Below are 57671 nucleotides of genomic sequence, written 5' to 3'. Positions count from 1 at the left end.
AGCTACACAAAACAGCATAATAAATAACCAAAAAGCAGAATTAGAAAAAAGTAATGCTAACAAACAAAAGCTGTTTGGTATTGTTGCCCACGATCTAGTAAACCCTTTTAATGCTATTTTGGGTTACACTAAATTACTAGAAGAAGATTATGATGATTTCAGTGAGCTAGAACGTAAAAAGTTTATTAACATTATTAACAAGTACGCAAATAGTAATTATAATTTAACAAGAACCTTATTAGATTGGGCAAAAGTACAGCAAGACCAATTGGTAGTTGAAAAAGCAACACTAAATTGTAAAACCATTGTAAGCGAAGCCATATTGCCATATCAAGTATTAGCAGATAAAAAAGAAATACACATTACTACCAACATACCTGATCATACATTTATACAAGCCGATAAAAACATGATGCAAACCGTTATTGGCAACCTTTTTGTAAATGCCATAAAATTTACACCACAAAAAGGTGAAATTAATTTTCATTTAGAAAAAAATAAAGAGGGTACTGTAAAAATTGAGATAGAAGATAACGGTATTGGTATGAGCCAAGAACAACTTAATAATTTGTTTGATATTACAAAGGTGCAATCTGCGAAAGGTACTAATAACGAAAAAGGTAGTGGTTTAGGTTTAATACTATGCAAAGAACTTATGGAGCTTCAAAAAGGAACACTAAGTTTCATCAGTAAAAAAGATAAAGGTTCTACAGCTATTTTATCAATTTAAAACTATTTATAAAGTAAAATTCTGTAATAAATCGTTAAGGTATTAAGACCTTGTTTCTACAATTCTTAAATAGCATTATTGTGTTTATCTTTTTTATTCAAATTTATAATTATTAGTTTTTCACCTCGCAAACTTACCAGTTAACCTTCTATTTTATCACTTATTACTTATAGATGTTCAATACTTATGTAATATTCTAATTTTACTATTAAATATAATAGAAAGATATAGAATGAAATATTTAATACTAATTGTAGTCCTTTTAACTACTAGTCTAATAACTGCCCAAAAATTAACAGCAGAAACCTTAAAAATAATAGAATTATCACATCATAAAAATATAGTAACTCAGGCCTTAACCTATAACGATACCGAAACTGCAATTAATAGCATGCATTATATCATAGCACTAGAAGGTGAAACAAGCACGTATAAAGATAGTTTGGCAATAAATTATTATAATGTTGGTAATTATGTAAGTAGTCATTTATTAGCCAAAGAGTTGTTAGTAACAAAACCAGAAAACTTACAATTGTTAGAAATTAATGCAGTAAGCTTACAAAGTTTAAATGCTACAAAAGAAGCTATAGACGCTTATGAAATATTGTTTTCTAAAACCAAAAATATGAAGCATGGTTACCAATTGGCAATGCTGCAATATAGTATAAAACGTTTGGCAGAAGCACAAGTAACAATAGACCAAACAACACTATGCGATGTTATAGAAAATGCATACCTGCAATTTGCAATAGATAAAACAAAAAGTCAAAACGTACCTCTAAAAGCAGCAGCATACAATTTACAAGGGTTAATAGCATTTGAATTAAAAGATAACACGCTTGCTAAACAGGCATTTGATGAAGCATTAAAAATTATGCCAGAGTTTACACTTGCTACCCAAAACACTAATGCAGTAACTATTGAAATGCAAAACAAAAAAACACAAATCAAGATCAAATATTAAAAAAATAACTAGCTATTGTCCTAAAAGTTAAAAGTTAAAAGTATAAATGGTGTGAATTTTATTTCACACCATTTATATTTATAGATAAACGATTATTACATCTCTCTTAAAATTATTTATGTTAATCTATACATTTATGAAGACAAAAATAATATATGAGACTTAAAAAAGTATTATCCCCTTTATTTATAATGATGTTTATAAAACTATATAGTCAAAACAAAATTCCATGGTCAATAGAAGTTGGTGTTAATGCAGTAGATGTCTACCCAGTTGGTGGCACGATGCCTCAAGGTCCATATTTTGACGAGTTTTTTAATGTAACAGATCACTGGAATTTTGGAGCTTTTTTTAAAGTCTCAAAGCAATTGACTGATAGTTATGATATTGGTTTAATAGTATCAAAAAACACATTATCCAAATGGGGTCAATTTGGTAATACAGATGTAAGTCTTAATGTTGAAAATTTAAAATATCTATCAGTTGATGTTATGTCAAATCATTATTTCTCAACTAATACAATTAAACCCTTTGTAACTTTAGGTGTTGGTTATACTTGGATAGAAGAAGGAGATTATAATACCATAGCAATTAATCAAGGAGTTGATAATTTGGTAGGAGCTATGACATTAAATTTAGGTTTAGGTTCAAATTTTGAAATTAATGACTATTTTTCGATAAACTTAAATTCCACTTATAAACATTCCTTTCAGGATTATTTAACCAAGCATTGGCAACATACTTTTAGTTTAAAATACAAGTTTTTAGGAAAATGTTATTGTAGTTATTGATAGTAAATATTCTTTATATACTCGTTTATTTATCCATTTTATCACTTATAACTTTGATTTTTTTTGTGGGAATATACTTAAATTACTTTTGTTGTTTAATTTAATAACTTAAAATTTAAATGAAACAATTTTATTCTTTAATAGCACTTGCTATTTTAACATGTACTATTACAAATGCCCAAAATAAAGATGTTCCTTGGTCTTTAGAAGCTGGTGTGAATTATGTTAATGTGTATTCTGTAGGTGGAGATGCACCACAAGGAGAGTTTTTTGACGAGTTTTTTAATGTGAATGACCATTGGAATTTAGGGACTTACATAGCAATAACAAGAAATCTTTCTGAAAGCGTGTCTTTTACAGCTAAAGGGTCTTTTAATGAGATTTCTAAATGGGGACAATTTGGGGATGATGATGTAAGTGTTTTTGTCGATAATTTAGAATATTATGGACTAGATGGGATGATTAATTTTAAATTATTAAAAAACACTAAAATACAACCTTATATTTCTGTAGGTGGTGGTTATACTTGGATTGAAGAGGGTCAATATAATACTCATTCATTAGAAGAATCTAATGATGATTTTGTAGGCGCAGGTACAGTAAATGGAGCATTAGGTTTTACTGTAGCAATAACTGATCGTTTTGGAGTTAATTTTCAAAGCGCTTACAAACATTCTTTTCAACAGTATTTAACAAAGCATTGGCAACATAGTATTGGTTTAACATATGCTTTAGGTAAGTCTAATAAAGATGCAGACGTAGTAGAGCTAATGGATTCAGATCAAGATGGTGTAATTGATAAATATGATGTTTGCCCAACAGTATTTGGTTTAAAAGTATATGCAGGTTGCCCAGATACAGATGCAGATGGTATACCAGATAGTTTGGATAAATGTCCTAAAATAAAAGGTTTAGTTAGTAATGAGGGATGTCCATTATCAGATACAGATGGAGATAGTATTGCTGATACTGAAGATAAATGCCCAAATGTAGCAGGAACTGCTGCTAATAATGGTTGTCCTGATACAGATAAAGATGGTGTTATAGATTTAGTGGATAAATGTCCAAATACAAAAGGTGCAATTGATAATAATGGATGTCCAGAAATTTCAACTCGAACAACAGAAGATTTAAAAGTGCTAAACGATTATGCTAGAATAATTTTATTTAATTCAGGAAAATCAAGTTTTAAAAATGAAACTTATTCTATACTAGAAGTTATGTCTAATATTATAATTAAATATCCAGACACAGATTTTTTAATTGAAGGCTATACAGATAGTATTGGAAATGCTGAATTTAATAGATTGCTATCGGTAAGAAGAGCAAACGCTGTAAAAGACTACTTTATTTCTAAAGGAATTAATTCAAACAAATTATTTGCGTTTGGATTTGGCGAAGAATTTCCAATTGATTCAAATGATAGTTCATCAGGAAGAGCCAATAATAGAAGGGTAGTGGTTAAAATAAAAAAATAATGGGTTTGTTAATAAGACTACTATTTTTAGACACTACGAAAGTAGTGTCTTTTTGTTTTTCAATTTGTATATCATTAATAAATAGTTTATAAACCGGATTTATGACTTTAAAAAAGATTTCAATTAATATAAGAAAATCAATTTTAAATCATTTCTGAACATGATAAGATTTTAATTTCGATTTTTTGAAGTAGGTATTAAGTATTGTTAAAATAAAATAAAAGAATTACTTAATTATAATGCGGATCCTTTGGAATTGCTAATTATGATGTTTTAAAAAGTTATTATAGTTGATCTTAATACTATACTACAATTTATGTGTATATGGTCAAGATAAATTAGTAATATATGAAAAATATAAAAAGTTGAGGAAAGAACAAGTGTATAATTATTTTAGGACACAATGAATGAAAAATATAAAGAGTTGCTGCTTATTTGTTTAATTTTAGTATTAGTTTTTATACTTTACGTTTTTTATGTAAATTCCTTAACTATGCATGAAAAATATGTTAAATAAAATTTTTCGAGATTCAAATTATTACATAACTCAAGTCGACTATTTTAATATTGTTCCATATATTTTAAATATTATTCATTAGTTATACAATGGACTTGGGTTTTAGCATCCTATGCAATAGATAATTATTTTTTTACGGTTTAACATAATTTACTTCTTGTAAACCGCTGTATTTTACCATTTGTGTTTTTTATCACGCACTTATTACTCTGCAGTTTTAATGCCAGCGTATTAAATTTATTTTCGGATAAATTAATCTTCCTCTTTTGGATCTTAAGTTATGGCCGAATTTTTTAAAACTAAAAATATAAATCGAACTAAATCAGCACATAATTTTAATCATTTAGAATTGTTTTATTTAAGGCTTTATGCTCACGGTGTAAAACGAAACGAAATTTGTGATTTTTTGGAAGTTTGTGGCAAAAGGCTAACTTATATGAAGCAAAACATTGCTGTCAAATGTAAAAGTAAAAATTGGTTAAAAATTATGGCATACGCATTCAATAACTACCTTTTAAATAAAAAAGATTTTGTCGAAGATCTTGTAAAGGATCAGGCTTCTTTTTATGCCAAAGATATTTTTATAAATCATGTAAGTAAATTTAATAAATCTATTAACACTCATGCTCTTAATTCAAAAATTATAGAATTCTGTAGCGTAAGTGAGTCATTGTTAAGGAATGAATATGATACGTTTTCGGAAAATAATAAATTAACATTATTAGAAAAAAAGTACCTTAATTTAAAATATCGGTATTTAATCAATTCAAAAGGACAGAATTGTTTTATGGATTTTTCCCCTCAAGATGAGCAGCGATTGAGGAGAGCTATTTTCAAAAAACTTGTGGGATATAATTGGTTTAATGTTTTCAAAAAAGCAATCCAATTTAACTTAATTGATCAAGTAAATAGTAGTTCATTAAGTTTTGATTACTACCTACGATTATGTGTTTCTGATGTAATTGAATCTCGAAATATTGAACACCTAACTTCTACTGATAGAGAGTTGTTAATTTATGGTAAGTTATTGGAGTTGTACTCTAATCTTGAAATTGAAAAATTGGTAAATAATGGTTAATAATTATAATAAAAATGAGATGATTATTAATAAAACAGTATCACTAAATGTTAATGAAGTATATATTGTAAGGCTTGTGTCTCATGGTTTAACAACAGTTCAAATAACAGAGTTTTTAGCTATAACAACAGATCAATTTCTTAATTATATCAAAAGCATCAAGTTAAAATTAGAATGTGAATCATGGTTTAGAGCTGTCTTAAAAAGTTTTAAACTAGGAATCTTAAAACATGAAGATTTTATTGATGAACTAGTTAAAGTTAAAGCTTTAAATTACAGTTTCAAGCTTTTAAAGATAGTTAATGAGCAAAAACAGACTCTAGAATTTGTAACGCTAGCTATTATTAGTTTTTTAGAAGATTCAGAAAAAGCATTTTTAGAGCTAAATACAATGGAGTTTTGGTCGCAAGAAATTAATTACTTACAGCTAAAATTTAAAGGTTTTGACCATATTGAAATGTCTGAATTTTTTAATTTTTCGGAAAGAGAGTCTCTTGATTTTCAAGAAAGGTTATTCCGTAAACTTGAGGTTAATGATTGGTATAATGCTTTTAAAAAAGCATTTAAGCTAAAAATTATTGATATGGATACTAATTTGAATACAAATCATTTTAATGAGGCAGGCAAGGTAGCAGCTAATATTTTAGCAATTTCTTTGTTTAAAAGCCTTACGGAAAAGGAAAAGCAATTAATGATTTATAATGAATTGTTAAAATACTACGCGTTAGTAGAACTTAGTTATCTATCACATGTACTATTGTTTTAATAAATAGTAAGTTAATTTAATGGTAATAAGAGGTTTAATTTGTTAAAAGAATGTTATGAGTGGAGAATTATTAATAATTAACGGATTACTTTATTTTATGTTTGGATTAATTTTATTCTGGTTTTTATTTAAATTCAGATCTAAATTATACCACTCTAGGTGGCATAAAACTATAGGTGTTTTAGGATGTTCATCAAATGATTTTTATGCTCAGTTTATATCAGAGTTACAAGCTTTAAAAGTTAAGAACATTAGTTTAAGTTTTGTTTATTTAAAAGAAGATTTTACTTTTTTTACAGGTGTAAATGTTTAAGAATTTTGTGGGATGATGTTAATTATGACTTATGTGTCTTAAATCTTGGTAGTAGATATCTTGTAGCTTGGAGAATAAAAGTAAAGCACCATTATTGGCAAGCATTGCTTTATAAAACACCATTTATCGGTGTATATATTTGTACAAAATTATTTTCTAGTTTCACTAAAAAAATGGATAATGCAAATCTGTTTAGAAAGCATGCTCAATTTGCTTTAGTGAGGATTATTGAAAGTAATTCTATGAGTAAGAAATTAATTCAATTAAAGTAAGTAATGTTTTTAGGATATAGTTATATTAAAATCTTTAATTATTGATTTTACTGGGATTTTTTTAGCATAAAAGTAATTTATAACAATGTTAATACTTAATCTTAAAAAAAGATTGTCATTTTAGTTTCTCTTTTATTGAGTAAAATAATATGACTAAATAAAGTATAAATTAAATAAGATTTTAAACTCAGTGTTGTTATTTAGAGTTTTCAGAATACAATAGTTAATATCACTTTTTTATAAATGTATGGATGTCTTAACTGAGTATTAGTGTAATATATCCAACAATTAACTAAATCTATTCACCATAATTCAATCAGAATCAAATTGTTTTTAGACTAAAACAATTTTTGTAATCTAAATTTCAAAGCTATTAAAATTTAAATAGATTTTTATTTATAAAAAAGTGTTGTGAAATAGTATTTATCATTTTGATCTGATTTCATTATACCAAAGCCAACATGTGTATAATCCCCCTCAATTACTTGTTTGTGATTTATACTATTTAGCCAGGCGTTAACTACAGACTCAGCAGATGTAAATCCATAAGCCAAATTTTCAGCTACATAAGTAGCTCCTTTTTCCAATAATCGTTCTTTTCTAATAAAAAAGTTAGTGTGGCTTAACTCATTTCGATTTATCATATATTTAGTATGATTTATGGCGTATGTTGTGGCATACGTCGTGTCTTTCTGTAATTCCATTTGCCCAAGCGCTACTCTGTGATTATTAATAATAGATAAAATATCCTCTGTAATTTCCCAATTATTAAGATCTATAAGTGACTGATTTATAGGTTTTTCAAAATAATCATCAGTATCGTTGCTAATAGAGCATGAATTTAGAATTGTAATTATTAAAAAATAATAAATAAAATTCAATCTTTTTTCTATAGTTTTCATAGTTAAATACTTTTAATTAAAAATAGTTCAACTTAACACAAAACAAAATTGGTAAGTAATAAGTGGATAATGTAAGAGGTTTTAGTTATTAACCTATATTTACCAGAAATTAAATTATAAATAGGAGTACACGATTCGGTATACGATTTAATCAGCAAGATAGCTAATAGGATAAAAAACGGGGTGTTTTTCAAACTCATAACCCGAAGGTCACTGGTTCGAGTCCAGTTCCCGCTACTAATTGGAATTACTTCAAAAACAACGGTTTGGCTTTCGCTAAACCGTTTTTTTATGCATACTATTTTTGATTATCTTGCACAAGAATTGCAAAATGAATACGAAATTGAATACGATTTAACTTTGAAAAAAATTATTCTCCCCCTAAGATTTACTCAGCAAACGGAGACCTCAAAAAACGTTGGTATGTTTATTTTTCTTATCGGGACCCTAATACAGGAAAGTTAAAACGTCAAACTCCAATTTATTCAAATGCTAATAAGTTTAAAACTAAAGAAGAACGACTTTCTGTTTTAGTGACTTATAGAAAAGCACTACTTAAGCTTTTGGCAAAAGGATATAGTCCTTATTCTAATAATAAAGAAGTGCTATTAAGTGTTAAGGATACCAAGACTAAATCTGAAATTTCTAATCCCGTGTTAGTGCCTATTGAAGTAGAACAGGTTAAAGAACCTGTAATGACTTATAGGGATGCTTTTGCTTTTGGTTTAAAACAAAAAGAGAAGCTTATAAACGAGACGACTAAACGTAGTTTTGAAAATAGATTAAAAAACTTTACTAAATGGGTTGAGCAAACTCATCCAAATATTGTTGGAATAGATGAGATTAATAAGAAAGTGATTTCACATTTTTTAAGCGATATTCTTGAAAGAACAAGTCCTAGAAATAGAAATAATTATCGTGCAGATTTAAGCAGTATAATGCAAGTATTATTTGATAATGATATTATCAATTCTAATGTTATTAAGCAAATACCTGTTCTCAAAGCTATACCTAAAAGAAACAAAACTTATACTCAAGATAAACAAGAAGAAATTTTTGAATATTTAGAGAGGGAAGATAAAAATCTATTATTGTTCATAAAGTTTATCTCTTATAATTTTTTAAGACCAATAGAGGTTTGTAGACTTAAAGTAGGGGATATTGATTTAAAGACTAAGACTGTAAAATTTAAAGCTAAAAATAGTCCAATGAAGACTAAGATTATTCCTGATTTATTAATTAAGGAATTTCCAGACCTTTCTAAGTTAAATAAAAAAGACTCATTTTTTACTCCAGAAGTAATAGGAGGAGAATGGGATACTGCTTTAGAGAATAAAAGGGATTATTACACAAAGCGTTTTAAACGTGTTGTAAAAGATCATTTTGGTTTAGGTGCGGAGTATGGGTTATATAGTTTTAGACACACTTATATCACTAAATTATACAGACATTTGGCTAAAGAATCCTCTCCGTTTGCTGCGAAAAGTAAATTGATGCTTATAACAGGGCACTCTTCCATGTCAGCTTTAGAAAAATACTTGCGAGATATTGACGCAGAATTACCAGAAGATTATTCACACATGTTAGAATCTTTAAAATAGATAAATATGAACGAAACGTTAAACGATGTATATATAGCTTTAACCAAGCAATTATATGTGCCTCTGGTTTTTTATATTCCAAAAAGAATATGGATACAATTTAATAAAGACGTTTGGGAGGATAAATTATACGACAATTTATTTGACAAGGTTGTTTTAATAAATAGCAAAGGTTCTAATGCTTTGTTGAAAAATGGTAAATCAATTCATCATATAGTCGTTAAAAAAGAACGTTTAGATAGAAATACGTTTAATCTTCTTGAATTACAAAATGATTTGAATAAAATGCAATTTCAATTTCTTTTAAACAAATATTGTACGCAGTTAGATTTTTGTAGAAGAATATCTTCGTGGTTTGTTGAAAACATACGCAATGATGTTAGGGATTTAAAGATAGAAAACTTTCAGTCTTTTGACCTTCAACATAAATCGTTTGAAGATCATTGGGATTTTATTCAAGATAGTTTTAAAGACGCACCAAAAATAGAGTTGTCCTCTAATAAAGAAAAATTAAATAAGAATGATTTAAAATCGTTTCAAGATTTGATTAAGCCTTCAGGGTTGTTTTTGGGAAATATTGAAAATGAAAAAATAAAGAAGCCAAAGAAAGAGAAGAAGATATTGGTTACAGAAGAGGAAGCAACAGCATTTCTTTTAAAAACAGTATTTAATATGGAATAATACATTATAAGTCACATTCTTAATTCAAATAATAACCCTTAGAATACATTAATCCTATCATGAATTATTTTAAAACATATAATCATTTTTACATTAAATCATATGCTATAGCAAAACGAATGGTAATTAATGAGATGAAAAAGGAGAAATTGAAAAAGCGTCCGTTTACAACTGTTCATAATAAAATATGTAAATTTTTATATGATTATTATTCGATAAAATATACCGAAGATTTAAAAACCAGACAACATCAATCTTTTAAACTCTTTTACGATAGGCATCTTTATTATGATGGAGATAATGACGTGGTTATAACTTTAGTTTTAGAAGACGAAGTGTTAAATGCCTTTAATAAGGAAGATAAGTCCTCTTATGTTAAGTTTGTTTCAGATTTAGCGATTGAATCATCTTTAAAGGAAGCACAGCGTCATTTTAAGAATTATAAAGATTATTATGAGTTGATATATGATTTGGATAAGTATGATAATTTTTACTTTGAAGATTTTGAGAGCATAACTTTTACAAGTTCAAATGAATATAAATCTATGATAGATATTAAACATCCATATCTAAAGCAAGAACGAGAAGCGTCTCTTAATTCATCAACAACAGATGTAGATAAAGGTAGTACTTTATTAGAAGAAGTTTCTGAAAAGCATAACATTTATCTAAATCTGATTAATAATTTTGAAGATGATGAAAAATATTTATTAATTAATATTTTTAATTCGCTTCCACCAGACTCCTTAAAACGAACTGATTTTTTAAAACTTATTAGGATAGTAGGAACTTTTCAAGATTTAACTATATTTTATAAGAACCCAAAATCGGTTACTCCTTATGCTAAAGTGTCAAAGGGTATTGATTATTATTCAGGAAAAAGAAAACTTGATATTATAGATAGAACTTTAGTCAAAATGGAACCATTTCAGATTGATGCTATCAATCATCAACTTTCAAAAATGAAATCTCAAGTTAATAAATAGAAAAGATACTATTCAAATTTCAAATTTTTCAATCAAACTTTATCACTTTTTACATACGTTTCCTTGTTTAATTCATGTGTTAACAATTTGTTTATCATGTGTTTGAGGATTCCGAACGCATTCCGTTGAGATTCCGAACTAATTAATATTACCTATTTCTCTTTATATCATTGCAGTAAATTAAAACTAATATTATGATATTAAAAATGAAAGTTATTTTGGATGATGTAGTGAAGAAGCTATTTTATTTAAAAGAAAGTAAAAATGTCTATTCCCAAGAACATGGGATTAACCACAGTATGTTGAGCGAACGCAAAACAATACAAAAAGAACTATTTGGATCACCAGCTAGTCTATTAATTAATTCTAAATCTCACAATTAGTATGAAGAATGTAGTAATTAATAGTAATGTGACGGATTGCTTCAAAGGAGATTTAGAGATGCTTTGTAGTTTAAACAGAAAAAGCTTTTCTTATTTTAAGCCCAATTTATTAATTGTGCATTTTATCACATTAATATGTCAGGAGTCCAACTTGGATGATAAACCTGAAAGGGATTTTAATAATATCAAAGATAGGTTATTAGAATCCTTAGAGTTTTCAAAATTTGTTTTTTGGCTATACATAGTAATGACAAATCATTTTATGAATGATGTCATGTTTAATAAAAACGATGGTTTGAATTATTACGATTTAAATGATAGTATTATTTTAGAATAATTATGGAAAATATTAATCATGAAACCATTGGCAACGAGCTTAAAAATTTGACAAAGTCTAATATAGAGAAAGCTCAAGATATGTTAGTAACTATAATTAATAAGCTCCCAAATGAGTATAGGGAGCTTATAGAAAGTAGCTTTAAATATAAACGTATTCCAAAAGAATACATGTTATGCTCAATGTTATTTACAGTAAGCACATCTGTTGGACTTACTTTTTATATAGAAGCTCTTGGTTACCGAAATTATGCAAATTTATACTTTACTATAATTGGTAGTCGTGGAGATGCAAAAACGGAAGCAATGAAAATAGCAACTAAACCTATCAAAATAATTGATGATATGTTTTATAATGATCATCTGGATGACCTAGATATTGCTAATCCGGAAGATGATGCTCCCAAGCGCAAGCAGGTGTTGGTTCAAAACGCTTCAATTGAAGCTGCTCATAAGATTCATTCGGACAACCCTAACTCCATTGGAATTTTAATAGACGAAATTTTTGCCTTAGTAGAGAAAATGGGAAATTCAAATAGTCGCGATGGTATAGCATGGCGTAATTTTTTATTGGAAGGATATACAAATGGATATATTGATATATCAAGAAAGACAACGGAAAGTTTTAGAATAAATGAATCCTGTCCAACACTGTTAGGAGGATTACAACATCAGTTTATACCTAAGTTAATAGCTAACGGTAATTTAGAAAGTGGTTTTATCGATAGACAATTATTTACACCAAAACTAACTAGTAATTCAATATTACATAAAGGGGTGTCTAATCCTGAGATAATGAATAACTATACTGCATCTATCAAGAATATATTAGATTATAAAATACAATCTGAAAAAGCAGAGGAGGACATAAAGCAATTTGAAATTCAAGTAACAGATGAAGCACATGAACTTCTTTTTGAATACACACAAGGGCTTATAAATAGGCAAGCTATGGCTAAGCCTATTATTAAAGAGTATATTTCTAAAATGCAAATATCTATTCATAAGTTATGCATAAACGTATTTATGATGTTTCATGCTTCTAAATCTGAATTTAAATCGTTATTAACTTTAGAAAATGTCGAATTAGCAATAGCCCTAAATGAGTTTTATTTGATGAATTTTAGAATTGTATTAGAAGAAAATATCGATCATAAAACGACGGAGCCAAGTGTAGAAGACATTATTAAGATTGCTAAAAAAAATAATGCTTCACAAAAGGCGGTAACTGAAGTTACTGGTTTGACTAAGGGAACAATTTCAAAAAAATGGAACAAAGTATAAACGCAATTAGAAACAGGAAACTCGAAACTTTAGTGTTTAATCATGTAAACATCACGTTTTTAGTTTCTTATATTGAATTTCTTATAGGTTTCAAGTTTCCTGTTTCTTTTAAAACCAATAATAATGTTAGAGAAAATAGATGTAGTCTTAACTTTTGATCCAAAACGTCATCGTAATATTATTACACCATGCTGTAAAAGCCTAAATAGGGATGGGAAGTTTGTTACATATAAGGAGTTACCACTGAATTATGGTTACTGCCATTCTTGTGGAAAAGCAACTCTACCACCAACTCGATATCGTGACGATTCTGGAAACGAATTTATCTGGAATGAAATTAAAAAAAATGGAGTCATTTGTAGCTAATTTGAATGACAATGATGTAATTCGTCTTAATGATGGTTTCAAGGACATGTGTAACACTTTAGTTAGAGAAAAGAAATTTATTGATTTTGAGTCCGTTAGATTATGCGTTAATAATACTAATGAGAATAACTTATTGCTTTACTTACGTACTAAATACGGTGACATAAAAACGGATATAGTTAAAAGAATGTATTATATAGGTACTTCAAGAGATTTAGGTACTGTATTTTGGAGTATCAATCGTGCTAAAAAAGTACAAAAGGCAAAGGTTTCATACTATAAACCTAATGGAAGAAGAACTAACCGTTTTAAGGTGCCTTATAAAAATGAAGATGGATATTATAGTTGTTTATTTGGAGAACACTTATTAGATGTTATTGAGAATAAAGAGAAAGCAGTAATGTTAGTAGAGAGTGAAAAAACAGCAATAGTTTGTGCTATGCATTATCCAGAATATATATGGTTAGCTTATGGAGGAATTACAGCGCTTACAAATGAAAAAATTCAAGTGTTAATTGGACGAAAAGTAATTTTAATACCAGATATGAGCGAAAAAGCAGTTGCTATTATGACTAAAAAAATATCAGAATTTGAAGAGCGTCAAATAGATGTAAAAATATGGGATTTAACCTATGGAAAAACCGACAAAGAACTTATGGAAAGCGGTTGGTATAATTCTGATTTAGAAGATGTTTTACGTACTGATAAAACTATTTAAAAATCTATTCTCTTTTATTCCATTGTTCTGAGAAATCATCAACTTCTAATCCTTAAGGAAAAATGATATGGTACCATAGACAATTGAAATTATATCTAATTATTCGAAACCATCTAGGATATTTATTTTTTTTCATTTGTGAAATTGTTATTTTTAATTTTAGTGAATATTTAACCTTTTTTGGATATAAAAGTAACCAAATTGGTGTTAATTGTAACCAATACCAACGGTCTACCAACGGTCAACCAACGGTCTACCAACGGTCAACCAACGGTCTACCAACGGTCTACCAACGGTCAACCAACGGTCTGTCAAAAGTTGAAAATTTAGGTATTAAATACTGTGTTATATTAAATTAATTTTGAGTGTTCAATAGATTGTTGATTTAACTTAATATAATAAGTAACATAGCATTTTGTTTTCCAGATCTTTGTAGTAGTCTTTTCTTTATCTATAAAAATTTTTAAAGTCGGTTTTTCTTATTTTATCCTATCGTGTAATTATGTATATTTATTGTTAAATATAGCGTTACATGCTTTGCAAGTATTTTTTTAGTTTAAATAAAAGCCTCCTGTTATTACTTTTATTTTCCTTTGCCTTAAATGCTCAGGTTCCTTCGTATTATTCTAGTATAGATTTGTCTCAATCTCCTTCTAATGTTAAAATTCAGCTATCTACATTAATAACTAATACACATACAACCCTTATACCATATACCTCGAGTTATATAGATACATGGGATGTTTTAAAACAGTCAGATTTATTAAATCAAACTAGTGATAACGTACTGTTAATCTATGGTTATGATGATACAGATGTGTTAAGTATTAATGATTATTCTCGTAATAAAAGCTTGTCTTGTCATTCTTCGTCTTGTATTGGTTTGTGGAATCGTGAACACGTATTTGCAAAATCTTTAGCTAATCCAAGTTTAGATGATTCTTATCCAAGTGCAGGAACAGATGTCCATAATCTAAGAAGTTGCGATAGTCAAATGAATAGTTCTCGTAACAATCGTATTTTTCAAGATGCTTCAGGTAACGCGCATATTACATCAATTGGTAATTTTTATCCTGGTGATGAATGGAAAGGGGATGTTGCTCGTGTTATCATGTATATGTACACACGTTATCCTACTCAATGTGAAGCAATAAATATCGGCTATGGTAATTTAAATAATACATCAACAATGCCAACAATATTTTTAGATTGGAATGTTGAAGATCCTGTATCTCAGTTCGAAATCAATCGAAATGAAACAATTTATTCAGAACAAGGTAACCGTAATCCATTTATAGATAATCCATATTTGGCAACAGTGATTTGGGGTGGTACAGTTGCAGAAGATACTTGGAATACGCTAAGTGTTTCTACAAATTTAGTTGAATCAATCAAAGTGTATCCTACAATTACATCAGACTATATCTATATAAAAACAGATTTAGAAAATAAGGATATAGCTTATTCGATTTACAATACTATGGGTGTAGAAGTTTTAAGTGTGATACAACAAAATAAAATAGATGTCTCTTCTTTTTCAAACGGTTTGTACATTATTGAAATTAAATGCGGTCGTAAATCCTTAATTAAGAAGATAATTAAGATTTAATAATTTGTCCTTGCCATATCCACATGGGCAAGAACTCAGTTTATTATAAATTAGATTCTATAAATCTGTCTTAAAAAGAAGGAATTTTATCGGTAAGAAGGGAATGTAAACTTTTTGATCGCTTTCTCATGATTTTTTTTAGTTTTTTATGATAGATTTAATTTTTATTTCATCGTTTATAGTTTGTGTGAATAGAGATTAGAATATATTTGTAGATTATTAGTAGCGAGTCTTAAGTGCTTAATTTAGTATGTGAATATTGATAGAATATTCCGTAGTTATGTTTGTAAGCATTGTATAAACAGGCAATTAATGATTCACGTTGTTGTGGCACGTTTTTCTCACATAATTTGTTATAGAGTTTCTTGCCATATTTGACATCAATTCAAAGGTTATTAGTTTGTCTTGAGTCTTACTCCATTCTTCAAATGGACTTTCATTACGATTTTCCTTCTCCATTTTCTTAAATAATGTTTCTCTTCTTTTAATATTGTCTATAATATGGAAAAAACGGTTATTAGATGAATTGCTTGGGCTTTTGTGTGGTAAAGGTTGTCCCATATGAAAAAATTTAGAACGAAGAGTATAAGTGTTTTTAATAATTTTTGAAAACTCTTCCTCAGTCAGTTTATTTGGTGTTAATTCAGGCACAACACTTATCTCGTTTGGATACAAAGCTCTGTAATTTGGACCTTCGGAAATTAATTCATTATAAAATACGTCATCCCAATCTGAATTCTCAGTGTAAGTAATGAGAAATTTAACAAAGCGTTTAGTCAAATCTCTATTATTCACTTCTGAGTCTACATATGTTTTTACTTTCAAATATTCCTCAAAAAGACCTTTAGCTACATCACTTGTTTTTGAAAGTTTTTTCCATTCATTATAAAGTTTGGGTTTTATTGAAAAATCAATTTTATCGACTGCTATTTGTGATATTGGTTCAATTCCTGCAATGAGAAATGAATACCCTAAATCAAAATCTTCTTTTTTATTTATATGTGCTAATTGTATTAAACGAAAACTCTGCATCAAGTTCTCGTAACTTACTTCATATTCTTGACTTTCTGTTGAAGTGAGTATATCAAGAAGATTGACTATTTCTATTAATCTCGTTTCCCAAATATCGATAATCTCTTTATGAACCCTAAAACCTTTTGCTCCTGGTCCTCCAATTGTTCTTGGAAATTCAACTCCAATTTCCTTTAATTCAAATTGATTAGCGATTTCAAATCGATTGTAATAATCATTTTTTGCAGAAAAGACTGGTCTCTCAAAAGCAAAACTACAGATTGCACTAAGTCCTAATGTGAAATAATGCGAATTGATGTAATTAACTCTTTTAGGCATTTTAACAGGTGAAACATAAGCTTTCTTTACCGCTTGACCTGTTGTTGTAGTTATATCTATATCGACTTCAATCGATTGTTCAATTGTAAAATCTTTAAAGTGAATATCTTTTGTTAATTGAAAGTCTAAAATTAGATAGCTATAAATTCTTTTGTCATTTGAAGTTTGATGTATTTTGTAAAGTTTAACTTCAGTTCTTTTATCGAACGCTAATATTCCATCTTTAAATTGATTATCGTCGTTCGTAAATTGTCTCATAGTTTTGGTCTAAATGTGCTACAACGTGTTTATATATGGTTTGTTGCGTGGTTTAAGCAACTAATTTAGTAAATAATTACTGACAAAGAAAATCCGCGAGGATTTTCGTAATTATGCAATAAGCCAGCAATAAATTATATATGGTGTTGGCTGTAGTATTTATTCGAAAATTTTAAAAACTTCTCCTTTAAGTAATTCAATTTTTCGGTCTGTATCATATAATTTCGCTAATGCTGAAATTTTTTCTAAATATTCTATATCTGGACCACAAACTAACTTTTCAGCCTGAATAAAAGTTAAAACATCTATCTGAACAATATCATAGTTTGTTACCGGTTTTATTTCTTTTTCACAAGTGTTATAAACAAAAACACCTTTTGATAAAGGGAAAATTGATATTGAATCAAGAATACCTTTTTCTGAAATTCTTTCAAGAATTAATGGATTGTCAGAAAGGAGACTTAGTGGGTTACTATTTTTAGGAGCATAAGATAATTTCCAATTTTTTGCAGTTTTAACCCTATTTGTTTTAAAATAATCTTCCAGAGATCTGATAATTTTAGAACTTTCAGTGAAGAAAGGTTTATTTATCATTTCATTAAAAAAATCTTCTGAAGCATCCTCGCCAGTTTTCTTACTTCTAAATCCAATAATAGAATTTTTCTGAGTCATATTTTTAACATATTCAATTCCGTTTTGATCTTGTTCTGGAATTCTTCTATATATAGTTGTTATAAAAAGCATTATCTGAAAAATGTCATATCCAGTGAGGTTAATATTTTCAAGATTGTTTATAATTTTTTTATAAGTAGGAACAAATTGGTTTTCGCCAAATGTGTGCAATTTTTCAATAAAATCAGTTTTTTTCCATCTATTTCAAATGTATTTCTATTATATTCATAAAATAATTGTTTTGGACTCTTTCTTATTTTATCAATTTTATCTTTTTCCTTATTGTAAACTGCAACTTTTCCATCATTTCCTACAAATCCTTTAATATAAAATTGAGGTAAATAGTGATGTCTTTTCGAAAGTGTCATTCTATTGTTTTTAATCTTGAATTCAGTTTTGTATTACAGCCAACGTTGATGTGTATGGTTAGTTGCGTGGTTAAGCAACTAATTTAGCAAATAAATCACAGATAGAATATTCCGAAGGAATGTTCGTAAGTCGGCAGTGACCTAGCAATTAATTATACACGGTGTTGTACAACGTTTTTTATTAAAGGTTTTACTGTTAATTTCTTCTTCGATATATTTCCCGAGTTTATTCCGAGATTTTTCCACAAGACACTAATTTTTCTTTCCAGAAAATCAGTCAGCATTGGTACATCTTGTTCCGCATCTGACTTCAATTCAATTCTGTAGCTTGTTTTATTAATTTCTACTTTAATTAGGTATTCAAAACCTTTAAAACTAATAATTTCTTCTTTCCATCCTTTAGTGAAAAGGTTGTCCAAAAATCCGTTTAAGTTTTCTACGTTAGCTTTGTCATAAGTCAGAACATAGTTTTCGTTTTCGTCAATCTCAAATAGTTTTTGTTTAACTTTAGTAAAGTTTGGCGCACTATTGTCAAACAAGATTTTATAGTCGCTAAACTTTCCAATTTTATAAGTTCCAAGTTCTACTTTATTAACTGTATTCGAGTCTGAAAAGTCGACGGTCAAATAAGATTCTTGGAAATAATAGGTTCTTGATAATCTATATTCAGTATCTCGATGTTCGACATCCGTTGGATTCAACAGTTTTATTTTTTTCGAAATATTTAATCCAATTAGCGGTCATTGGCAAATGTTGTACAACGTTTTTGTATATGGTTTGTTGCGTGTTTTAAGCACCTAATTTAGCAAATAAAAACCGAATAGAAAATCCGCGAGGATTTTCGTAAGTAGGCTAGAACTAGCAATAAATTATATACGGTGTTGTAACCAGTTTTTTATTCCACTTTCTCATAGTAATGATTCAAGTCATAATTCAATACAATTTTCGGCTTTTCAAAAATTTTATTGATAAAATATGTACTATGTCCAGCTGTTCCCATTTCATATTCGTAAGTCCAATCAATTTCAGTCGTTAAAATTCCATAACTAACTTTATAAGTTCCATTTCCATAATATTCACTCGAAAATGTTCCGTTTGATTTTAATATTAAAGTGTCTGCTTTATGAGGTGATTCTAAACAGCAAATTTCATTATCGTAATTAGTATTTGCGTAAACTCCTTCAACAGTATTTTTCGTCATTGGAATGTCACATCGCAAAACTAAAATTACGATAAATAAAAATATTCCAATTCCAATTAGTATTCGTTTCATTTGGTTTTAGGTTTAAAAATCAAAATCGCAAAGGTAGAAATGAAAATAATTAATGGTATCTGAAACTCTAAATAGTTAAACTTCTCAATTGGTATTTCTGTTAAACGCCTAATTAATGGTGTCAGCATTAACCCAAAAATGATGATTCTAAAAATTCTGCTTTTAAAATATCTCGTAAAAAACAAAATAAGTCCAATTAATCCAATAATTGCAAAAATTTGGTCATTATTGCCAAATTCAAAACTTGTCCAAAATAGCCATACTATAAATGGTATTCCAATCATTTGTCCCATTAGAATTATAAGAGAATAAGAAGTTAAAGAAATGGTCTTTATTATGTTTTCAAATTTCAATTTCGAGGTTTTTCTTAAATTGGTTACAAAACGTGTTTGTGTATGGTTAGTTGCGTGTTTCAGCAACTAATTTAGTAAACAAAAACGAGCGCGAGAAAATTCCGAAGGAATTTTCCAAATAAGCAACGACCAAAGCAATTAATTATACACGGTGTTACCTGCAGGCTTTGCTCAATTCAGTTTCTTAAGTTCGTTATCAATTTCCATATGTATTTGCTCTAATTGTTGAGCATAATTCTCTGAATCTTCTTTAATTGCTTTTCTGAATAATTCAAATGCTTGAACTCTAAGTTCTGAATATTTTAGTAAAATCTCGTTTTGTTTAATTAGTTCAGAAGGTAAATCTTCAAATTGATTTGTTTTATTAATTATCTCAATATTTTCTTTCCATTTTGGAATCGTTTTTTCGTCCAATTCTTTTAGTAAAGTATAGTTTGTTTCTGTATTTAAATTGTCGTAAAACACTAAAGTTTCATTTTCGTTTTTTGAGAATTTAGCAATTTCAGCATCATATTTTTCATACAGCTCGTTATCTGTAGAAAGAAAAGCATAAGCAAATATTCCAATTCCGAGTATTAACAAGGAAATGAATCCGATTCCAGCAGCTCTCCAACCAGAAAAAAATGAATTATTATTTTCTTTATGAGCTTTGAGAATATCTCCTTGTTTCCATTCAACAATTCCCCAAATAATTCCTGTGTAGATAATTGGAATTAATTGTCGAGGGATTTTGTCAATTATATTTTCAGGAATCATAAATATTCCTCCAAAAAGTATTATTGTTGAAACAATTCCAATTAGCAAAGAATTACGACCTTCAGTCGGTTTGTCTATCGCTTTGAAATTTTCTCCAATCAGATATCCAGCTGCAAGTGGTCCACCTAAGAATGTTGCTCCACTTATCGCTTTTGAGGAATACAATTTAATGTCTTTCGTATTATTTACTGTTTTCAATTCTGTTTCGGTCATTTTTTTCAGCTTGCAGGTAACGTTGTTGTATATGGTTTGTTGCGTGTTTTAAGCACCTAATTTAGCAAATAAAAACCGAATAGAAAATCCGCGAGGATTTTCGTAAGTAGGCTAGAACTAGCAATAAATTATATACGGTGTTATGTGCTGGCTTTTTTCTTTTCCAGCGACTTATTTAGTATTTCTGTTATTTTTCCAATTCCGATTATTACACTTCCTTCACAGAATTTAAATTTCGTTCCTACTTCTAATTTTCCTTCACAATGAGAAGTACCATTCATTCCTATTTGAGCTAAAACTGTTTCTCCAGGGTTTACTATGTCGGTTCCGATAAAGAATTGATGTCCAGATGTCAACATTTTAGTAAATTCAAATTCCAAGTGTGGACGATATCCAGATTTTGCAGGCGTATTCCGTCCGCCTTCTTTTGCAGTCCGATATTCTAATTCCGCTATAAAATCAAATTTGTTATTCATTATTTCTCTTATTCCAGATTGCCATTAATTTATCTTTTACAACCTGAGTTTTTACATCGTTATAAAAAGCTTTTATTCTTTTGGCATCTTTATTTTCAATTTTACCACTTATATATTCGCAGTTCTCAATTTTGAATTTCGCGTTAATTTCTCCGTTTTTTGATTTTACGTGAAAATGTGGTGGATTATGGTCATTTGAATAAACTATTATTTGCATATTTCGAACAGTTTTAAACCTGTCCTTAATTATTAAACCTTTCTCTATTTTATCTATATTCGGAATATTGAAGTAATACTCCAATATTGGTGTCAAAATACTTGCAAAAAGATCTTCTCTATTCAAATGTTCATTGGTTTGGTTCGCTTGCACATAACGGTTTTGTGTAAGATTAGTTGCGTGTTTAAGTAACTAATTTAGCAAATAAAAACCGAATAGAATATTCCGCAGGAATATTCGTAAGTAGGCTAGAACTAGCAATTAATTTTACACGTTGTTGGCAACAGTATTTATATTATTTCGTTCATTATTTTAAATATTTTTTTCGAGTTTTCTGCTTTTTTATTGTCACATTTATCAATATTATGATTTATAATAAACTTGTTTGTTTTATTTCCGTTTGTAAATTCAACGAGATAAACATCTGCACAACCCAAAAAAGGTTCGCAATATTTTTCGCTATCTTCAGTCTTAATAAATTCAGAGTCAGAAATTATTGATTTTAATTCGCTGATAATTCCTCTTTCGTTAATTCTTTTCGTGAAATTCAGTTTTGACAACTGATTTTCCTTTTCATTTTCATACTCCTCAATTAGGTAAGAGTGAAATGTCAGTTCAGAATTAGCTTTCTTAAATTCCAACATTTGCTCAAAAACAGCTCCACCTCCAGGAAATTTCCAAATTCTTAAAGTTTCAGATTTTAATTCAGAAATAGGTTTTCGATTCAGTTTTTTCAAAGGATATTCAATCGCGTTGTCAAGATATGTCTTAAAATTCCATTCTTCATTTTCTCCTTTTTCCTTTTCGCTCAATTCAGACTTTTCAGTTATTTCAATTTTCTTATTTTCTGAAATGCTATTACATCCGAATAAAACTGAAATTAATAAAAGAGCGATTGGTTTTTTCATATTGTTGCCAACGTTCCATGTATGGTGTCGTAGCATCCCGCAGGGTGCTATGCACTATACATATTGTTAGCCAATGTTTATTATTTTTTCAATCATTTCAACAGTATCTCTATGAATAAAAGGATAACATTTCGCAGATATTATCGTTAGCTCTTTTTGTAATTCTCCTTCATTTCTAAATTTCTGTAAGGCTATAAAAACTTCTTTGAGTTTGACTTCTAAATCATGTCCATGAAATTCTAAATACCATGTAGGAATCATAACCTTAATTTCATTATAATACTCTACTTCTCGTTTAGCATCTTTTAGTTCTTGTGTTGTATTATATTTCTCATAGTATTTTTCAAAAAACCAGTCTATTGATTTTTGTAGTATTTCCTGATTCTCACCTAATTTATACTCATTGTACGAAATATCTAAACCTAATTCTGTTCGCACATTCATTGCATTCATTTCAAGGAAAAGCATCATCAAATACCCTGGGTCATATACATAATTTTCAATATTGTACCGTGAGTTCTCCCCATGAACAATGATGAAAACACTTGAAGGATTCACTAAGTCCCAGTCAATAACACCAAAACATGTAGTATTGTCAGAATTTCGGATTGCTCCAACAGTGTCTTTGACTTGTTGGCAATTACCTTTGCCGTATCCATTTGAAATGAAATATAACTTGAAAGCGTAATTTTTTTCTTGATTTAAAGTATCAAAAATCGTTTGATAGTAAAATCGATCAGTTGGACTTTCTACGAATATTTGCTTATGACTTTTATAGTCGATTGAAAGTGTAGGAATGAATCCTGTTAAAAGTTTAAGAGCACTGTCCTTATCTATTTTAAGCAGCTTGGAATCAGGAATGTTTTGTAATTGGTAAATTGATTCATTAGGACAAAGTGCTATAGTAGATGGTGAATGTGTAGTGAAAATCACATTAATACCCAAGCCATTCACAAATGTCCCATTTAAAACATCTATTAATAATTTAGACATTTCAGGGTGTAAGTTGGCATCAGGCTCATCAAGAACAATCATGTCAGGGAATTCAAGATTCTCCTTGTAGAATTCACTTGTAAATAGCTTAATTATTAATCCAATAATTACTTTTTCTCCTGAAGATAAATGTTGGAATTCAATACTTTTATTAATAGATGACTTAACCAGTTCAATTTTCACGTCCGTATCTGTAGAGAATTCTTGTCGATTTATTCCTCTAAACTGAAACTCAATTCCATGATCTGCTAATATAGCATTCATTTTTTCCCAAGGTGGTGGAAATTGTTCAATGAAATCATCATCAGAAACGGAATTATTTTGATCTCCGTATTGTTGTTTGTCAAAAAACTGTCTGTTATTTAAATCTCTACGTTTAGCATAGGTGTAGAATATATATTCTAATTGAGAACTGAACAGATGAGTATTATCTAAGAAAAACTCTGGAATCGGAGCTAAATAAAAATCAGTTTCATTTAAATCCGTGATATCTTTATTCTTGAATTCAGAGACAAATTTGGCTACTAATGTAGTTTTGTGCCTTGAGAAATACTGAGGTCGAATAAATCGACTGGAAATTTGTTGAATATTTCTTTGGGAGTTAAAATATTGAGGTTCAAATTCTTTTAATGAATCGGTTAATAGCTTTTCTAAATCTTCTCTAGGTACATCTGTAATTGCTTGAAAAATATCATTGTTAGGTAGTTTGTCAAGTCTAACATTTTTATCCAACATCATCTTGAAAAATTGACGTGAATTAACCCCTTGTGCTGTATAGTCATCAACAAATGGCTTGACTTTATTTTTCCAACTATCATTATTCAGAATCGATAAATTTTGATTTTCAATTCCTTCTACTTGAATTTTATTAATCCCTTCTGGAAGAGTAAATGTTAATAATGGGTCAAGATTATTCTCAGACTTCAGTTTAATAAGTTCGAGTAATTGACTTTTTCCACTACCATTTTTACCAGTAATGACTGTGAATTTTTTCAAGTCGTCACACTCTAAATCTTTTAATGACTTATATTCTCCTTGAAGTGTAATTTTCATTGCTTATTATTATGTTGGCTAACGTTGATGTATAAGATTAGTGGCGTGTTTAAGCACCTAAATTAGTAAATAAACACCAGATAGAAAATCCGCGAGGATTTTCGTAAGTAAGCGAGAACTAGCCATTAATTTTATACGGTGTTAGCAGCTGGTTTTATTTTATTCTTTCCATTTCTATTTGATAATAGTTTCTCCAATTCAGTTCATTTTCTTTTGAGGAAATAATCCTAAAATTCATTGAGTTGTAATTATTCGAGAAGAAAATGTGTAATTCGTTATTAATTTCTTTAATTCGGTATCGATATATGTTTTTGTCCGTAGATACATAACAAAATGAGGGTTCCGTACAAGTTTGACAGTCAATAAAATTTACCTTGTTATTATTCAGGAATTTTAATTCAATCGTTCTGCAAAATCCTTTTTCAGATGTAATTGCGTTACTCGAATAGATTTCAACTTTGTCAGACTTGAAAAAGATACTGTCTTTGTTATTTGCAATAATTTTTGAGTGGTATGAAAATCCGCTTTTTTTTCTTCTTTTTTCGATTCCTTAATTAGTCTTTTAAATTCGGATTTAGTCATTTGTTGTGAGAAACAAAAGCTAAAAGAAAATAGAAATAATATGGTCTGTAGAATTTTCATTAATAGTTCTGGGTTCAACTTGCTGCTAACGGTTCGGCTATGAGTAGTTGCGTGGTTTAGCAATTAACTTTGCAAGTACACACCAAACTGAAAATCCGCGAGGATTTTCAGAAGTAGGCGAGAACAAGCAATTACTTATAGCCATTGTTGTGGGCAGTTTTTTTAATAATTATACATATCTAATTCATCAAAGTCCTTTATTTCAGACAGTCTGATTAGATTTTCTATTTTAATTTTATTCCAAGTTTCCTTAAATGTTTCATCTCCACCTTCCGCATTTTCATTGGTGTTTTCTTTGATTAATTTCTTTTTTGTCAAGAAGTTAATACTTGTTTCGGTGTTTGTTACTGGACCACGATTACTACTTGAATCATATCCAATTAATTCAAAATTCGAGTTTTGATATCGGAAGGTATATTCCCAATATCCATATCTTCCGTGTCCGTAATGGATATAAAGTTTTTCGTTTTCAATTTTTATCCATAATTCTGGTGGAAAATAAACTCCACCATCTTCATTTTCTGACGAAAAGCAACTGTAGTTTTTATCGGCAAGTTCATAACCTTTCTCTTTTTTGAATAGAACAACAATTCCACGTCTATTTCTGTCAACTTTTTTGTCAGAACGATTAGTAACAATGTTAGCTGTATCAGTCTTTTTGATAATCAAAACACAGTCATCCAATCCATCTTTATTTAGGTCTCCAAAATATTTTTCAAATTCAGCATATTCTTTTGGAATGAAATCTGAAGGTGCTTTATCCTGTGCTTTACAGCCTAGAATAGTCAGTAGAAAAAAAGGTAGTATTAATAAAGTTTTCTTCATTCAGTATTTAGCTTCTGGTGGTTCGTTTAAATTGCTCACAACGTATAATGTATGTTTAGTTGCGGCTTAAAATCCGCAGGATTTTTAGTTTAAACAACTAAGTTAATGAAATAAGATTGTTTTATATTAAGAAATTATCAGCAATTAAATATATACCGTGTTGTGCACAGTAAATCATTCATATCTTAATTTGTAAGTTAAATTCACAGCCATTTTTTTTCCATTTTGAGTTGCTGGTATCCATTTAGGCATTTTGAAAAATATTGAGTTTAAAATATCAATAAATTCACTTGGTATTTCTTTATTAGCTGTAATGTTAATTGGTATCCCATTTTCACTTATTGAAAAATTTAAATCTAGTTCACCAAAAGGTTTAATAGTTTTTGATTTGATGTGAGGATATAAATTAGTCAAAAATAAATGATCTAAACAATTCAACCCACCTGGATATTTAAACAAGCTTTCAACTATTGTGAAAATTGAATCAGGAGTTTCTTGAATTTTTCTTATAGAATCACACTTTAAATTTTTTAATACTTTTTTAATCATTTTAGGATTCAAGTTTATTTCTCCAATAACATAATTTGCTTTATTCAACTGAATGAAAATATTTTCCTTGTTTTTTTTGAAACTGTGAATCTTGAATTCTCATAACAAACATGTGAAACAATTAAAATGGATTCTTTCATTAAATCATTAAGAATAAAATATCCATTTGAATCTGTTTTAGATCCCATAGTTGAACCAGAAACCATAATAATAACATCTTCAATTCCCTTGTTTGTATTTATGTCAATGACTTGGCCTTTAATATCAAACTGAGCCTTAAGTCCAGAGAAATTTAGGAGTATAATTCCAATTATAAGAAAATATTTCATCGTTTATTTTTTATTGTGCACAACGTTTAGTATATGGTTATTTGCGGCTTAAAATCCGTAGGATTTTTGGTTTAAGCAACTAAGATAATAAATTGAGATGATTTTCCGCTTAGGAAAATCGGAAGCAATTAATTATATACAGTGTTAGCAGAAGTTATTTTTTCTTTTAATCGATTGTAAATATCATAAGTTTCGTTAAAAATTAACCTTTTATCTTTCTCCATTTTTTTAGGATTAGCACCTTCTTTGTTTGAGATAAAAATTTGCTTAACAGATAATATATCTTTTGAGTTTGATTGAATTTCGTCAGTTTCTATCAATGTCGATGGACCAGAACCTCCTCCAAACTGTTCAAATCGTTTTAAAGTTTTTATATCCTTATACTTAATCATCTTTTTGCCGAACAATGTTTTTCTGATAACGGAATCAGAGGTTAGGATTATTTTTGAACCGGTCATATGAATAATACAAATGGGGAAAATGAGAATAAATGGTAAAGTAATCAGAGAGTGTAATATGTAACCATCTCTTAAAAGAACATATCCAAACCAAGTTGCGAAACAAGTAATTCCTAAAACAATTATTAGCAAAAAAAGTATATATATTGATTTCTGATTTACAGCTGGATATGTCACAGTTTCACTATTCATTCTGTTCGTTTTTTTAATTTCTGCTAACGGTTTTGTATATGATACGTTGCGTGTATAAGCAACTAATTTAGCAAATAAAAACTGAATAGAATATTCCGCAGGAATATTCGTAAGTAGGCTAGAACTAGCAATGGATTATATACTTTGTTGTCTAATTGTTGTACCTATCTTCACTCTTATACTCTCAATAGCCTATAAATAGGCGTTTTACATCAAATATTAGTGCAACAAAGTGCAAATAAAAACACGTAAATGCAGTGTTTGTTGTACCAATTGTTGTACCTTAGTACTCTATTGCACTTGCTTGCACAGTCTTATACCAGAGTACATTATGGCTTCAGTAAAACTTATTTTAAAGAAACAAAAGGTAGATGCTTCAGGAGAAGCACCTATTTATCTTAGGCTCATCAAAAACCGTAAAACTAAATTTATATCCTTGGGTATAAAGGTAGCGTTAAATGAATGGGATGAAACCAAACAGCGTGTAAAAAAGAATCATAAAGGCTCTACAAGGCTTAACGCATATCTCGCAACTAAAGTTGCAGATGCACAAGGAGAGATAGCAGATATAGAACGCAGAAACATAAGTGTTTCAGCTCGCAAGTTAAAAGAAGTTGTAAAGGGTAAACCTGTTACAAATTTCTTTGAATACTCTTATGGCAGATGTGAGAAACAGAAAAACACCTTGTCATATTCCACATATCGTAATTACATTACTTATCTCAAAAAGTTTGAAACTTTTATTGGCCATACAGATGTAGCTTTTGAGGATATTACGGTAACGATGATAAAAGATTATGCAGGCTATTGCGGTACTACTTTAGGCAATAACAATACAACTATAAATTTTTCTTTGCGCATACTTAACTTAATGTTCCGTAACGCACAGAAAGAGGATTTAATACCACGAAGTCTATTTCCATTTGATAAGTATAAGGTTAAGAAAGAAAAGACTAATAGGCGTTATCTAAATGAAGAACAGCTACAAGCCTTAATCAATTTAGAAGTATCTGAAAGAGCGCAAGCACCTTTAGTAAAAGATATGTTTATCTTTTCAGTCTTTGCAGGTGGTTTAAGGTTTAGTGACGTATTAGAATTAAAATGGAAGCACTACAATAAAAAAGAGCAACGCATATCTAAAACCATTTGTAAAACTAACAATCCGCACAGCTTCAAAATAGGTAGTACTGCTATTGATATTTTAGAAAAGTATCATACAGCAGATGCAAGTCCAGAAGATACTGTATTTCCTTTTGGAGAGATTACAGAAAGATATTTTAAGGATAGAGAATATAGAGCAGACCAGATACGCAGAAAAACAGCTCTTGTAGGTCAGTATCTCAAGGCAATGGGTAATAAGATAGACTTACCATTTAATTTAACTTTTCATTTAAGCAGACACACATTTGCTACCAGGGCATTAAATAAAGGGATGCGCATTGAGCACGTTTCAAAATTAATGGACCATAGTGATATTGGTATCACACAGATTTACGCAAAAATTATTAACTCAGAACTGGATAAAGCAGTAGACCAATATCTTAATTAAGCTATGGGAAAATTTACAAAAGAAGAAGCATTAATACTTGATAAGAGTATAGAGCAAATAGAATCACAAATCTTATCGGGTTACGAGGAAAACGCAGACAAAGATAGAATGCTCTATGCATCCTGTCTAAATGATGAAGAAAAAGAGGAGCTTACCAAAAGACAAATCAAAAAGCAACAAAAGAAACTTGCAAAATGTCCGTCTAATATAGCGGGTTATATTACTGCATTTATAAATCCGAATAGCTATGACACCAAAGATGAAAATTTAGACCAATATAGAAAGAGTATTATTAGGAATTATGTGGCTTCTACCTTCGTTGAAGTTTGCGAAAACCTATTAGAAAATAAGTTCAATACAATTGCAGAAATAGAAGCGGAAGAAGAATCATTTTGGGAATTACTTATTGACTCTCAGTATTACGGAGTTGACGATGATAGCATAAGAGATTTTATTAAGTATATGATTGTAGCAGATAGGCTAAAAGGTTACAAATCTATCTTTGAATCTATTGATGCAGAACGTGCTTTAGAGGAATATAATAAGCTTATTGAAGATGATGATAATGAAATCTATAAACTTCTGGATAGCGTAAGAGCAAAAGACCACACCGGACTACAATTATTCAATATTGTAAAAGAACAAACCAATTTAGAACCAGCATCACTAAAGTATTTCTTCAAAGATGTAGAAATCTATTTATTTTCAGAAAAGGACGATTATGAATCTAATTTTAGTCCAGAAGAAGTGGATGAAGCTATACAGGAACTAAAAGACAAAGGATATTCTGAAGAAGATTTATTGCGTTTAGGTTATATCACTAAGCGTAAATCATTAGGCATTTTGAATGAAAAAGAAGGAGATATAATCACTTCTATTAATAAAGAAAGATTACTCTTTCCGTTTGAGTTTTATTCAATCTACGAAATGCAGAGAATAATAAAAGCGGAATTAGCTAAACACGAAAAGCAACCAACAAATGAAGAAAGCAACAAACCAAGCAATGAAAGACTAAAAGTAAATCTTTCAGTACCGCAACTTGCGTTGCTATTCAAGATGATTAATGATTTAAAACCTTCGGTTTTAAACGTTTCTACAGAGGCTGAATTATTACGCTTTATCTCTGCTAATTTCCAAACAAAAAATTCAAGTGTTGAGAATGGTATAAGTGAGAACAAACTCAGAATCCTATTCAATCAACCAGATGATAAAGCAATTGATTTTTGGGAGAAACACCTAAGAACAATGTTAGCCGAAATTAAAAAAATGAAATAATTTATTTTCCATAAACCCAATGATAGCAAGGGTTTTAGGTGGGGTTATATAACCCTATGTAACTGTTTTAGCGTTACTCTTTAACGCAGATTTGCACCATAATAATTTGTTTAACACTTAAAAACAGCAGTTATGGAAGCAATCATTTTATCCAAAGACCAATACCAAGAACTTATAGGGCGTATTGACGAAATCAAATCCACTATTACAGATACATCTAAAAAACCAGAAGATGTATTTTTAGACAATGCAGACTTCTTACAGCTTATGAACATAAGCAAGCGTACCGCTCAAACGTGGCGTGATGAAGGTAAAATATCATTCTCTCAAATTGGGAATAAGATATATTACCGTATGTCAGACGTACAAACGCTTTTAAATAAGAACTATAATAAGGCATTCAAAAAGGCACGCTAATAACTTCGGTTTTTAGCGTTTTTCTTTTTGAGGTTCTTATGCTTATGCATAGCCTACTTTGTACGATACCATTAAATCCAAAACGGTTATAGATAACCTACCTAAAGTCTTTTTTGCAAACAAGTTGCAAAATGTAGATTGGGCAGGTTTCTTATGGCGTCCTATTCAGAACAAAAAGGCAAATGTTGTAGGCTTTCAAAGTGAGTTGCAAAATATTCATCTAAAATTATACGGTAGCGAATTACAAATTGAGAACTCATTGCAAAAGTTCTTTATGGGCAACAACTATCAAGATTTTACTTTTACACAGGTTTTGACCGCGCTTGACAGTCTCAATAATCATCTTCCTGTAGATATTTATAAAACAACACTTTCAAGAGCAGATGTAGGAGTAGTTATCAATCACGATACCATACAAGAAACAGATAGGTGGATTGATTATAAAAGTACTTTGCCTATTCCTATGATAAAAGGGAATGTTATTTATGGTAAAGAAATAAGAAAAACCAATTACAATTTTAAAGCCTACAACAAGACGTTTGAAACCAAGAAGACCGCAGATGTAAAACTGGAAGAACAGTTAATGCGTGTAGAATTAAAAGGCAATAACCGATACTTTAATAATCGTGCTAATCCTTTAGGAATCTATACGGTACAAGATTTAATGGACCCTATTAAATACAATCTACTTGCAAATGAATTGCTCAATTTTTATGCAAGCATAAATAAAAAAACCAATCTTGATTTTTCTAATTGGTCAGCTAAAGAAACACGTCTTTATGGTTATATGAATTATGCTGACTCTGCACAAGCAATGAAATTACATCATAAAGAAACTCATAAAAAAGAACGTGGTCAGTACTTAAAATTGCTATCTAAATATAAAGATGCAGAACAAGAAAAGTCAGTATTAAATAAGCTTAAAGCGAAAGTAGATTTCTCGATAAGAAATTGAGCCATTTTCAAGACGTGTAGTATAGTCTAAAACAGGGGTAAAAAACACCTCTCTAATTAGTATAAAATAAATATCTAACGAAACCTTTAGGATGAAGCATCAAATATCAATACATTTAACCTTTAAAGGACAAGTCATAAATAGGTTAATTATGGGTACGACTAAAAGTCTCAAAGTAAAAGAAGATTACTCGCTTTACAATAGATTACTTGAAGAGAGGAAGTCAGTATTTACAGAGGTAATAGAGGTTAATAAGGTTGGTAATAATGCTAATACATTAAGCCAAATAGAAGATGTAAAGCAGGAAGTGTTATCTGAAGAGGTAATACTAATTGTAGATGTCAAACTCAATAATCACAACTTCTTTCAATTTAAACTGCGTTGTAAAGATTATATACCTAATCCTTTTTTTCGTTTCGATAGTGATGGAGAAACACACAGAAATCGTATAGAAGGCATTCCTTTTGAAGAGCAGGCAATAACACCGCCACACTTTCATAAGTTCAATGAAAATGGCATTGAGATAGCTTACAAAACTGATAAACTTTTAGATGAAAAGGAGAGTAAAGCCTTAGAAGATATTAATCTATGTATCATTCATTTCTTTCACGAATCAAATACGAGATTAAAGGAAGACGATTTTCCAGAAGTAAAAATAATGTCTAATTCATTAGGGCTGTCATTCAAAAGTGAAGACCCAAATGAGAATATAGATTATGTATGAATATAGACGCAATCCTTTCAGATATTAAGAATAGTTTCTCTGGTATTTGGAGAACAAAACAACGTGGTAAGTCTTTAGAGATAATCACACCTTATGCAACAACAAATAATAGGTTTGTATCAGTCTTTTTAATACTAAGAGATGGCAACTATGTTATTACAGATGGTGGTTGGATTAATTCTGGTATGTATGATAATAACCCTTCAAATGATGAATCTTGCTTTCATAAAGTACTATTTCATTTTCAAAACGCGTATGACATTAAAGAAACTAATTCTCAAGGTAAATCAAGCGATACAGTAAATCATTATTATGTAAAGACCGCAAATCAAATTGATATAGCATCTAAAATATTTGATTTAGCCACATTCATACAAAATATAGCAAGTGTTTCTCAAATTGCATTTGAGGACAAGGAAGAAAAAGAGACAAAAGCAAGGTTTGTTTCATTGGCTAATGACTACATAAAATCAATTGTAACACCAGAGCAAATTAGATTTAATAGCTACTTAAACGCTGAGAAAAAAGAAATTAAGTTTAATGCAATGTACTACAGGAATCAAAATGAGATAACGCTTTTAAATTATGTAACGGGTAGTACTGTTTCCTATTTTTCAAATAGTATTTTCAAAGCAAATACACTCTTTGAAATGGCTGATGAGTCTATTTACAGAAAACACGTAAGTAAAAAGATAGCACTTGTTGATACTAATGCAACAGGTTTTGTGAAGGAGAAAATTGCACATTACTTAATTCACTTACAAAAGCATACCGGTACTGAAACATTAGAATGGGTAAACAGAGATAAATTAGCTTCAATACTTTAAAAACAAGTTTATGACAAGTCTTAATACAATTTCATTAGGCAAAAGACTCAAAGAGCTAAGAGAGTCTAAAGGATTTATGCAAAGAGAAGTAGGTGCTATTATAGATGTAGATGGTGCATTTATAAGTAAAATTGAAAATAGTGAGAAACCTATAAATAGAGACCACCTTAAAAAACTTAGTTCATTTTTTCAAATTGATGAAAAAGAGTTGCAAGTTTTATGGTTAGCAGATAAGGTAAATAACGTTTTAAAAGATGAACCATATAAAAAGCAAGTAATACAACTAATCAATAACGATAATTAAGAATACCACAATATAAATGTCAGAAGAACAAAAAAAACTACTTGAAAAACAATTATGGGCTATTGCTAATCTATTAAGGGGCAAAATGGATGCAGACGATTATAGAAACTACATCTTAGGCTTTATATTTTTTAAATATCTTTCCGAAAAACTACATATTTATGCAGACGAGATATTAGCACCAGATAATCTTACTTACGAACAGTTAGATGAAAAATCGGATAAAGGTAAGTTATATGTAGAAGCTGTAAAAAAAGCCTGTGTAAAGAATTTAGGTTACTTCCTTAAACCATCAGAATTATTTACATCTATTGCTCAAAAAGGGAATAATCTTGCAGAAATAGAAACGAATGATAATGATGAAGCTACACAATTCTTTATTATAGAAGACTTAGAGCGTATTTTAAATAACATTGAGCAAAGTACGATGGGTACAGAGTCAGAAGATGACTTCATACGCTTATTTGAAGATTTAGATTTAACCTCTTCTAAGTTAGGTAAAACAGTAAAAGCTAAAAATGAAATTATAGCAAAAATAATAACGCATTTAGATGAAATTGATTTTGAATTAAAAGATTCTGAAAGTGATCTGTTAGGTGATGCTTATGAGTATTTAATTGGCGAATTTGCATCTAACGCAGGTAAAAAAGCAGGTGAATTTTACACACCTCAAGAAGTATCAACAATACTTGCAAAGATTGTTACAACTCGTAAAAAACGCATAAAATCAGTATATGACCCCACGTGTGGTAGTGGTTCACTTTTACTACGTGTAGCCAAGGAAGTAGATGATGTAGGTCATTTTTACGGCCAAGAATTAAACAGAACTACCTACAACTTAGCACGTATGAATATGATTCTACACGGTGTCAATTATCGTCAGTTTGATATTAAACAAGAAGATACTTTAGAAGAGCCTCAACATATGTCTATTGACCTAAAGGCAGAGGCTATAGTTGCAAACCCACCATTTTCTGCTAAATGGAGTGCAAAAAGTATTTTTAGTACAGATGATAGATTTAGTCAGTATGGTAAATTAGCACCAAAAACAAAAGCAGATTTTGCATTTGTACAGCATATGATTCATCATTTAGATGAAAACGGTATAATGGCAACTGTATTACCTCACGGTGTATTATATAGAGGAAGTTCAGAAGCACATATAAGACGCTATTTAATTGAAGACAGAAACTATATAGATGCAGTAATTGGTTTACCTGCTAACATATTTTTTGGTACAGGTATTCCAACGTGTATTTTAGTAATTAAAAAATGTAGAGAAGTCAATGAAGATGTATTATTTATTGATGCTTCACAAGGGTTTGAAAAACGAGGTAAAGACAATAAACTATTACCAAGCCATATTGATGATATTATAGATACTTATACAGGCAGAGAGATAATTGATAAATACAGTTATAGAGCGACTTTACAAGAAATAGCAGATAATGATTATAACCTAAACATACCTCGTTATGTAGATACCTTTGTAGAAGAAGAACCTATTGATATTAATATAGTTGCAGAAGAAATTAAAGCATTGGATATAGAAATTACAGAAACTGATAAACGTATTGCCTCGTATTGTAAAGAATTAAATATTAAAGCACCTTTTTAATATGGAAAAGCAGTTAATCCCACAATTGAGGTTTCCAGATTTCAAAGATTTATGGACCAATAAAATGTATAACAAAATTTACACGTTTTATAGTACAAATTCTTTATCAAGAGTGAAACTAAATTATGAGAATGGAGAAATAATGAATATTCATTATGGTGATATTCATACAAAATTTGCTACACTTTTTGATATTGAAAAGGAATATGTGCCCTTTGTAAATTCAGATGTTGATTTAACTAATGTAAAAGATGAAAATTTTTGTCAAGAGGGAGATTTACTTATTGCAGATGCTTCAGAAGATTATAATGATATTGGGAAGACAATAGAGATTGTCAACTTAAATAATGTGAAGTTAATATCTGGTTTGCATACCTTTCACGCAAGACCTAATAAACATAAAATGGCATTAGGGTTTTCTGGGTATTTACTACAAACGTGGAAAGTTAGAAAACAAGTAATGGTAATTGCACAAGGCACTAAAGTTCTTAGCTTATCAACTAATAGATTAGGCAAAATTCAACTTGTAATTCCTTCCATTCCAGAACAGCAAAAAATAACAACATTTCTTTCTGATGTTGATGTTATAATAACCAAACTCATAAAAAAGAAAGAACTTTTAGAAAAATATAAAAAAGGGATAAAGCAAAAAATCTTTAATCAAGAGTTAAGATTTAAAGATCAATATGGTAATGAGTTTTCAAAATGGAAAGAAAAGAAGCTGGGGGAATTATTAGATTATGAACAGCCAACAAAATATATTGTAGAATCGACTGAATATGATGATTCTTTTAAAACACCTGTTTTAACAGCTGGTAAAAGTTTTCTATTGGGTTACACAAATGAAATTGAAGGTATATACAATAAATTACCGGCAATAATATTTGATGATTTTACTATGGCTAATAAATATGTTGATTTTGAATTTAAGGTAAAATCTTCAGCTATGAAAATATTACAGCCCAAGAGTGATAAAGTTAATATTAAATATGTTTTTGAAGCTATTCAAATGATAAATTATCCTAAAGGTGATGAACATAAAAGATTTTGGATTTCAGAATATTCTAAAATTAAAATAGGTTATCCTTGTGAAGAAGAGCAAACCAAAATAGCTGATTTCTTAACAGATATAGATTTAAAAATTGATGCTTTAAATACTAAAATAGAAAACTATAAAACCTTTAAAAGAGGTTTGTTACAAAAGATGTTTGTATAAAATATGACTACACAACCAGAGCAAGTATTAGAAAATAATTTAGTAAGCCAATTAATAGCTTTAGGCCACAAATCTGTTGTTATAAAAACAGAAGATGATTTATTAAGAAATCTAAAATCACAATTAGAAAAGCATAATAAAACCACATTTACAGCTTCCGAGTTTGATAGAATAGTCATACACTTATCTAAAGGTAATATTTTCGATAAAGCCAAAACGTTACGTGATAAATATGTATTGCAAAAAGACAATGGTGAGAAAGCATATATTGAATTTATTAATCAAGACTTCTGGTGTCAAAATCAATTCCAAGTAACCAATCAAATAACAATTAATGGTAAAAGAGAAAACCGTTACGATGTTACAATTCTAATAAATGGGTTGCCATTAGTCCAAATAGAATTAAAGCGTAGAGGTATAGAACTTAAAGAAGCATTCAATCAAATACAACGCTATCAAAAGGAATCGTTTGCATTTAATAATGCATTATTCAATTATGTACAAATATTTGTAATTAGTAATGGTGTAGATACCAAATATTATGCAAATAGTCAAACACAAAGTTTTAAGTTTACTTCTTTTTGGGGTGATGAAAAGAATAAAAAAATCACACAATTAGAGCCATTTACAAGCATCTTTTTAGAGCCTTGTCATATTGCTAAAATGATTACGAAGTACATTGTGTTACACGAGAGCGATAAAACACTTATGGTATTAAGACCTTATCAATTTTTCGCAGTAGAAGCAATTATTGATAGAGTAAAAAATAGTGATAAAAACGGATATATATGGCATACAACAGGATCAGGTAAAACGCTAACATCATTCAAGGCAAGTCAAATATTAACGCATAATCCTAAAATTAAAAAAGTAGTATTTGTAGTAGATAGACAAGACTTAGACGACCAAACCGTAAGAGAATTTAGAGCATTTGATAAAGATAGTATAGATGGTACAGAGAATACCAAAATGCTAATCAGTCAATTTTTAGATAATAATAGACCTTTATTAGTTACTACTATTCAGAAGCTAAATGGAGCAATAAAAAATGTAAAGTTTAGAAGGCAAATAGAAGGTCTAAAAAATGAAAAAGTAGTATTTATTTTTGATGAGTGTCATCGTTCACAATTTGGAGATACACATAAACGTATTGTAAACTTTTTTACTAATCATCAGTTATTTGGTTTTACAGGAACACCAATATTTGTAAAAAATGCGATTAGTAAAAAGAGTATCAAACAAACAACTGCAAATCTATTTCACGAGTGTTTACATCAATACGTAATCACAGATGCTATTAGAGATGAAAATGTATTAAAGTTCTCAATAGAGTATTACAATGTTTTTAAATCTAAAGAGGGTATTGATGATATTAAAGTAGAAGATATTAATAAGCAAGAAGTATATGAAAGCGATGATTATCTAAAATCCATTACGAATTATATAATTGCTAACCATAATCGTAAAACACATCATAGAACATTTACAGCAATGTTTTGTGTAAGTAGTGTTGATATTCTAATAAAATATTATGAGCTATTAAAAGCCAAAAAAGAAGCTGGAGAACATCTACTTAATATTGCTACTATATTTTCTTATAATGTAAATGAAGAAGATAAAGATGCTAATGGTCAAATACAAGAAGAAGATGTAAACGATGATAAACCTGTAAATAAGCATTCAAGAGATAAATTAGATGAATTTATCGTAGATTATAATAAACAGTTTGGATCTAAACATTCTACTAAAGATGGTAATGCTTTTCTAAACTATAAAAAGGATATTTCTAAGCGTGTAAAGAATAAGCAGATTGATATATTATTAGTAGTTAATATGTTCTTGACAGGTTTTGATAGTAAGTCCTTAAATACGCTTTATGTAGATAAAAATTTAAACTATCACGGTTTAATACAAGCATACTCACGTACCAATAGAATCTTAAACGAAAAGAAATCACAAGGTAATATTTTAGCGTTCCGTAACCTAAAGCAAAATACAGATGATGCTATTGCATTGTTTTCAGATAAAAATGCACAAGAAACTATAATAATAGCACCTTATGAAGAACAAGTTGGAAAATTTAATGAAGCCTATAAAGTTTTGATGGGTATTGCGCCAACTGTAGATAGTGTAAATGATTTAGTTACAGAAGAAGATGAGTTAGAGTTTGCTAAAGCGTTTAGAGAAATAATGCGATTAAAAAATATACTATCATCATTTATCGAATTTACATTTGATGATACTTATATGAAAGACCAAGAGTTTGCAGACTATACAAGCAAGTACTTAGACTTATACGACAAAATTAAAACTAACAATCAAAAAGAATCCGTTTCTATTTTAGATGAGATTGATTTTGAATTAGAGTTAATACATCGTGATGAAATTAATGTAGCATACATAATGAGATTATTAGCACAATTAAAAGATGCTAAACCAAAAGACCAGGAGAAACAGAAAAAACAAATTATTGATTTAATTGCAGGAGAATCTGAATTAAGAAGTAAACGCATATTAATAGAAAAGTTTATTCAGAATAATCTACCTAAAATTAGTGATGATGATAATGTAGAAGACGTATTTAAAACATATTGGAAAGTTGAAACTAAAAAAGCTTTACAAGATTTAAGTACAACGGAAGCTTTGAAAAAAGATAAGGTAGAAGATATTATAAATGATTTTCTTTTTACAGGAAGAATGGCAACAGAAGATGAAGTGATAGAAGCATTAGAAAAACAACCAAGTGTTTTACAAAGAGAAACGGTAAGCAATAGAATAACAGAAAAGATAAAGGACTTTATTAAAACATTTATTAACGGAGTAGATATTTAAGATTTCAGTCTGTTTTATTTTTATAAACCTAAGTATTTCAATTATATAGGATTTTTGTATATATTTTGATTTATCAATGTTATATTGTAAATTATACTATCTTTGCCACGTTTTAGAACACTATGAAAACATTTAACTACAAAAAAGCTGTTCAAGCTTTAAATTTATTTGCATTACTTGAGGGTGGTATAATAAACCACACAAAAGCAATTAAATTAATTTGGTTATCCGATAGACTACATCTAAGGAATCACGGTAGAACTATTACAGGAGATTATTATTTTGCTTTAAAAAATGGTCCGGTAGCATCTTGTTCTTTAGATTTAATTAAAAGTTCTCATTTATCTTCTGAAGAACTTGATTATCGTAATAGTTTTATTAATAGAAATAGTAATTATTCTATTCAATCATTACAAGAGTTTCAGCCTAAAGTATTTTCAAAAAAAGAAATAGAAATATTAAATAAAGTTTACGATACTTATTCATCAATGAATTGGTCGCAAATTTCAGAGTTTTCTCATTCATTTCCAGAGTGGAAAATGTACGAAGAAAGTCTAAAGAAAAACCGTAATTCACGTTTTAAAATAGATATGAATTTATTCTTCGAAAACGTCGATGATTCTACTAATCTTTTTATAAATACATCTGAAGAATTAGAAGTTTTAAAAGATTATCACAAGGAATTTCATCCACAGTATTGCCACTCATAGTATTTTATGGATTTACCTTCGAGTTTACTCAATTCTGCATTGATTAAAGAGAAATCTGTATTTTATTTTACTTCTGACAAGATTAATACAAGTGATCCACATAATTTTATAATAATTAAAAATATAGATAATTCTATTCTTGTTTTTACTTGTTGTACTTCTCAATATCAGACTGTTTATCGCTACGTTTCATTGAACAAATATTCTGAGGATACAATTGCTTCAATCGATTATAATTCATATGATTTCTTAAAGAAACCAACTTTTATAAATTGTAATTCTAAAATTGAATATAATTATACAGAATTTACATCACTCTATCAAACGGGGAAAATAAGTTATAGAGGTGAAATATCTGACGATGAATATGATAAAATCATAAATGGAATTATTTTAAGTGAGGATATTGAAGAGGAATTAAAAGACCATCTTCGTTAATAAGTCCCCACACAATAAAATTCAGTTTTTTCGTACCTCAAAATCCTCTGTATTTTATTGTGTTCCGCTCGCCACCGCATTGTTGTTTTTATGTCACGGTAATTGTATCAAAGCTATAATAGCACATTACTTTTTCTTCGTACCTAAAAAAGTAAAGAGCTATTGCCAACGCTCAAACAATTACAGCGCCATAAAAACAACCCTAAGCTATGTTTACATAATAGAAGTTATAGTAGCAAACGGCGCTTTAATAGGTTTGCTACGCAGTTATAATGCATTTTGTAGCTATAACTGCTATTATGTAAAATATCCGCTCAGCCAACGCGCACATCCGAATTAGATTAACATCCGTTATAATCAAAATATTTAATATCTTGCTTAAGATGAAAACTCTGCATTTAACTTTATTTCTACTGTGTATAAGCTATTTAGTTACAGGTCAAAACGTTCAATGTACATCTGAATCAGAAGCTTCAGTGTGTTTAGAGGTTAATCCAGAAATAATATCATTTTCATTTAATGCTATTAATGACAACAATAAGCGTGTCGGATTTGAATTTAAAAACACTAAAGATTCTTTTAATGCTTTTTGCAAATATTCACAGTTAGCATTTTCAACAAAATCATTGGACGGTTATATGTTACAGTTTGAAAATGACCATTTAATTATTAGTTACTCAAATAATCATATTAGTTTTATTTTGTATCAAAACAATGATTTAGATATGGTTTTCGAATCTACACCGATAACTTTAAACGATTTAAATAATTTATTGTCACAACAAAATGACGTTATACGAATTTAATTCCTTGGAGGAACAATCACGATTTACATATCTATGGGAGTTCGGTATATATTTAGATTCAGTAATAATGGAGTCTTTAAGGATAAACCTTTACGCTATAAATATGTTTTTCGTTGAAGTTCATTATGACGCTAAATCAAACACTATTAAAGAAATTCAAACCTTTAAACACGGTCATATGATTGATAAATATATCAATTAAAGCACTTAACTCATTCAAACTGCACAAAACCATCACTAAGTCCAAGTATTCCTTAGCTCAAGTCTTTATTTGTCTCATTTCGTTAAGCACATTAATTGTCCACTTTTCCCCACCACCCAAGTAATAGGATATAAAAAAATAGGTCTATAAAATGAAGTCATACGCCATAGCACATTACTTTTTATCGTGCCTCAAAAAAGCAATACGCTATCGTCTATAAGTCCTGTAAGAGTAGCTTATTTAAATGCTGTTTTATCAAACAACTATTTAAAACGCTACACTTACAAACGCACCACCCAACGCTCAATTCGGAATAAACCTATTTTTTTAAGTGTTAATTCCCCAGAAAAGCGGAACATCAAGGAAACTTAACAGGGTTTTTGAGAATATACTCAGTAGCCATTCTTTCAATATCACTTGAAGTTGTTACTTTGTTTTCCAGTACCCAAGCATCTATATCTTTTTTATCGAAATAAAGCCTTTTACCGCGTTTTGCGTGCGGTATCTCTTTAGTACTTGTCATTTTATATAAAGCCGATACAGATAGGTCTAAATAAGCTGCAACTTGCTTTATATTCATAATTGGAGTCGTGGCAATTCCTGTTTCGTTTATATTACTTGCTCTGTAAATGTTTTCAAGTAAAGTTTCAATACGTTCTAATCTTTGATTGATAATTTCAAAAGGATTTTCCATAGTCTTCGATTTAAATTCAGGCTTCAAAAAATAATAAAAAAGAAATCAAAGATATGAGGCTTCCTTCGCCCACCGCACAATGCCGAAAAGGTCAAGCCCTACGGGTTTTGGATAAAACTTTTTCTAATATACTATTGTCAATAGTTTGCTACATTTTGCTAAGAAAAACTTTTACTCAAAAACCTTGTCGCCATTACCCACGCCACAATTCTATATTGCTTTCTTTTTTTCATTTTTTCTTTTAAAAATATATAGGGGCAAAGTAATAGAGGGCAACCAAAGGCAATCGCAACGAGAAGATGCAAAAGCCTTGCAGAAGATTTTATATTTGCTTAAAGGTCAAAACCAAAATATTGTTATGTCCGAATTAAGTCCGTACCAGGTTCGAATAAGTAATTTTTAAATCTACATATGTTATGGGCAAAATCTCTCAAGGAATTTTAGGAGGACTATCTGGTAAAGTTGGAAACATTATCGGTGGTAATTGGAAAGGTATTGATTACATCAGAATCAAGCCTTCAAGTGTTGCGAATCCAAGAACGGAAGGGCAAGTAAATCAAAGAACCAAATTTTCAAGCGTGTTGGAATTTCTTCAACCGAATAAAGCTTTTTTAAAGGTCGGTTACAAGAATTTCGCTAATAAGAGGACAGAATTTAACTCTGCGATGTCTTATTTGCTAAATAATGCCATTACCGGTACAGCACCCAATTTTACGGTTGACTATACTAACGCTCTTTTAAGTAGAGGAAGTCTCTCAGGCGTTTTAAATGGCGTTACAGACCTATCAAATGCAGGGCAAGTTGATTTTAGTTGGGGAGATAATTCAGCGGAAGGGAATGCAAGCGCAACTGATAAAGCAATGGTGTTGGTTTACAACCCATCTAAGAAAGAATCTATTTATATTCTTGATGGTGCAGTTAGAACAGCTGGAGCACAGACAGTAACAATACCAAACACCTACGCAGGAGACACAGTAGAGCTATTTATGGCGTTTGTTTCGGCAGATGGTAGTCAAGTATCAAATAGTATCTATTTAGGCTCTGGTACGGCAAGTTAAAAACTACTAAATAGACACAAGAAAACCACTCTTAAAAGGAGTGGTTTTTTGTTTTAGCAAAGTATTTTACAAGGGTATGATATAAGGTTCAAAAAGTTGTACCTATGTTGTACCTTTTTTGTTATACCTCTTATAAAGTCAATGATAATAATAGATACAGAGTATTATTGGCATAATACGTTGTTGTGCATAGTGTTTTTTATTCCGCTCGTTTATAATTCAGTCCTGTTTTTATTCCGCTTAATGTTAGCAGAATTATTAAAATCAATTGTATTCCTAATAAAACATAATAAACATCATTCCATCCGTTTCCAGCATTTTCAATAATTCCTCCACTCAAAGGTGGATATTCTGTCGTTCCAGGGATTTCTCTCATTCCATTTGCAAGGATAATGAGAAATGTGAAAATCAAAATCAAATTTATGTTTGAAATCATAAAAATCAGATTTGCAGTCAGGTTTTTAAAATTCCGTCTTACCATTCGGATTAGGTAAATCATAAAAAAAATCAGAGTAGCTGTTAAAATAAAAACATGAATTGAAGGAACAACGTAATATGTTTCATGAAGATTTATATCAGTACTTCCAGTTAAATCAAAACTCTTAAATCCTGATGATCCAAAGAAGAAAACAATCACAAAGAGGATTGTTCCAATTAGCCAAAATGTTTCTTTTTTCTTCAAATTTTTATTATGATTTCTGTTTTCATACATTATGCACAACGTTGTTGTATAAGAATAGTTGCGGGTTTGTATGCGAGGAATTTCCGAAGGAAATTCAGACGTTACAAACACGCAACGACCTTTGATTAAGCACTAAACCGCAATTATTTTTATACGGTGTTAGCCACAGTTTTTATTCGTTTTATATTTTTTATTAGACTTCCAATTCCGATTATAAAAAACAATCCTGTTAGAAATTGCCAAAAGGAAAATCCATCAAGTTTCCAAATCAAAACTGCTGTCAGAATTCCTGTTAAAAGAGTAAATACAATTCCAAATCTAAAATTCGATTTGTCATAAAATCCAATTTGATAGAAAATTCCTTTTTCTTCTTTTTTATTGTCATTACTAAAAATTAAAGTCAGTCCAGTTAAACAACAAAGTAAGGTAAGAATTATCCAACCATTAAATCTTTCAGAACTTTGGAAAATGTCAACAGTCCAAAATCCAAAACCTACGAATACAGCAATTCCAACAAAAAAGTTTGTCAGATTTTCAGTTCGGTCTTCAAACGCCTTTTTCAGTTTATAGTTTATTTTTTCTTCAATTTCCGAAATTTCAAATTTGTCATTAGATTTTAATTTCTCCAAAATCTCCAAATCGAGTTTCAGTTCTTGTTTTCTTTTAATTGACGCAAAACTCTCTCGTAATTTTCCAAACGTAGCAATTGCACCGATTATTCCGACAAATACTTTTAAGTAAGTTTCTATGTTATTTAAATCTCCCAATGTTGTTTTTCAAATTGTGGCTAACGGTCTGTATATGGTGTCGTGGCTGACGTTAGGAAGCCATGCACTATATACCTTGTTGTGCTTTCGTTTTTTATTTCTTTATTCTTAATGGCCATTTTCTAGGCTCACTTTCTACATTAATATCGACTGATTCACCCATAATTTTCATCAGCACGATTTCTGGACAATTTTCAGGTGTCACGGTTACTTCCTTTTCCAATTTATTAGAAAGTTTTTTCAGAAATTCAATGAGTTTATTGTGGTCATCAATGCTCTTAAATTCTCTTGGGTCAATATCATTTTCTATTTGTTCGTCATCAAAAAAGTGGGCATTGACCTGAATATTGTTATCTATGAATACTTTGGCAGTCGAACATAAGTCATGATTACCACCCCAATAATCTAGGATTACGGAAAAGTCAATCTTAGATTCGTCCTTTTCCGTTTTACCGTTATACCAATCAATTTTGAAATTTTGATTTACAAGCTGAGTCCATTTCTCCCAATCTTTGGAAGAAGTATCGTGAACATATATGTCCAGCCAACCACCATCCCAGGCATAAATCTTATTCTTTAATTGATTCCAGTTCATTTCTTTTTTCAATGAAGCACAACGTTGTTGGATATGGAAAGTTGTGTTTACAAGCAATGAAATTCCGAAGGAATTTCAGCAGTGAGTAAATAAACAACTTCCATAATCTAGACACTAAAGTAAACAATTTTTTATATGCGGTGTTGCCTACAGTTTTTAATTTTTACTTTTTTTATTGAGAAACAAGCTAATTCGGTTTGCGTCGTTGTTGCGTCTGAGTGAATATCGGAAGATCGTATTTTTTACATTATCAGGCTAAAATTCTGAATTGGTTAACTGTGTGCTTTATGTTAGCTAAAGACTAATAAAGCTAGCTTAAAATCAGTGGTTTTTATATTCGGTATTACACGTTTTGAGATGAGCTCTGCAATTGTAGGCAACAATTGAATAAACTCCCAAGGGAGTTTATTCCTATTATATATACCTACAAATCTAACGGATTTTTTATTAAGTTAAAAGTATTTGTGGCAACATGAGTGTAAATTTCTGTGGTTTTTGACGAGTTATGGCCAAGTAGTATCTGTATGTATCTTAAATCTGTACCAGATTCCAGGAGGTGCGTTGCAAAACTATGTCTTAACACATGCGGAGAAACTTTAACTTTTATTCCTGCTTTTACACCTGCATTACTTACAATTTTATAAACACTATTTGCATTATATTTTTGACCTCTTACGCCTTCAAATAAATAATCTTTTGGTTGGTATTGCTTAAAATATTGTCTTAAATCTTGTAATATGCTATGGGATAATAACGTGTAGCGATCTTTATTTCCTTTGGATCCTAATACTTTTATTACCATACGCTTGCTATCAATGTCTTTTGGTTTTAAACTTAATAATTCGCTTCGACGTAATCCAGCCGAATAGAGTAAGCTTACAATACATTTGTGTTTTAAGTTGTTGGTGGATTCAATGATTTTTAATACTTCTATTTTGGATAATACAATTGGTAATTTGGCTTCTTTCCTTGGTCTTTCAATTGCATAAAAACGGTTTGGCATGCCTAAAACAACTTCGTAATAAAACTTTATACTATTAATAGCTTGATTAATGTAGGAGTTGGAGTGCTTGCTCTGTATTAACACTTGTATGTAGTTGCGTATGTCTACTTCATTTAAGCTATCTATATCTTTGTTTTTATGGTAGTTTATAAATCTTTCAAAGCAAGATACGTAGGATTTTACTGTGTTATTAGCGTATCTTTTTAATTCTAATTTTTGAAAATAAGACTCTGGACACGATTTTAAATTTTTGGGTAAATCTCGTTTTCTGTACCATTCTACATTAAATTCTTCATCCAATTGTTTGGATTTGGTAGTCTGAAAGAAGTATTTTCCATTAATCCAGGCAACACCTCTAAATAAATCAAATATTGCACTTAAGTTATTTGTTGTGTTTTCAATATAATGCATATTAAACTCGTCTGTCCATTGTAAATCTGGTAATTCTTTTATTAAAGAATTTAATACCTTATCAGAGTAAAATTGTAGTCCAATAAATTTTTTATTATCTATTAAAAGATGTTTTAGTGTAATATGTTTTTTTAGTTCCATAGCCAATATTACTTTTATTTATGTAAATAGTTGTATATTAAACGTTTAATAAACGTATAAATAACTGCTGTATATTCTGTATTATGGAAAAAAGCAAAACATGTCTGTCTTGTAATAAAGAGGTGTCAGGACGATCGGATAAAAAATTTTGTGATGCTTATTGCAAAAGCTCTTTTCATTATAATAAAATGTTAGAGGTTACACCTAAATTTTATAGTCGTGTAGACAAACAATTAAAGCTAAATAGACGTATTTTAAAAATTTATAACAAAGCAGGAAAAGTTACAGTTAGAACTAACGTATTATTGGATTTAGGTTTTGATCCCAATTTTTTTACCCATTACTGGAAAAACAATAAAGACGTGGTGTATTTGTTTGTTTACGAGTTTGGTTTTATGAAAAAAAGGAGAGCGGAATAGAGAAGTATGTATTGGTAAAATGGCAAGATTATATGTTTAAAAAGTAACTGTAGTATAATATTAAACAGAATATAAATAGTGTTTAAACAAAAAAAAGCCTCACAATTTGCGAGGCTTTTTTTAGCAATTAAGTCTTATTTTAAAGTAATAGGAAACTCTACAACAGTAGTATCCCATCCAATTTTTAAGTGTACTGTGTTTTTAGATGCTTCGTATAACGCGATAGACAGGTTTTCAATTTCGGTATCACTTTCAGTAACAGCTACGCTTACACTAGCAACATCGTTACTTTCGTCATAACCGTAATTTCCCCAACCATCTAAACCAGTATTTAGTTTAAGTGTCCACTCGTTAGCAGTAGGGATGATTATTATAGAATATCTTCCAGCTTTTACCGTTTTTCCGCCAACAGTAACATCGTTTAAAAATAATATCTCAGTAGACTCATTAGCACCAACTCGCCATGCTTCTCCAAATTTTAATAAACCTCCAAAAATGTCTCTCCCTTTTTTTGCAGGTCTAGAGTAAGTTACTCTAATTTGTGGCTCCATTGCGGCTTGCTTAGCTTCATCTTTTTCAAACGCTCGTTTTGGTGCATTTTCTGGATAATAGGCACGATCCATTGGGCTTTTGTCCATTTTAGCAAACTCTTGTGCATTGACAGTCGTTCCTGTTAATACAACTGCGATAATAAATAGTAATTTTTTCATTTTAGTTTTTGTTTAAATTAATTATGTTCTCGGTTTTTATTTCTGAAAGTTTTTCAAGCACATCAGCTTCATATAATGTAGGTAGCGTTTGTAATGCAGTACCAACATCTGCTTTGTAATTTATATAATCCTGAAACGTTATGCCATCAATAACACGACTGTTATAAGCGCTTCTAAATCTTACACCACCTTCATTGACATGATAACTGTAAGCTAAATAGTCAATTTTATTAGTGTCCTTATTTATCCAATAATAAAACTGGTCGTCAAAGTCTTGTCCACCACCTGCTTCATTAAAAGTAATTTGTATAACTGCATAGTCTTTGTTTTTTATAGTAGTAGCTTCAATATAACTAGCGTTAACAGCGGGATCATTTAATTTGTAAGGTAACATAGCAAAATAAATAACCGAGTTTATCGCTCCTGAGCCATCCACAATTTCCTTTTCCGTTAGTGTAACTGCTTTGTTATTTAAAAGTCTTGAAAATGTAGTGTTAGTCAATATATCTTGGATCGTATCGTTGTCCTTTATATACGTTTTATTATACTTATAATTAGAGTCTTCATTTTTAAATTGATACTGCTTGTCTCTAAAAGTAAACGCATAATGTGCAGTTTGGTATAAGTCGCCACCATGAGCCAAAATAGTTTTATTTATAATTTGCTGCGCTTTACTAAGGGTAGTCGTTGTTACTGTTGTACTATCTATGACTGTTGCGGTATTACTAATATTACGTTCTTTACAGGACGTGTTTAGGACTAATAATAGTAGTATAATAACAGGTCTTAAAATGGTCATTGGTTAATTTTTAGATGAAATTACAATTTTTGTCGTTTTAAAAACAAGACCTTTCAGTTAATTAGTAAAATTTTATGATAGCTTCCATGTTGGATATATATGACGAAGTGTTTAAAATGTACTTAAAAATTTTACTTTTGTAACATGGTAGATAATTTTGAAAACGAATATTTTGGTATAGGTATCCAAAACGGAAAAACACCAGAAAACCTAGGTGTCCTTTGGCGTACTGCACAAAATTTAGGTGCAAGCTATATTTTTACAATTGGTAATAGGTATGCTAAACAAGCTTGCGATACGCATAATGCGGTCAAGTCTATGCCATATTTTCATTATGATACCTTTCAGGATTTTTATGATAACATCCCAAAAGGTGCGCGATTAGTAGGTGTGGAGCTGGATGATACAGCTGTAGATCTAGAAACCTTCCATCATCCTAGACGTTGTGTCTATTTATTAGGTGCAGAGGATCATGGATTATCTAAACAAGCGATAGATAAAAGCCATTTTTTGGTTAAATTTAAGTCGCAATTAAGCTTAAATGTATCTGTTGCAGGAAGTATTGTGATGTATGATAGAGGAATAAACAAACCAAGGTCGTAACTTTGCGGTCTATTAAATAAGATTAAGATGGCACATAAAGCAGGTTTTGTAAATATTATTGGTAATCCAAACGTAGGTAAGTCAACACTTATGAATGCCTTTGTAGGCGAAAAATTGTCTATAATTACCTCTAAGGCACAAACCACAAGACACAGGATTTTAGGGATTGTTAATGGTGAAGATTTTCAGGTAATACTAAGTGATACACCAGGAATAATTAAACCAGCTTACGAGCTGCAAGCCTCTATGATGGATTTTGTTAAGTCCGCTTTTGATGATGCAGATATCCTTATTTATATGGTAGAAATTGGTGAAAAAGAATTAAAAGACGAAGCGTTTTTTAATAAAATTACCAATGCTAAAATCCCTGTTTTATTACTTTTAAACAAAATTGATAAATCTAATCAAGAGCAGTTAGAAGAGCAAGTACAATCTTGGGCTACTAAAGTGCCAAATGCAGAGATTATTGCTATTTCGGCTTTAGAAGGGTTTAATGTAAAAGAAGTTTTTGACCGTATTATCGAATTATTGCCAGAATCACCAGCTTTTTATCCAAAGGATCAATTAACAGACAAGCCAGAACGCTTTTTTATAAACGAAACCATTCGTGAAAAAATCTTAATGCATTATAAAAAGGAAATCCCTTATGCAGTAGAGATTGATACGGAAGAGTTTTTTGAAGAAGACCAAATAATTAGAGTAAGATCTGTAATTATGGTCGAGCGCGAAACCCAAAAAGGGATTATTATTGGACATAAAGGAACTGCTTTAAAACGTGTAGGTGTAGAGGCTAGAAAGGATCTAGAAAAATTCTTTGGTAAGCAAATTCACTTAGAGCTTTATGTAAAAGTTAATAAAAATTGGAGAAGCAACCAACGTCAGTTAAAACGTTTTGGTTACAATCAGTAGCATATTTTAATGTAATCGTTGCTTTGACTTAACTTTAGGTTAAACTTGATGTTTCACTTTTATGGTTTATAAAAAAACCAACTAAAAATGAAACATTTAAAAAAGTCAGTACTATTATTTTCAGCCTTAACATTATTCCATTGTGCAAACGATGATGACGCTTCAGTAGATTTACCAACAGTAAATACAGCAGTTAATTTTACTTATAAAACCACAATTAATGTTGGAGGTGAGGCTGCTGCCGAAATTTCTGCATATGATAAAACAACAAAAAAGTTGTTTGTTACTAATGCTGAAAGTAATGAGATTTCTATTTACAACCTTACAGATTTAGAACTACCAATGCAAGAAGCATCCATTAGCTTAAATGGTTTTGGTGCACCTAATAGTGTAGCAGTTTTTGATGGTAAGTTAGCAGTAGCTGTTGAAGCTTCAATTAAACAAAATCCAGGACAAATAAGAGTGTATAATACTGTAGATGCGTCTTTAAATAATACTTATACAGTTGGTGCGTTACCAGATATGGTTACATTTTCTAAAGATGGTAATTTTATTTTATCAGCTAATGAAGGCGAGCCAAATGCAGATTATACCAACGATCCAATGGGAACCGTAAGTATTATCGATTTAAATAATAATACAGTTACCACATTAGATTTTACAAGTTTTAATAGCCAAGAGGCTGCTTTGGAAGCCAATCACTTTAGAGTAACAGGATTAAATGCAGATCTAGCAAAAGACGTTGAGCCAGAATATATTACAGTGTCAGAAGACTCGCAGACAGCTTGGGTATCGCTTCAAGAAAATAACGGAATTGCAAAAATTAACCTGCTAACAAAAACCATTGAAGCTATTTTTCCTTTAGGTTATAAAGACCACATGTTACCTCAAAATAGTTTGGATGCTAGTAATGAGGATGGCGTAACCCAACTTAAAAATTGGCCAGTTAGAGGCTTGTACCAACCAGATGCTATTGTATCTGTTAGAATAAACGGAACAGATTATGTGATTTCTGCTAATGAAGGTGATGCAAGAGAATATGAAGGTACTCCTGGTTATATTGACATTGACAGAGTTAAAGATTTAACTTTAGATGCGACTATGTTCCCAGTGTCAGAGGATTATCAAAACGAAGCTAATTTAGGACGATTAAACGTGATGTTGTCTGAAGGCGATATTGATAACGATGGTGATTATGACTATTTGTATAGTTATGGTGCACGTTCGTTTTCTATCTGGAGTGCAAATGGTGCTTTAGTGTATGATAGTGGTAATAGTATTGCAACGCAAACCTTAGCAGCTACTCCAGCAACCTTTAATGATGAGGATAAACGAAGCGATGATAAAGGTGCAGAACCAGAAAGTGTTGATGTTTTAAATATTGGTAACCAACGTTATATTTTATTTGTTGGCTTAGAGCGTACAGACCAAATTATGGTGTATGATATTACTAATCCAAATGCACCTGTGTTTTTATCCATTTTATCACATACTGGAGACGAGGCTCCAGAAGGCTTGCTAGCTATTCCTGCAGCAGATAGCCCAACGGGAAAAGACCTATTGATAGTCTCTAACGAGGATAGTGGTACAGTATCATTTTACGAAAATCAACAATAAGATATTTAAGATATAATCGAATTTTTAAAAAAGCTTCAGTGTAAACTGAAGCTTTTTTTATTCATCTAAAACACTACTCATAAACGTGTAAAGTGCTGTCATTTCTTTTTGGTTAGACGTTTTACTTAAACGTCCAGAAAAATACAATATAAACCATAGTATAACCATACCAATTAGTCCCCAAACTTGTAATTGATAGTCTACTTTTAAGGCATAATTGGAGTAAGCCCAAATACAAAATGCTATAAATAATCCAGCAACTAAAAAATGTAAAAACATAAATAATGTCCAAACTGTAGGATTGGGACCAAAAAGCCCATACAATTGACTTTTGTTGTTTTCTAGATCATTTATCTCTAAATGTAATTGTGGTGACCAAAATTGTTGTTGCGCTTTTGGTAATTTAATAAACACATGATCATCCACTCTGGAGACTATAAATTGCTTCTGGTCCAGTCGTTTAGCTTCAAAAGCTTCTAAAACAGACGTATGTGATTTATTTAATTCTATCTTAAATCGTGGACGCAGCACGACTTCATTTAAATTTTCGTTCATAATTATCTCATAATGAAAGTAAAATACTATTTTTTCTCAAACTAAACACTACCTTTGCACTCGCTTACAGGATATGTAATGCATAAAAAAACAAAGATATGGGTAATATAGTAGCTATTGTAGGAAGACCAAATGTTGGTAAATCAACTTTTTTTAATCGTTTAATTCAACGTCGTGAGGCAATTGTGGATGCTGTTAGTGGTGTTACAAGAGATAGACATTATGGTAAAAGTGATTGGAACGGAAAAGAATTTTCGTTAATCGATACAGGAGGATATGTAAAAGGAAGTGATGATGTTTTTGAAGCAGAAATCGATAAACAAGTTGTTTTAGCTATTGAAGAAGCAGATGCCATTATTTTTATGGTAAATGTGGAAGATGGTGTAACAGGAATGGATGAGGATGTTGCAAGATTACTGCGTAAAGTTACAAAACCTGTCTTTTTAGTAGTTAATAAAGTAGATAATGGTAAGCGTGAAGAAGATGCTGTCGAGTTTTATAACTTAGGACTTGGAGAATACCACACTATTGCTAGTATTAACGGAAGTGGTACTGGAGATTTATTAGATGCTTTAGTAGCAGCATTACCAGAAGTAGAAGAGGAGGAAGAGGAAGTAGATGCTATACCACGTTTTGCAGTAGTTGGTCGTCCTAATGCTGGAAAGTCATCGTTTATAAACGCCTTAATTGGTGAAGATAGATATATTGTTACAGATATAGCTGGTACAACCAGAGACTCTATTGATACAAAATATAACCGTTTTGGATTTGAATTTAATCTAGTAGATACTGCTGGAATTAGAAAAAAATCTAAAGTAAAAGAAGACTTAGAGTTTTACTCTGTAATGCGAAGCGTACGTGCTATTGAGCATTCTGACGTTTGTCTTTTAGTAGTTGATGCTACCAGAGGATTTGATGGACAAGTACAAAATATATTTTGGTTAGCACAACGTAACAGAAAAGGTATTGTAGTGCTAATAAATAAATGGGATTTAGTAGAAAAAGACCACAAGTCAACTATCGAATTTGAAAAATACATCAAAACACAATTAGAGCCTTTTACTGATGTGCCAATTGTATTTATTTCGGTATTAACTAAGCAACGTATTTATAAAGCTATTGAAACCGCTGTTGAGGTGTACCAAAACCGATCTAAGCGTATCAAAACTAGCGAGCTTAATGAGACTTTATTACCTATCATAGATAATTATCCACCACCAGCTTATAAAGGTAAATTTGTTAAAATTAAATACGTAATGCAATTGCCAACACCACAACCGCAATTTGCTTTTTTCTGTAACTTACCACAATACGTGCGTGAAGGATACAAGCGTTATTTAGAAAACAAATTACGTGAGTTGTATGACTTTAAAGGTGTGCCAATTAGCGTTTACATGCGTAAAAAATAATTTTAAGGAAATTTTAAGTTTCTTTTAAGACTAAAGATAATATTACAAGGTTACTTTCGTTTTTGAAAATAAAGAGCTATTAATCAGGCTTTATAACATCAACCAAAAACCAATGCGTAATCTAATCATTATCACTGCACTGTTGTGTACCGCTTTTTCATTTAGTCAATCCAAAGAATTTATTATAACAGGTCAGGTGCTTGATGACTTAGATCAAGCACCTTTAGAAGCCGCAACGGTTTATCTAGAGCGTGTCAAAGATAGTAGTTTAGTAACTTATACTATTACAGATAAAAATGGCGCTTTTAGTTTAGAAGATGCTAGTGCTGAAGAAAATTTAAACCTTCTAGTGTCTTACGTAGGTTACCAATCTTACAAGAAACAAATAGCTATCAAAGCAGGCGGAACCATTAATTTGGGTGAAATTAATTTGCAAATTAGTAATGCCTTAGATGAGGTGGTTATCAAGTCTTCAGCTCCTGTAACTATTAAAAAAGATACTTTAGAGTTTAATGTAAATTCATTTAAAACCAAAAAAGACGCAACTGTAGAGGATTTACTAAAACAATTACCAGGTGTCGAAATTGACGAAGAAGGTAAGATTAAAGTTAACGGTAAAGAGGTTAATAAAATATTGGTAAACGGTAAACCCTTTTTTGGAAACGATCCTTCTATTACAATAAAAAATTTAACTAAAGAGATTATTGAAAAAATCCAAGTTGTTGATACCAAAACAAAAAGTGAAGCCTTTACAGGAGAAGAAGGAGATAAAGAAAACAAAACCATAAACTTAACCATAAAAGAAGAAAACAATAAAGGTGTTTTTGGACGTGTAGCAGCAGGAGTTGGGACAGATAAAAGATACGAGTTTGCCGGAATGTTTAATAGGTTTGACAACGACCAACGTATTAGCGTTTTAGTTGGTGGTAATAACATAAACTCGCCAGGATTTAGTTTTGGTGAAATCGAAAAAATGTTTGGTAGTGGTGGAAGCCGAAGTTGGGATAGCAATGGTTCTTTTAGTATTAACGGAAGACAATTTGGAGGTGGTCAAGGGATTACAACCTCTAAATTAGCAGGAGCCAATTATGCAGATGCTTTAAGCGAAAAAACAGAAGTTGCTGCAGATTATTTTTTCTCAAACAGTAACTCTGAAAACGAAACGTCTTCCCAAAGGGAAACTATTTTATCAGATTCTAGATATTTTTCTAATTCTAGATCTCGCTCAAATAACGATACACAGAGTCATACTGTAAATTCGGATTTTGAAATAAAAATTGACACTACATTTTTTATAAACATCAAACCATCCTTTGCTTACTCAAAAAGTACAACAGATTATACTAGTCAAGACGAAACTTTAGATGAGGATAGAGCGTTAACCAACCAATCTACATTATCATCGTTTGTAGATAATCGCGTTAAAAACTTTTCAAATGAAATTAGCGTTACTAAAAAGTTTGGTAATAAGGGTGCCTATTTAAGATTTGGATTGGATAACAGTTTTAATAATAGCGAAAGTGAAGACTTTATAAATTCTAATACCGAAGTGTTTGGATCAAGTCCAGAAACTATTAACCGAAACCAATTTACTGATGGTGATAATACTAGCAACAATTTACAAACAGATATAAGCTATAGATTGCCAATTATTGAAAAAGAATTTTTTGTAAGTTTTGATTATGAATACCAACGTAATAAAGACGAAAACAAACAAAGTACCTTTGATTATAACTCTGGTACAGATAATTATGATGCTTTTAATGAACTGTTAAGTACAGATTTTGAATACACAGATATTAAAAGCGCACCAGGAGTTAGCTTAAGTTATAATAAAGAAAAATGGTCTGCTAGAGTAGGTGCAGATTACGTGTCTAGAACTTTGAAAAATCAAGATGGATTACGACCGCAATTTAATGTTGAAAGAGATTTTAAAGCAGTCGAGCTAAGATCTAATTTTAATTATAGATTTAGTAAAAAGGCTTCTATTTATGCCAATTATAGACTATCAAATAGACCACCATCTTTAAGGCAATTACAAGCGTTTGAGGATGTGTCAAACCCATTAAATACAGTTGTTGGTAATCCTAATCTAGAGCCAACTAATGAGCATAGTTTTTACATGGGCTTTAATGCTTATAATTGGCAAGAACGTTCTGGTTTTTACATGTATGCTAATATTTCTAGAAGCCAAAATGCAGTCGTGTCTAGAACAACAATTGATCCAGCAACTTTAAAACGTATTACTACTTATGACAATGTAGACGGTAATCAAAGTGGGTATTTTGGAGTGGATTATAGTAAAAAGTTTAAAATAGACTCTTTACAATCTGTAAGATTTAAAATTGGTAACTGGTCAAACTTTTCAAAAAATATAAACTATAATAACGACGTGCAATACGCAAGTAATGTATTGGTGTTTAATCCAAACTTTGGGATTGATTATGTTTATAACACTATTTTTGAGTTTAAACCACGTTACCGAATTTCATTTACAAATAATAAATACGATATTGAAGCTTTTGAAGACAGAAACTTTACATCTCATAATTTAGATTTAAATACTGCATTTTTTCTTCCAAAAGGTTTAGAATGGCGAAATGATGTCACCTATAATTATAATCCAAATATAGCAGATGGTTTTCAAAAAGATGCTTGGTTTTGGAATGCTAGTGTAGCGTATTCAGTATTAAAAGATAAAGGGTTAGTCACGCTAAAAGTTTATGATTTATTAAATCAAAATACCAACGCAAGACGTACAGCTACTAATGACTATATACAGGATACGCAAAGTACTGTATTACGTCAATACTTTATGCTTAACTTTAGTTGGAAGTTTAATAGTTTAGGGTCTAAGGGAGAATCTAGAGATAATGGTATGTATTACATGGATTAATTAATCCATAACCTAAATAAAGTCTATAATAAAAAAAGCAGCTTACCTTAAAACGTAAGCTGCTTTTGTGTTGTATAATATGTGATTAGTTAATGTGTATTGTTAATAATGGTTTAGTATTTTTAGTTCATGCAGTTATTTTAATCCAAAGTGATTTATAGGACCATTTCCATGTCCTAAAATTTTGTTTTTCCCATTAGCAATAGCCACGTTTATATATTCACAAGCTTGCTTAACAGCATACTCTAAATCATCGTCTTTGCTTAAAAATGCAGCTATACTTGAAGATAAACTACAACCAGTACCATGTGTATTATTTGTGTTTATTCTTGGGTTTTTAAACACAGATAATGTATCAGTTGAAAAATTGTACAATACATCAAACATATCGTCTGTTGAATCTTCTAAATGACCACCTTTTAATAATACAGATGTTTTAAATGTTAATCCTATATCTTTTGCAGCAGTTTTAGCATTATTTGTATTAATTGCATATCCAATTAATGTTTCTGCTTCCTTGCTATTTGGTGTAATTAACAATGCTTTTGGCAATAATTTTTTTAAGCAATCTATAGCTTGGTCTGTAATTAACTTGTCGCCTGATGTTGCTATCATTACAGGATCTATTACAACGTTTTTTGCATGGTATTCAGCTAATTTTATACCAACAATTTCTATTACTTCACAGGAATGGAGCATGCCTATTTTTATGGCATCAAAATTAATATCTGAAAACACAGCATCTAGTTGTTTTTCAATATGAAAAATAGGCATTGGATGTATATCAAAGACACCTTTGGTATTTTGCGCTGTAGATGCAGTTATAACACTTGCTGCAAATGCGCCACATGCCGAAATACTTTTGATGTC

The 57671-nt window shown here is 30.1% G+C and carries 59 protein-coding genes (2 of these 59 cut by a window edge); 34 read left to right on the top strand and 25 right to left on the bottom strand.

The genetic code is table 11. The features are described from left to right. The 7 genes from AC0L3M_RS08915 to AC0L3M_RS08885 form a co-directional block, all read left to right on the top strand. Positions 1 to 730, top strand: partial view of a sensor histidine kinase gene (locus tag AC0L3M_RS08915; RefSeq protein WP_473430508.1) — the 3' portion only. The gene continues 200 nt to the left of window position 1, outside the view; only the last 730 of its 930 coding nucleotides appear in the window; the start codon falls outside the window, past its left edge; its stop codon occupies positions 728 to 730. Positions 731 to 962: 232 nt separating this feature from the next. Next, positions 963 to 1694 (top strand): tetratricopeptide repeat protein, encoded by a 732-nt coding sequence (locus AC0L3M_RS08910; RefSeq protein ID WP_473430507.1) that lies wholly within the window; start codon positions 963 to 965, stop codon positions 1692 to 1694. A gap of 155 nt (positions 1695 to 1849) precedes the next feature. Beyond that, positions 1850 to 2485, top strand: a complete 636-nt coding sequence (locus AC0L3M_RS08905) for a hypothetical protein (RefSeq protein WP_473430506.1) — start codon at positions 1850 to 1852, stop codon at positions 2483 to 2485. Between the two features lie 119 nt (positions 2486 to 2604). Next, positions 2605 to 3963 carry an OmpA family protein gene (locus AC0L3M_RS08900; protein ID WP_473430505.1) on the top strand — a complete coding sequence of 453 codons (1359 nt, stop codon included), beginning with the start codon at positions 2605 to 2607 and terminating at the stop codon, positions 3961 to 3963. Between the two features lie 797 nt (positions 3964 to 4760). Next, complete coding sequence (locus AC0L3M_RS08895) at positions 4761 to 5558, top strand: hypothetical protein (RefSeq protein ID WP_473430504.1); 798 nt, start codon at positions 4761 to 4763, stop codon at positions 5556 to 5558. After that, positions 5551 to 6324, top strand: a complete 774-nt coding sequence (locus tag AC0L3M_RS08890; protein WP_473430503.1) for a hypothetical protein — start codon at positions 5551 to 5553, stop codon at positions 6322 to 6324. Before AC0L3M_RS08895 ends, AC0L3M_RS08890 begins: the two co-directional genes overlap by 8 nt. A 55-nt stretch (positions 6325 to 6379) precedes the next feature. Continuing rightward, the gene (locus AC0L3M_RS08885) at positions 6380 to 6637 is read left to right on the top strand and encodes a hypothetical protein (RefSeq protein WP_473430502.1); all 258 of its coding nucleotides are present in this window, start codon (positions 6380 to 6382) and stop codon (positions 6635 to 6637) included. 664 nt (positions 6638 to 7301) lie between these two features. On the opposite strand, the gene AC0L3M_RS08880 is transcribed toward AC0L3M_RS08885, so the two are convergent. Further along, positions 7302 to 7811: a CAP domain-containing protein gene (locus AC0L3M_RS08880; protein ID WP_473430501.1), complete on the bottom strand. Its 510-nt coding sequence runs from the start codon at positions 7809 to 7811 to the stop codon at positions 7302 to 7304. A 563-nt stretch (positions 7812 to 8374) separates the two neighbouring features. Here AC0L3M_RS08880 and AC0L3M_RS08875 point away from each other — a divergent pair. From AC0L3M_RS08875 to AC0L3M_RS08845, 7 genes are all read left to right on the top strand, one after another. Next, a complete protein-coding gene (locus AC0L3M_RS08875) occupies positions 8375 to 9412 on the top strand; it encodes a tyrosine-type recombinase/integrase (RefSeq protein ID WP_473430500.1) in 1038 nt (345 codons plus the stop codon). A 6-nt stretch (positions 9413 to 9418) separates the two neighbouring features. Then, complete coding sequence (locus AC0L3M_RS08870) at positions 9419 to 10093, top strand: hypothetical protein (protein WP_473430499.1); 675 nt, start codon at positions 9419 to 9421, stop codon at positions 10091 to 10093. Positions 10094 to 10152: 59 nt separating this feature from the next. Further along, on the top strand, positions 10153 to 11079 hold the full coding sequence (locus AC0L3M_RS08865) for a hypothetical protein (protein ID WP_473430498.1): 927 nt from the start codon (positions 10153 to 10155) through the stop codon (positions 11077 to 11079). Positions 11080 to 11463: 384 nt separating this feature from the next. Next, positions 11464 to 11799: a hypothetical protein gene (locus tag AC0L3M_RS08860; RefSeq protein WP_473430497.1), complete on the top strand. Its 336-nt coding sequence runs from the start codon at positions 11464 to 11466 to the stop codon at positions 11797 to 11799. Positions 11800 to 11981: 182 nt separating this feature from the next. Further along, entirely contained in the window at positions 11982 to 13082 is a 1101-nt protein-coding gene (locus AC0L3M_RS08855) for a DUF3987 domain-containing protein (RefSeq protein WP_473430496.1), read from the top strand. Positions 13083 to 13413: 331 nt separating this feature from the next. After that, positions 13414 to 14166 carry a DUF6371 domain-containing protein gene (locus AC0L3M_RS08850; protein ID WP_473430495.1) on the top strand — a complete coding sequence of 251 codons (753 nt, stop codon included), beginning with the start codon at positions 13414 to 13416 and terminating at the stop codon, positions 14164 to 14166. Between the two features lie 532 nt (positions 14167 to 14698). Next, entirely contained in the window at positions 14699 to 15775 is a 1077-nt protein-coding gene (locus tag AC0L3M_RS08845; protein WP_473430494.1) for an endonuclease, read from the top strand. Between the two features lie 309 nt (positions 15776 to 16084). On the opposite strand, the gene AC0L3M_RS08840 is transcribed toward AC0L3M_RS08845, so the two are convergent. The 15 genes from AC0L3M_RS08840 to AC0L3M_RS08770 form a co-directional block, all read right to left on the bottom strand. Then, the gene (locus AC0L3M_RS08840) at positions 16085 to 17383 is read right to left on the bottom strand and encodes a hypothetical protein (RefSeq protein ID WP_473430493.1); all 1299 of its coding nucleotides are present in this window, start codon (positions 17381 to 17383) and stop codon (positions 16085 to 16087) included. A 159-nt stretch (positions 17384 to 17542) separates the two neighbouring features. Then, positions 17543 to 18226, bottom strand: a complete 684-nt coding sequence (locus tag AC0L3M_RS08835) for a hypothetical protein (protein WP_473430492.1) — start codon at positions 18224 to 18226, stop codon at positions 17543 to 17545. Then, the gene (locus AC0L3M_RS08830) at positions 18175 to 18423 is read right to left on the bottom strand and encodes a DUF4238 domain-containing protein (protein WP_473430491.1); all 249 of its coding nucleotides are present in this window, start codon (positions 18421 to 18423) and stop codon (positions 18175 to 18177) included. The genes AC0L3M_RS08835 and AC0L3M_RS08830 overlap by 52 nt, the downstream gene beginning before the upstream one ends. 152 nt (positions 18424 to 18575) lie before the next feature. Beyond that, the gene (locus AC0L3M_RS08825; protein WP_473430490.1) at positions 18576 to 19124 is read right to left on the bottom strand and encodes a hypothetical protein; all 549 of its coding nucleotides are present in this window, start codon (positions 19122 to 19124) and stop codon (positions 18576 to 18578) included. 194 nt (positions 19125 to 19318) lie between these two features. Continuing rightward, positions 19319 to 19696: a hypothetical protein gene (locus AC0L3M_RS08820; protein WP_473430489.1), complete on the bottom strand. Its 378-nt coding sequence runs from the start codon at positions 19694 to 19696 to the stop codon at positions 19319 to 19321. Continuing rightward, positions 19693 to 20049 (bottom strand): hypothetical protein, encoded by a 357-nt coding sequence (locus tag AC0L3M_RS08815; protein WP_473430488.1) that lies wholly within the window; start codon positions 20047 to 20049, stop codon positions 19693 to 19695. Before AC0L3M_RS08815 ends, AC0L3M_RS08820 begins: the two co-directional genes overlap by 4 nt. 171 nt (positions 20050 to 20220) lie before the next feature. Beyond that, positions 20221 to 21018, bottom strand: a complete 798-nt coding sequence (locus AC0L3M_RS08810; RefSeq protein WP_473430487.1) for a hypothetical protein — start codon at positions 21016 to 21018, stop codon at positions 20221 to 20223. A gap of 140 nt (positions 21019 to 21158) precedes the next feature. After that, positions 21159 to 21494 (bottom strand): EF-Tu C-terminal domain-related protein, encoded by a 336-nt coding sequence (locus AC0L3M_RS08805; RefSeq protein ID WP_473430486.1) that lies wholly within the window; start codon positions 21492 to 21494, stop codon positions 21159 to 21161. After that, a complete protein-coding gene (locus tag AC0L3M_RS08800; RefSeq protein WP_473430485.1) occupies positions 21487 to 21837 on the bottom strand; it encodes a DUF4160 domain-containing protein in 351 nt (116 codons plus the stop codon). Before AC0L3M_RS08800 ends, AC0L3M_RS08805 begins: the two co-directional genes overlap by 8 nt. Before the next feature lie 164 nt (positions 21838 to 22001). Continuing rightward, positions 22002 to 22619 carry a hypothetical protein gene (locus AC0L3M_RS08795; RefSeq protein ID WP_473430484.1) on the bottom strand — a complete coding sequence of 206 codons (618 nt, stop codon included), beginning with the start codon at positions 22617 to 22619 and terminating at the stop codon, positions 22002 to 22004. Between the two features lie 66 nt (positions 22620 to 22685). Further along, positions 22686 to 24665: an AAA family ATPase gene (locus AC0L3M_RS08790; protein WP_473430483.1), complete on the bottom strand. Its 1980-nt coding sequence runs from the start codon at positions 24663 to 24665 to the stop codon at positions 22686 to 22688. Between the two features lie 804 nt (positions 24666 to 25469). After that, the gene (locus AC0L3M_RS08785) at positions 25470 to 26132 is read right to left on the bottom strand and encodes a hypothetical protein (RefSeq protein ID WP_473430482.1); all 663 of its coding nucleotides are present in this window, start codon (positions 26130 to 26132) and stop codon (positions 25470 to 25472) included. Between the two features lie 174 nt (positions 26133 to 26306). Further along, positions 26307 to 26681: a hypothetical protein gene (locus AC0L3M_RS08780; protein WP_473430481.1), complete on the bottom strand. Its 375-nt coding sequence runs from the start codon at positions 26679 to 26681 to the stop codon at positions 26307 to 26309. A gap of 44 nt (positions 26682 to 26725) precedes the next feature. Then, positions 26726 to 26887 carry a peptidase associated/transthyretin-like domain-containing protein gene (locus tag AC0L3M_RS08775; protein ID WP_473432494.1) on the bottom strand — a complete coding sequence of 54 codons (162 nt, stop codon included), beginning with the start codon at positions 26885 to 26887 and terminating at the stop codon, positions 26726 to 26728. 251 nt (positions 26888 to 27138) lie between these two features. Continuing rightward, a complete protein-coding gene (locus tag AC0L3M_RS08770) occupies positions 27139 to 27402 on the bottom strand; it encodes a hypothetical protein (protein ID WP_473430480.1) in 264 nt (87 codons plus the stop codon). 589 nt (positions 27403 to 27991) lie between these two features. On the opposite strand from AC0L3M_RS08770, the gene AC0L3M_RS08765 reads away from it, so the two are divergent. The 13 genes from AC0L3M_RS08765 to AC0L3M_RS08705 all read left to right on the top strand — a co-directional run bounded on the left by AC0L3M_RS08765 (position 27992) and on the right by AC0L3M_RS08705 (position 41331). After that, positions 27992 to 29209 (top strand): tyrosine-type recombinase/integrase, encoded by a 1218-nt coding sequence (locus AC0L3M_RS08765; RefSeq protein ID WP_380035495.1) that lies wholly within the window; start codon positions 27992 to 27994, stop codon positions 29207 to 29209. 3 nt (positions 29210 to 29212) lie between these two features. After that, entirely contained in the window at positions 29213 to 30484 is a 1272-nt protein-coding gene (locus AC0L3M_RS08760) for a hypothetical protein (protein WP_473430479.1), read from the top strand. A gap of 132 nt (positions 30485 to 30616) precedes the next feature. Continuing rightward, entirely contained in the window at positions 30617 to 30901 is a 285-nt protein-coding gene (locus AC0L3M_RS08755; RefSeq protein WP_179346431.1) for a helix-turn-helix domain-containing protein, read from the top strand. Between the two features lie 58 nt (positions 30902 to 30959). Next, complete coding sequence (locus tag AC0L3M_RS08750; protein WP_473430478.1) at positions 30960 to 31856, top strand: hypothetical protein; 897 nt, start codon at positions 30960 to 30962, stop codon at positions 31854 to 31856. Positions 31857 to 31947: 91 nt separating this feature from the next. Then, positions 31948 to 32580 (top strand): hypothetical protein, encoded by a 633-nt coding sequence (locus AC0L3M_RS08745; RefSeq protein ID WP_473430477.1) that lies wholly within the window; start codon positions 31948 to 31950, stop codon positions 32578 to 32580. Then, the gene (locus AC0L3M_RS08740) at positions 32577 to 33407 is read left to right on the top strand and encodes a hypothetical protein (protein ID WP_473430476.1); all 831 of its coding nucleotides are present in this window, start codon (positions 32577 to 32579) and stop codon (positions 33405 to 33407) included. Before AC0L3M_RS08745 ends, AC0L3M_RS08740 begins: the two co-directional genes overlap by 4 nt. Before the next feature lie 10 nt (positions 33408 to 33417). Beyond that, the gene (locus AC0L3M_RS08735; protein ID WP_473430475.1) at positions 33418 to 33711 is read left to right on the top strand and encodes a helix-turn-helix domain-containing protein; all 294 of its coding nucleotides are present in this window, start codon (positions 33418 to 33420) and stop codon (positions 33709 to 33711) included. A gap of 16 nt (positions 33712 to 33727) precedes the next feature. Further along, positions 33728 to 35329, top strand: coding sequence for a type I restriction-modification system subunit M (locus tag AC0L3M_RS08730; RefSeq protein WP_473430474.1), 1602 nt, complete (start codon positions 33728 to 33730; stop codon positions 35327 to 35329). Between the two features lies 1 nt (position 35330). Continuing rightward, entirely contained in the window at positions 35331 to 36545 is a 1215-nt protein-coding gene (locus tag AC0L3M_RS08725; RefSeq protein ID WP_473430473.1) for a restriction endonuclease subunit S, read from the top strand. 3 nt (positions 36546 to 36548) lie between these two features. Next, positions 36549 to 39377, top strand: a complete 2829-nt coding sequence (locus AC0L3M_RS08720) for a type I restriction endonuclease subunit R (RefSeq protein ID WP_473430472.1) — start codon at positions 36549 to 36551, stop codon at positions 39375 to 39377. 122 nt (positions 39378 to 39499) lie between these two features. Then, positions 39500 to 40087 carry a Panacea domain-containing protein gene (locus AC0L3M_RS08715; protein ID WP_473430471.1) on the top strand — a complete coding sequence of 196 codons (588 nt, stop codon included), beginning with the start codon at positions 39500 to 39502 and terminating at the stop codon, positions 40085 to 40087. 6 nt (positions 40088 to 40093) lie between these two features. Further along, entirely contained in the window at positions 40094 to 40525 is a 432-nt protein-coding gene (locus AC0L3M_RS08710; RefSeq protein ID WP_473430470.1) for a hypothetical protein, read from the top strand. A 383-nt stretch (positions 40526 to 40908) separates the two neighbouring features. Further along, positions 40909 to 41331, top strand: a complete 423-nt coding sequence (locus AC0L3M_RS08705; protein ID WP_473430469.1) for a hypothetical protein — start codon at positions 40909 to 40911, stop codon at positions 41329 to 41331. 560 nt (positions 41332 to 41891) lie between these two features. Here AC0L3M_RS08705 and AC0L3M_RS08700 read toward each other — a convergent pair. Next, positions 41892 to 42227, bottom strand: a complete 336-nt coding sequence (locus AC0L3M_RS08700; protein WP_473430468.1) for a helix-turn-helix domain-containing protein — start codon at positions 42225 to 42227, stop codon at positions 41892 to 41894. Between the two features lie 416 nt (positions 42228 to 42643). Here AC0L3M_RS08700 and AC0L3M_RS08695 point away from each other — a divergent pair, with 416 nt between their 5' ends. Further along, entirely contained in the window at positions 42644 to 43285 is a 642-nt protein-coding gene (locus AC0L3M_RS08695; protein ID WP_327018845.1) for a DUF6266 family protein, read from the top strand. Positions 43286 to 43484: 199 nt separating this feature from the next. Here the strand turns inward: AC0L3M_RS08695 and AC0L3M_RS08690 are convergent, their stop codons facing one another. The 4 genes from AC0L3M_RS08690 to xerA all read right to left on the bottom strand — a co-directional run bounded on the left by AC0L3M_RS08690 (position 43485) and on the right by xerA (position 46884). Then, entirely contained in the window at positions 43485 to 43967 is a 483-nt protein-coding gene (locus AC0L3M_RS08690; RefSeq protein ID WP_473430467.1) for a hypothetical protein, read from the bottom strand. Positions 43968 to 44116: 149 nt separating this feature from the next. Further along, positions 44117 to 44734, bottom strand: coding sequence for a hypothetical protein (locus AC0L3M_RS08685; RefSeq protein ID WP_473430466.1), 618 nt, complete (start codon positions 44732 to 44734; stop codon positions 44117 to 44119). Positions 44735 to 44828: 94 nt separating this feature from the next. Continuing rightward, positions 44829 to 45341, bottom strand: coding sequence for a hypothetical protein (locus tag AC0L3M_RS08680; RefSeq protein WP_473430465.1), 513 nt, complete (start codon positions 45339 to 45341; stop codon positions 44829 to 44831). 412 nt (positions 45342 to 45753) lie between these two features. Next, positions 45754 to 46884 carry a site-specific tyrosine recombinase/integron integrase gene (gene xerA, locus AC0L3M_RS08675; protein ID WP_473430464.1) on the bottom strand — a complete coding sequence of 377 codons (1131 nt, stop codon included), beginning with the start codon at positions 46882 to 46884 and terminating at the stop codon, positions 45754 to 45756. Between the two features lie 83 nt (positions 46885 to 46967). On the opposite strand from xerA, the gene AC0L3M_RS08670 reads away from it, so the two are divergent. Then, entirely contained in the window at positions 46968 to 47303 is a 336-nt protein-coding gene (locus AC0L3M_RS08670; RefSeq protein ID WP_473430463.1) for a hypothetical protein, read from the top strand. 134 nt (positions 47304 to 47437) lie between these two features. Here AC0L3M_RS08670 and AC0L3M_RS08665 read toward each other — a convergent pair whose 3' ends face one another. Together AC0L3M_RS08665 and AC0L3M_RS08660 are read right to left on the bottom strand one after the other, a co-directional pair. Beyond that, positions 47438 to 48013, bottom strand: a complete 576-nt coding sequence (locus AC0L3M_RS08665) for a DUF2911 domain-containing protein (RefSeq protein WP_292950092.1) — start codon at positions 48011 to 48013, stop codon at positions 47438 to 47440. Between the two features lies 1 nt (position 48014). Continuing rightward, a complete protein-coding gene (locus AC0L3M_RS08660) occupies positions 48015 to 48812 on the bottom strand; it encodes a DUF6503 family protein (protein ID WP_473430462.1) in 798 nt (265 codons plus the stop codon). A gap of 144 nt (positions 48813 to 48956) precedes the next feature. Here AC0L3M_RS08660 and AC0L3M_RS08655 point away from each other — a divergent pair, with 144 nt between their 5' ends. The 3 genes from AC0L3M_RS08655 (at position 48957) to AC0L3M_RS08645 (ending at position 51941) form a co-directional block, all read left to right on the top strand. Then, positions 48957 to 49415, top strand: coding sequence for an RNA methyltransferase (locus AC0L3M_RS08655; protein WP_292950088.1), 459 nt, complete (start codon positions 48957 to 48959; stop codon positions 49413 to 49415). Positions 49416 to 49442: 27 nt separating this feature from the next. Beyond that, positions 49443 to 50324, top strand: a complete 882-nt coding sequence (gene era, locus AC0L3M_RS08650; protein ID WP_473430461.1) for a GTPase Era — start codon at positions 49443 to 49445, stop codon at positions 50322 to 50324. An 87-nt stretch (positions 50325 to 50411) separates the two neighbouring features. After that, positions 50412 to 51941, top strand: coding sequence for a choice-of-anchor I family protein (locus tag AC0L3M_RS08645; protein ID WP_473430460.1), 1530 nt, complete (start codon positions 50412 to 50414; stop codon positions 51939 to 51941). Between the two features lie 57 nt (positions 51942 to 51998). Here the strand turns inward: AC0L3M_RS08645 and AC0L3M_RS08640 are convergent, their stop codons facing one another. Beyond that, positions 51999 to 52496, bottom strand: a complete 498-nt coding sequence (locus tag AC0L3M_RS08640; protein WP_292950083.1) for a GTP-binding protein — start codon at positions 52494 to 52496, stop codon at positions 51999 to 52001. Between the two features lie 98 nt (positions 52497 to 52594). Here AC0L3M_RS08640 and der point away from each other — a divergent pair, with 98 nt between their 5' ends. Both der and AC0L3M_RS08630 read left to right on the top strand, forming a co-directional pair. Next, entirely contained in the window at positions 52595 to 53905 is a 1311-nt protein-coding gene (der, locus tag AC0L3M_RS08635; RefSeq protein WP_145002996.1) for a ribosome biogenesis GTPase Der, read from the top strand. 112 nt (positions 53906 to 54017) lie between these two features. Then, positions 54018 to 56801: an outer membrane beta-barrel protein gene (locus tag AC0L3M_RS08630; protein WP_473430459.1), complete on the top strand. Its 2784-nt coding sequence runs from the start codon at positions 54018 to 54020 to the stop codon at positions 56799 to 56801. A gap of 135 nt (positions 56802 to 56936) precedes the next feature. Here the strand turns inward: AC0L3M_RS08630 and thiD are convergent, their stop codons facing one another. Next, positions 56937 to 57671, bottom strand: the 3' portion of a protein-coding gene (gene thiD / locus AC0L3M_RS08625) for a bifunctional hydroxymethylpyrimidine kinase/phosphomethylpyrimidine kinase (protein ID WP_473430458.1). The gene runs 81 nt beyond the window's last position; the window shows 735 of its 816 coding nt (coding positions 82-816); its start codon lies beyond the right edge, outside the window — the gene reads right to left on this strand; it ends in the stop codon at positions 56937 to 56939.

The organism is Olleya sp. KJ81-1 (assembly GCF_055808135.1).
This window is presented reverse-complemented; position numbering and strand designations above follow the sequence as displayed.

Bases quoted from the DNA above. Each gene is read 5' to 3' on its own strand.
- AC0L3M_RS08910 (WP_473430507.1), top strand. From the start codon at position 963: ATGAAATATTTAATACTAATTGTAGTCCTTTTAACTACTAGTCTAATA.
- AC0L3M_RS08905 (WP_473430506.1), top strand. From the start codon at position 1,850: ATGAGACTTAAAAAAGTATTATCCCCTTTATTTATAATGATGTTTATA.
- AC0L3M_RS08900 (WP_473430505.1), top strand. From the start codon at position 2,605: ATGAAACAATTTTATTCTTTAATAGCACTTGCTATTTTAACATGTACT.
- AC0L3M_RS08895 (WP_473430504.1), top strand. From the start codon at position 4,761: ATGGCCGAATTTTTTAAAACTAAAAATATAAATCGAACTAAATCAGCA.
- AC0L3M_RS08890 (WP_473430503.1), top strand. From the start codon at position 5,551: ATGGTTAATAATTATAATAAAAATGAGATGATTATTAATAAAACAGTA.
- AC0L3M_RS08885 (WP_473430502.1), top strand. From the start codon at position 6,380: ATGAGTGGAGAATTATTAATAATTAACGGATTACTTTATTTTATGTTT.
- AC0L3M_RS08880 (WP_473430501.1), bottom strand. From the start codon at position 7,811: ATGAAAACTATAGAAAAAAGATTGAATTTTATTTATTATTTTTTAATA.
- AC0L3M_RS08870 (WP_473430499.1), top strand. From the start codon at position 9,419: ATGAACGAAACGTTAAACGATGTATATATAGCTTTAACCAAGCAATTA.
- AC0L3M_RS08865 (WP_473430498.1), top strand. From the start codon at position 10,153: ATGAATTATTTTAAAACATATAATCATTTTTACATTAAATCATATGCT.
- AC0L3M_RS08860 (WP_473430497.1), top strand. From the start codon at position 11,464: ATGAAGAATGTAGTAATTAATAGTAATGTGACGGATTGCTTCAAAGGA.
- AC0L3M_RS08855 (WP_473430496.1), top strand. From the start codon at position 11,982: ATGTTATTTACAGTAAGCACATCTGTTGGACTTACTTTTTATATAGAA.
- AC0L3M_RS08850 (WP_473430495.1), top strand. From the start codon at position 13,414: ATGAAATTAAAAAAAATGGAGTCATTTGTAGCTAATTTGAATGACAAT.
- AC0L3M_RS08845 (WP_473430494.1), top strand. From the start codon at position 14,699: ATGCTTTGCAAGTATTTTTTTAGTTTAAATAAAAGCCTCCTGTTATTA.
- AC0L3M_RS08840 (WP_473430493.1), bottom strand. From the start codon at position 17,383: ATGAGACAATTTACGAACGACGATAATCAATTTAAAGATGGAATATTA.
- AC0L3M_RS08830 (WP_473430491.1), bottom strand. From the start codon at position 18,423: ATGACACTTTCGAAAAGACATCACTATTTACCTCAATTTTATATTAAA.
- AC0L3M_RS08820 (WP_473430489.1), bottom strand. From the start codon at position 19,696: ATGAAACGAATACTAATTGGAATTGGAATATTTTTATTTATCGTAATT.
- AC0L3M_RS08810 (WP_473430487.1), bottom strand. From the start codon at position 21,018: ATGACCGAAACAGAATTGAAAACAGTAAATAATACGAAAGACATTAAA.
- AC0L3M_RS08805 (WP_473430486.1), bottom strand. From the start codon at position 21,494: ATGAATAACAAATTTGATTTTATAGCGGAATTAGAATATCGGACTGCA.
- AC0L3M_RS08795 (WP_473430484.1), bottom strand. From the start codon at position 22,619: ATGAAAAAACCAATCGCTCTTTTATTAATTTCAGTTTTATTCGGATGT.
- AC0L3M_RS08790 (WP_473430483.1), bottom strand. From the start codon at position 24,665: ATGAAAATTACACTTCAAGGAGAATATAAGTCATTAAAAGATTTAGAG.
- AC0L3M_RS08785 (WP_473430482.1), bottom strand. From the start codon at position 26,132: ATGAAGAAAACTTTATTAATACTACCTTTTTTTCTACTGACTATTCTA.
- AC0L3M_RS08780 (WP_473430481.1), bottom strand. From the start codon at position 26,681: ATGATTAAAAAAGTATTAAAAAATTTAAAGTGTGATTCTATAAGAAAA.
- AC0L3M_RS08775 (WP_473432494.1), bottom strand. From the start codon at position 26,887: ATGGTTTCTGGTTCAACTATGGGATCTAAAACAGATTCAAATGGATAT.
- AC0L3M_RS08770 (WP_473430480.1), bottom strand. From the start codon at position 27,402: ATGATTAAGTATAAGGATATAAAAACTTTAAAACGATTTGAACAGTTT.
- AC0L3M_RS08765 (WP_380035495.1), top strand. From the start codon at position 27,992: ATGGCTTCAGTAAAACTTATTTTAAAGAAACAAAAGGTAGATGCTTCA.
- AC0L3M_RS08760 (WP_473430479.1), top strand. From the start codon at position 29,213: ATGGGAAAATTTACAAAAGAAGAAGCATTAATACTTGATAAGAGTATA.
- AC0L3M_RS08755 (WP_179346431.1), top strand. From the start codon at position 30,617: ATGGAAGCAATCATTTTATCCAAAGACCAATACCAAGAACTTATAGGG.
- AC0L3M_RS08745 (WP_473430477.1), top strand. From the start codon at position 31,948: ATGAAGCATCAAATATCAATACATTTAACCTTTAAAGGACAAGTCATA.
- AC0L3M_RS08740 (WP_473430476.1), top strand. From the start codon at position 32,577: ATGAATATAGACGCAATCCTTTCAGATATTAAGAATAGTTTCTCTGGT.
- AC0L3M_RS08735 (WP_473430475.1), top strand. From the start codon at position 33,418: ATGACAAGTCTTAATACAATTTCATTAGGCAAAAGACTCAAAGAGCTA.
- AC0L3M_RS08730 (WP_473430474.1), top strand. From the start codon at position 33,728: ATGTCAGAAGAACAAAAAAAACTACTTGAAAAACAATTATGGGCTATT.
- AC0L3M_RS08725 (WP_473430473.1), top strand. From the start codon at position 35,331: ATGGAAAAGCAGTTAATCCCACAATTGAGGTTTCCAGATTTCAAAGAT.
- AC0L3M_RS08720 (WP_473430472.1), top strand. From the start codon at position 36,549: ATGACTACACAACCAGAGCAAGTATTAGAAAATAATTTAGTAAGCCAA.
- AC0L3M_RS08715 (WP_473430471.1), top strand. From the start codon at position 39,500: ATGAAAACATTTAACTACAAAAAAGCTGTTCAAGCTTTAAATTTATTT.
- AC0L3M_RS08710 (WP_473430470.1), top strand. From the start codon at position 40,094: ATGGATTTACCTTCGAGTTTACTCAATTCTGCATTGATTAAAGAGAAA.
- AC0L3M_RS08705 (WP_473430469.1), top strand. From the start codon at position 40,909: ATGAAAACTCTGCATTTAACTTTATTTCTACTGTGTATAAGCTATTTA.
- AC0L3M_RS08700 (WP_473430468.1), bottom strand. From the start codon at position 42,227: ATGGAAAATCCTTTTGAAATTATCAATCAAAGATTAGAACGTATTGAA.
- AC0L3M_RS08695 (WP_327018845.1), top strand. From the start codon at position 42,644: ATGGGCAAAATCTCTCAAGGAATTTTAGGAGGACTATCTGGTAAAGTT.
- xerA (WP_473430464.1), bottom strand. From the start codon at position 46,884: ATGGAACTAAAAAAACATATTACACTAAAACATCTTTTAATAGATAAT.
- AC0L3M_RS08670 (WP_473430463.1), top strand. From the start codon at position 46,968: ATGGAAAAAAGCAAAACATGTCTGTCTTGTAATAAAGAGGTGTCAGGA.
- AC0L3M_RS08665 (WP_292950092.1), bottom strand. From the start codon at position 48,013: ATGAAAAAATTACTATTTATTATCGCAGTTGTATTAACAGGAACGACT.
- AC0L3M_RS08660 (WP_473430462.1), bottom strand. From the start codon at position 48,812: ATGACCATTTTAAGACCTGTTATTATACTACTATTATTAGTCCTAAAC.
- AC0L3M_RS08655 (WP_292950088.1), top strand. From the start codon at position 48,957: ATGGTAGATAATTTTGAAAACGAATATTTTGGTATAGGTATCCAAAAC.
- era (WP_473430461.1), top strand. From the start codon at position 49,443: ATGGCACATAAAGCAGGTTTTGTAAATATTATTGGTAATCCAAACGTA.
- AC0L3M_RS08645 (WP_473430460.1), top strand. From the start codon at position 50,412: ATGAAACATTTAAAAAAGTCAGTACTATTATTTTCAGCCTTAACATTA.
- AC0L3M_RS08640 (WP_292950083.1), bottom strand. From the start codon at position 52,496: ATGAACGAAAATTTAAATGAAGTCGTGCTGCGTCCACGATTTAAGATA.
- der (WP_145002996.1), top strand. From the start codon at position 52,595: ATGGGTAATATAGTAGCTATTGTAGGAAGACCAAATGTTGGTAAATCA.
- AC0L3M_RS08630 (WP_473430459.1), top strand. From the start codon at position 54,018: ATGCGTAATCTAATCATTATCACTGCACTGTTGTGTACCGCTTTTTCA.